The sequence below is a fragment of the Bacillus sp. FJAT-49711 genome (assembly GCF_018343715.1).
In the GTDB taxonomy this organism is placed as follows: Bacteria; Bacillota; Bacilli; order Bacillales; family Bacillaceae_C; genus Lederbergia.
This window is the reverse complement of the sequence record NZ_JAGYPL010000001.1, coordinates 1,496,721-1,554,391: the sequence shown is the minus strand read 5'-3', so window position 1 is coordinate 1,554,391 and position 57,671 is coordinate 1,496,721. Positions and strand designations below refer to the sequence as shown.

General features: G+C 35.9%; 62 protein-coding genes and 1 tRNA gene (1 of these 63 only partly in view). 34 read left to right on the top strand and 29 right to left on the bottom strand.

Annotation, left to right across the window (positions count from 1 at the left end; all coding sequences use genetic code 11):
- Together KHA96_RS07540 and KHA96_RS07535 are read left to right on the top strand one after the other, a co-directional pair.
- Nucleotides 1-411 carry the 3' portion of a hypothetical protein gene (locus KHA96_RS07540; RefSeq protein WP_213128623.1) on the top strand. 132 nt of this gene lie to the left of the window's left edge, so the window shows 411 of its 543 coding nt (coding positions 133-543); its start codon lies off the left edge, out of view; its stop codon occupies nt 409-411.
- A 343-nt stretch (nt 412-754) separates the two neighbouring features.
- A tRNA-Gly gene (locus KHA96_RS07535) sits at nt 755-828 on the top strand.
- Nucleotides 829-854: 26 nt separating this feature from the next.
- Here the strand turns inward: KHA96_RS07535 and KHA96_RS07530 are convergent.
- Complete coding sequence (locus KHA96_RS07530) at nt 855-1,538, bottom strand: B3/B4 domain-containing protein (RefSeq protein WP_213128622.1); 684 nt, start codon at nt 1,536-1,538, stop codon at nt 855-857.
- 83 nt (nt 1,539-1,621) lie between these two features.
- Here KHA96_RS07530 and queG point away from each other — a divergent pair, with 83 nt between their 5' ends.
- The 3 genes from queG to trmL all read left to right on the top strand — a co-directional run bounded on the left by queG (nt 1,622) and on the right by trmL (nt 4,207).
- Complete coding sequence (gene queG / locus KHA96_RS07525; protein ID WP_213128621.1) at nt 1,622-2,767, top strand: tRNA epoxyqueuosine(34) reductase QueG; 1,146 nt, start codon at nt 1,622-1,624, stop codon at nt 2,765-2,767.
- A gap of 63 nt (nt 2,768-2,830) precedes the next feature.
- Nucleotides 2,831-3,697, top strand: a complete 867-nt coding sequence (locus KHA96_RS07520) for an amidase domain-containing protein (protein ID WP_213128620.1) — start codon at nt 2,831-2,833, stop codon at nt 3,695-3,697.
- A gap of 36 nt (nt 3,698-3,733) precedes the next feature.
- A complete protein-coding gene (gene trmL, locus KHA96_RS07515; protein ID WP_213128619.1) occupies nt 3,734-4,207 on the top strand; it encodes a tRNA (uridine(34)/cytosine(34)/5-carboxymethylaminomethyluridine(34)-2'-O)-methyltransferase TrmL in 474 nt (157 codons plus the stop codon).
- Nucleotides 4,208-4,253: 46 nt separating this feature from the next.
- On the opposite strand, the gene KHA96_RS07510 is transcribed toward trmL, so the two are convergent.
- Nucleotides 4,254-5,144 carry a TetR/AcrR family transcriptional regulator gene (locus KHA96_RS07510; protein ID WP_213128618.1) on the bottom strand — a complete coding sequence of 297 codons (891 nt, stop codon included), beginning with the start codon at nt 5,142-5,144 and terminating at the stop codon, nt 4,254-4,256.
- Between the two features lie 161 nt (nt 5,145-5,305).
- Between KHA96_RS07510 and KHA96_RS07505 the strand changes: the two genes are divergently transcribed.
- The 6 genes from KHA96_RS07505 (at nt 5,306) to KHA96_RS07480 (ending at nt 13,979) form a co-directional block, all read left to right on the top strand.
- Nucleotides 5,306-6,853 (top strand): DHA2 family efflux MFS transporter permease subunit, encoded by a 1,548-nt coding sequence (locus KHA96_RS07505; RefSeq protein WP_213128617.1) that lies wholly within the window; start codon nt 5,306-5,308, stop codon nt 6,851-6,853.
- Nucleotides 6,854-7,341: 488 nt separating this feature from the next.
- On the top strand, nt 7,342-9,237 hold the full coding sequence (locus KHA96_RS07500) for a PrkA family serine protein kinase (RefSeq protein ID WP_213128616.1): 1,896 nt from the start codon (nt 7,342-7,344) through the stop codon (nt 9,235-9,237).
- Nucleotides 9,238-9,569: 332 nt separating this feature from the next.
- Nucleotides 9,570-10,736, top strand: coding sequence for a sporulation protein YhbH (yhbH, locus tag KHA96_RS07495; RefSeq protein WP_213128615.1), 1,167 nt, complete (start codon nt 9,570-9,572; stop codon nt 10,734-10,736).
- 356 nt (nt 10,737-11,092) lie between these two features.
- The gene (locus KHA96_RS07490; RefSeq protein ID WP_213128614.1) at nt 11,093-12,136 is read left to right on the top strand and encodes an ABC transporter substrate-binding protein; all 1,044 of its coding nucleotides are present in this window, start codon (nt 11,093-11,095) and stop codon (nt 12,134-12,136) included.
- 18 nt (nt 12,137-12,154) lie between these two features.
- Nucleotides 12,155-13,204 carry an ABC transporter permease gene (locus tag KHA96_RS07485; RefSeq protein ID WP_213128613.1) on the top strand — a complete coding sequence of 350 codons (1,050 nt, stop codon included), beginning with the start codon at nt 12,155-12,157 and terminating at the stop codon, nt 13,202-13,204.
- Nucleotides 13,182-13,979 carry an ABC transporter ATP-binding protein gene (locus tag KHA96_RS07480; protein ID WP_213128612.1) on the top strand — a complete coding sequence of 266 codons (798 nt, stop codon included), beginning with the start codon at nt 13,182-13,184 and terminating at the stop codon, nt 13,977-13,979. Before KHA96_RS07485 ends, KHA96_RS07480 begins: the two co-directional genes overlap by 23 nt.
- 187 nt (nt 13,980-14,166) lie before the next feature.
- Here the strand turns inward: KHA96_RS07480 and KHA96_RS07475 are convergent, their stop codons facing one another.
- From KHA96_RS07475 to KHA96_RS07455, 5 genes are all read right to left on the bottom strand, one after another.
- Nucleotides 14,167-15,465, bottom strand: a complete 1,299-nt coding sequence (locus tag KHA96_RS07475; protein WP_213128611.1) for an NCS2 family permease — start codon at nt 15,463-15,465, stop codon at nt 14,167-14,169.
- A 138-nt stretch (nt 15,466-15,603) separates the two neighbouring features.
- Nucleotides 15,604-15,996: a thiol-disulfide oxidoreductase DCC family protein gene (locus KHA96_RS07470; RefSeq protein WP_213128610.1), complete on the bottom strand. Its 393-nt coding sequence runs from the start codon at nt 15,994-15,996 to the stop codon at nt 15,604-15,606.
- A gap of 89 nt (nt 15,997-16,085) precedes the next feature.
- Nucleotides 16,086-17,084, bottom strand: coding sequence for an inorganic phosphate transporter (locus KHA96_RS07465; RefSeq protein WP_213128734.1), 999 nt, complete (start codon nt 17,082-17,084; stop codon nt 16,086-16,088).
- Between the two features lie 20 nt (nt 17,085-17,104).
- Entirely contained in the window at nt 17,105-17,725 is a 621-nt protein-coding gene (locus tag KHA96_RS07460) for a DUF47 domain-containing protein (protein ID WP_213128609.1), read from the bottom strand.
- 97 nt (nt 17,726-17,822) lie between these two features.
- Nucleotides 17,823-18,710, bottom strand: a complete 888-nt coding sequence (locus KHA96_RS07455; protein WP_213128608.1) for an RluA family pseudouridine synthase — start codon at nt 18,708-18,710, stop codon at nt 17,823-17,825.
- 106 nt (nt 18,711-18,816) lie between these two features.
- On the opposite strand from KHA96_RS07455, the gene KHA96_RS07450 reads away from it, so the two are divergent.
- Entirely contained in the window at nt 18,817-19,215 is a 399-nt protein-coding gene (locus tag KHA96_RS07450; protein WP_213128607.1) for a DUF5365 family protein, read from the top strand.
- Nucleotides 19,216-19,311: 96 nt separating this feature from the next.
- On the opposite strand, the gene KHA96_RS07445 is transcribed toward KHA96_RS07450, so the two are convergent.
- On the bottom strand, nt 19,312-19,779 hold the full coding sequence (locus KHA96_RS07445) for a thioredoxin family protein (protein ID WP_213128606.1): 468 nt from the start codon (nt 19,777-19,779) through the stop codon (nt 19,312-19,314).
- Entirely contained in the window at nt 19,776-20,213 is a 438-nt protein-coding gene (locus KHA96_RS07440) for a disulfide oxidoreductase (protein ID WP_213128605.1), read from the bottom strand. The genes KHA96_RS07445 and KHA96_RS07440 overlap by 4 nt, the downstream gene beginning before the upstream one ends.
- Before the next feature lie 196 nt (nt 20,214-20,409).
- Here KHA96_RS07440 and KHA96_RS07435 point away from each other — a divergent pair, with 196 nt between their 5' ends.
- The 3 genes from KHA96_RS07435 to KHA96_RS07425 are packed head-to-tail and all read left to right on the top strand — an operon-like array spanning nt 20,410 to nt 22,753.
- Nucleotides 20,410-21,534: a GAF domain-containing sensor histidine kinase gene (locus KHA96_RS07435; protein ID WP_213128604.1), complete on the top strand. Its 1,125-nt coding sequence runs from the start codon at nt 20,410-20,412 to the stop codon at nt 21,532-21,534.
- A 12-nt stretch (nt 21,535-21,546) separates the two neighbouring features.
- On the top strand, nt 21,547-22,188 hold the full coding sequence (locus tag KHA96_RS07430) for a response regulator (RefSeq protein ID WP_213128603.1): 642 nt from the start codon (nt 21,547-21,549) through the stop codon (nt 22,186-22,188).
- A 28-nt stretch (nt 22,189-22,216) separates the two neighbouring features.
- A complete protein-coding gene (locus KHA96_RS07425) occupies nt 22,217-22,753 on the top strand; it encodes an NADPH-dependent FMN reductase (protein ID WP_213128602.1) in 537 nt (178 codons plus the stop codon).
- A gap of 168 nt (nt 22,754-22,921) precedes the next feature.
- Here KHA96_RS07425 and KHA96_RS07420 read toward each other — a convergent pair whose 3' ends face one another.
- Nucleotides 22,922-23,179, bottom strand: coding sequence for a YhdB family protein (locus KHA96_RS07420; protein WP_213128601.1), 258 nt, complete (start codon nt 23,177-23,179; stop codon nt 22,922-22,924).
- Nucleotides 23,180-23,301: 122 nt separating this feature from the next.
- On the opposite strand from KHA96_RS07420, the gene KHA96_RS07415 reads away from it, so the two are divergent.
- Nucleotides 23,302-24,714, top strand: a complete 1,413-nt coding sequence (locus tag KHA96_RS07415; protein ID WP_213128600.1) for a SpoVR family protein — start codon at nt 23,302-23,304, stop codon at nt 24,712-24,714.
- A gap of 37 nt (nt 24,715-24,751) precedes the next feature.
- On the opposite strand, the gene KHA96_RS07410 is transcribed toward KHA96_RS07415, so the two are convergent.
- The 3 genes from KHA96_RS07410 to KHA96_RS07400 form a co-directional block, all read right to left on the bottom strand.
- Entirely contained in the window at nt 24,752-25,036 is a 285-nt protein-coding gene (locus KHA96_RS07410; protein ID WP_213128599.1) for a hypothetical protein, read from the bottom strand.
- Between the two features lie 102 nt (nt 25,037-25,138).
- Nucleotides 25,139-25,231: a YjcZ family sporulation protein gene (locus KHA96_RS07405; RefSeq protein WP_213128598.1), complete on the bottom strand. Its 93-nt coding sequence runs from the start codon at nt 25,229-25,231 to the stop codon at nt 25,139-25,141.
- A 112-nt stretch (nt 25,232-25,343) separates the two neighbouring features.
- Entirely contained in the window at nt 25,344-25,622 is a 279-nt protein-coding gene (locus tag KHA96_RS07400; protein WP_213128597.1) for a hypothetical protein, read from the bottom strand.
- A 120-nt stretch (nt 25,623-25,742) separates the two neighbouring features.
- Between KHA96_RS07400 and KHA96_RS07395 the strand changes: the two genes are divergently transcribed.
- Nucleotides 25,743-26,669: a dipeptidase gene (locus KHA96_RS07395; protein ID WP_213128596.1), complete on the top strand. Its 927-nt coding sequence runs from the start codon at nt 25,743-25,745 to the stop codon at nt 26,667-26,669.
- Nucleotides 26,670-26,939: 270 nt separating this feature from the next.
- On the opposite strand, the gene KHA96_RS07390 is transcribed toward KHA96_RS07395, so the two are convergent.
- Nucleotides 26,940-29,033 carry a DNA topoisomerase III gene (locus KHA96_RS07390; protein WP_213128595.1) on the bottom strand — a complete coding sequence of 698 codons (2,094 nt, stop codon included), beginning with the start codon at nt 29,031-29,033 and terminating at the stop codon, nt 26,940-26,942.
- 171 nt (nt 29,034-29,204) lie between these two features.
- Here KHA96_RS07390 and KHA96_RS07385 point away from each other — a divergent pair, with 171 nt between their 5' ends.
- A complete protein-coding gene (locus tag KHA96_RS07385; protein WP_213128594.1) occupies nt 29,205-29,330 on the top strand; it encodes a YjcZ family sporulation protein in 126 nt (41 codons plus the stop codon).
- 91 nt (nt 29,331-29,421) lie between these two features.
- Here KHA96_RS07385 and KHA96_RS07380 read toward each other — a convergent pair whose 3' ends face one another.
- A complete protein-coding gene (locus KHA96_RS07380; protein WP_213128593.1) occupies nt 29,422-30,537 on the bottom strand; it encodes an ATP-binding protein in 1,116 nt (371 codons plus the stop codon).
- A gap of 445 nt (nt 30,538-30,982) precedes the next feature.
- On the opposite strand from KHA96_RS07380, the gene KHA96_RS07375 reads away from it, so the two are divergent.
- The 3 genes from KHA96_RS07375 to fumC all read left to right on the top strand — a co-directional run bounded on the left by KHA96_RS07375 (nt 30,983) and on the right by fumC (nt 34,881).
- Nucleotides 30,983-31,144, top strand: a complete 162-nt coding sequence (locus tag KHA96_RS07375) for a hypothetical protein (RefSeq protein ID WP_213128592.1) — start codon at nt 30,983-30,985, stop codon at nt 31,142-31,144.
- Nucleotides 31,145-31,288: 144 nt separating this feature from the next.
- Nucleotides 31,289-33,364 carry a transglycosylase domain-containing protein gene (locus tag KHA96_RS07370; protein ID WP_213128591.1) on the top strand — a complete coding sequence of 692 codons (2,076 nt, stop codon included), beginning with the start codon at nt 31,289-31,291 and terminating at the stop codon, nt 33,362-33,364.
- 134 nt (nt 33,365-33,498) lie between these two features.
- A complete protein-coding gene (fumC, locus tag KHA96_RS07365; protein ID WP_213128590.1) occupies nt 33,499-34,881 on the top strand; it encodes a class II fumarate hydratase in 1,383 nt (460 codons plus the stop codon).
- Between the two features lie 222 nt (nt 34,882-35,103).
- On the opposite strand, the gene KHA96_RS07360 is transcribed toward fumC, so the two are convergent.
- From KHA96_RS07360 to KHA96_RS07340, 5 genes are all read right to left on the bottom strand, one after another.
- A complete protein-coding gene (locus KHA96_RS07360; RefSeq protein WP_213128589.1) occupies nt 35,104-35,304 on the bottom strand; it encodes an alpha/beta-type small acid-soluble spore protein in 201 nt (66 codons plus the stop codon).
- Nucleotides 35,305-35,653: 349 nt separating this feature from the next.
- Nucleotides 35,654-36,754 (bottom strand): ABC transporter ATP-binding protein, encoded by a 1,101-nt coding sequence (locus KHA96_RS07355; RefSeq protein ID WP_213128588.1) that lies wholly within the window; start codon nt 36,752-36,754, stop codon nt 35,654-35,656.
- 112 nt (nt 36,755-36,866) lie between these two features.
- Nucleotides 36,867-37,760 (bottom strand): PucR family transcriptional regulator, encoded by an 894-nt coding sequence (locus KHA96_RS07350; protein ID WP_213128587.1) that lies wholly within the window; start codon nt 37,758-37,760, stop codon nt 36,867-36,869.
- 68 nt (nt 37,761-37,828) lie between these two features.
- Nucleotides 37,829-38,020, bottom strand: coding sequence for a hypothetical protein (locus tag KHA96_RS07345; protein WP_213128586.1), 192 nt, complete (start codon nt 38,018-38,020; stop codon nt 37,829-37,831).
- A gap of 104 nt (nt 38,021-38,124) precedes the next feature.
- On the bottom strand, nt 38,125-38,337 hold the full coding sequence (locus tag KHA96_RS07340) for a DUF5342 family protein (RefSeq protein ID WP_213128585.1): 213 nt from the start codon (nt 38,335-38,337) through the stop codon (nt 38,125-38,127).
- A 141-nt stretch (nt 38,338-38,478) separates the two neighbouring features.
- On the opposite strand from KHA96_RS07340, the gene KHA96_RS07335 reads away from it, so the two are divergent.
- The 7 genes from KHA96_RS07335 to KHA96_RS07305 all read left to right on the top strand — a co-directional run bounded on the left by KHA96_RS07335 (nt 38,479) and on the right by KHA96_RS07305 (nt 47,002).
- Nucleotides 38,479-39,618, top strand: coding sequence for a DUF445 domain-containing protein (locus tag KHA96_RS07335; RefSeq protein ID WP_213128584.1), 1,140 nt, complete (start codon nt 38,479-38,481; stop codon nt 39,616-39,618).
- A 36-nt stretch (nt 39,619-39,654) separates the two neighbouring features.
- On the top strand, nt 39,655-40,008 hold the full coding sequence (locus KHA96_RS07330; protein ID WP_213128583.1) for a YlbF/YmcA family competence regulator: 354 nt from the start codon (nt 39,655-39,657) through the stop codon (nt 40,006-40,008).
- Between the two features lie 491 nt (nt 40,009-40,499).
- On the top strand, nt 40,500-41,366 hold the full coding sequence (locus tag KHA96_RS07325; RefSeq protein ID WP_213128582.1) for a Cof-type HAD-IIB family hydrolase: 867 nt from the start codon (nt 40,500-40,502) through the stop codon (nt 41,364-41,366).
- Nucleotides 41,367-41,507: 141 nt separating this feature from the next.
- On the top strand, nt 41,508-42,749 hold the full coding sequence (locus KHA96_RS07320; protein WP_213128581.1) for a metallophosphoesterase family protein: 1,242 nt from the start codon (nt 41,508-41,510) through the stop codon (nt 42,747-42,749).
- Nucleotides 42,746-45,715 (top strand): ATP-binding protein, encoded by a 2,970-nt coding sequence (locus KHA96_RS07315; RefSeq protein WP_213128580.1) that lies wholly within the window; start codon nt 42,746-42,748, stop codon nt 45,713-45,715. Before KHA96_RS07320 ends, KHA96_RS07315 begins: the two co-directional genes overlap by 4 nt.
- 70 nt (nt 45,716-45,785) lie before the next feature.
- The gene (gene yhaM / locus KHA96_RS07310) at nt 45,786-46,730 is read left to right on the top strand and encodes a 3'-5' exoribonuclease YhaM (RefSeq protein WP_213128579.1); all 945 of its coding nucleotides are present in this window, start codon (nt 45,786-45,788) and stop codon (nt 46,728-46,730) included.
- An 86-nt stretch (nt 46,731-46,816) separates the two neighbouring features.
- Nucleotides 46,817-47,002, top strand: a complete 186-nt coding sequence (locus tag KHA96_RS07305; RefSeq protein WP_213128733.1) for a sporulation YhaL family protein — start codon at nt 46,817-46,819, stop codon at nt 47,000-47,002.
- 265 nt (nt 47,003-47,267) lie between these two features.
- Here KHA96_RS07305 and KHA96_RS07300 read toward each other — a convergent pair whose 3' ends face one another.
- The gene (locus KHA96_RS07300; RefSeq protein WP_213128578.1) at nt 47,268-48,191 is read right to left on the bottom strand and encodes a peptidylprolyl isomerase; all 924 of its coding nucleotides are present in this window, start codon (nt 48,189-48,191) and stop codon (nt 47,268-47,270) included.
- Between the two features lie 180 nt (nt 48,192-48,371).
- Between KHA96_RS07300 and KHA96_RS07295 the strand changes: the two genes are divergently transcribed.
- Nucleotides 48,372-48,461, top strand: a complete 90-nt coding sequence (locus KHA96_RS07295; protein ID WP_213128577.1) for a YjcZ family sporulation protein — start codon at nt 48,372-48,374, stop codon at nt 48,459-48,461.
- Between the two features lie 59 nt (nt 48,462-48,520).
- Entirely contained in the window at nt 48,521-48,652 is a 132-nt protein-coding gene (locus KHA96_RS07290) for a YjcZ family sporulation protein (protein ID WP_481748223.1), read from the top strand.
- A gap of 67 nt (nt 48,653-48,719) precedes the next feature.
- Here the strand turns inward: KHA96_RS07290 and KHA96_RS22995 are convergent, their stop codons facing one another.
- Together KHA96_RS22995 and KHA96_RS07285 are read right to left on the bottom strand one after the other, a co-directional pair.
- On the bottom strand, nt 48,720-48,899 hold the full coding sequence (locus KHA96_RS22995; protein WP_249315310.1) for a hypothetical protein: 180 nt from the start codon (nt 48,897-48,899) through the stop codon (nt 48,720-48,722).
- Nucleotides 48,900-48,978: 79 nt separating this feature from the next.
- Nucleotides 48,979-49,515: a DUF3267 domain-containing protein gene (locus KHA96_RS07285; protein ID WP_213128575.1), complete on the bottom strand. Its 537-nt coding sequence runs from the start codon at nt 49,513-49,515 to the stop codon at nt 48,979-48,981.
- A 184-nt stretch (nt 49,516-49,699) separates the two neighbouring features.
- Between KHA96_RS07285 and KHA96_RS07280 the strand changes: the two genes are divergently transcribed.
- A complete protein-coding gene (locus KHA96_RS07280) occupies nt 49,700-50,029 on the top strand; it encodes a DUF1878 family protein (protein WP_213128574.1) in 330 nt (109 codons plus the stop codon).
- A 58-nt stretch (nt 50,030-50,087) separates the two neighbouring features.
- Here KHA96_RS07280 and KHA96_RS07275 read toward each other — a convergent pair whose 3' ends face one another.
- Nucleotides 50,088-50,654, bottom strand: a complete 567-nt coding sequence (locus tag KHA96_RS07275) for an HTH-type transcriptional regulator Hpr (protein ID WP_213128573.1) — start codon at nt 50,652-50,654, stop codon at nt 50,088-50,090.
- 186 nt (nt 50,655-50,840) lie between these two features.
- Nucleotides 50,841-51,218: a YtxH domain-containing protein gene (locus tag KHA96_RS07270; RefSeq protein ID WP_213128572.1), complete on the bottom strand. Its 378-nt coding sequence runs from the start codon at nt 51,216-51,218 to the stop codon at nt 50,841-50,843.
- 136 nt (nt 51,219-51,354) lie between these two features.
- Here KHA96_RS07270 and yhzF point away from each other — a divergent pair, with 136 nt between their 5' ends.
- On the top strand, nt 51,355-51,549 hold the full coding sequence (yhzF, locus tag KHA96_RS07265; protein ID WP_213128571.1) for a membrane protein YhzF: 195 nt from the start codon (nt 51,355-51,357) through the stop codon (nt 51,547-51,549).
- A 40-nt stretch (nt 51,550-51,589) separates the two neighbouring features.
- Here yhzF and KHA96_RS07260 read toward each other — a convergent pair whose 3' ends face one another.
- The 3 genes from KHA96_RS07260 to ltrA form a co-directional block, all read right to left on the bottom strand.
- Nucleotides 51,590-52,105, bottom strand: coding sequence for a tryptophan transporter (locus KHA96_RS07260; protein ID WP_213128570.1), 516 nt, complete (start codon nt 52,103-52,105; stop codon nt 51,590-51,592).
- Between the two features lie 384 nt (nt 52,106-52,489).
- Nucleotides 52,490-52,915 (bottom strand): HIT family protein, encoded by a 426-nt coding sequence (locus KHA96_RS07255; protein ID WP_213128569.1) that lies wholly within the window; start codon nt 52,913-52,915, stop codon nt 52,490-52,492.
- A gap of 126 nt (nt 52,916-53,041) precedes the next feature.
- Entirely contained in the window at nt 53,042-54,304 is a 1,263-nt protein-coding gene (gene ltrA / locus KHA96_RS07250; RefSeq protein WP_213127439.1) for a group II intron reverse transcriptase/maturase, read from the bottom strand.
- A gap of 940 nt (nt 54,305-55,244) precedes the next feature.
- On the opposite strand from ltrA, the gene KHA96_RS07245 reads away from it, so the two are divergent.
- On the top strand, nt 55,245-55,982 hold the full coding sequence (locus KHA96_RS07245) for an ABC transporter ATP-binding protein (protein ID WP_213128568.1): 738 nt from the start codon (nt 55,245-55,247) through the stop codon (nt 55,980-55,982).
- A complete protein-coding gene (locus tag KHA96_RS07240) occupies nt 55,979-57,205 on the top strand; it encodes an ABC transporter permease (RefSeq protein ID WP_213128567.1) in 1,227 nt (408 codons plus the stop codon). Before KHA96_RS07245 ends, KHA96_RS07240 begins: the two co-directional genes overlap by 4 nt.
- Before the next feature lie 369 nt (nt 57,206-57,574).
- Here KHA96_RS07240 and KHA96_RS23480 read toward each other — a convergent pair.
- Nucleotides 57,575-57,671 (bottom strand): IS3 family transposase (locus KHA96_RS23480; protein ID WP_213128732.1); only part of this gene is annotated, 97 nt, incomplete at its 5' end.

The following is a 57,671-nucleotide window of genomic DNA, read 5'->3' as shown; positions in this document are numbered from 1 at the left end:
AAGTCAACAGTAGCTCAAGTGGACGTAGAAGTGGATGAAACAGAAAATATTGTATTAACGGATGAAGCAATAAAGGAAGCACATGATACATTAAACAGTCTTGTTGGCTGGGGAAAATCTGAAGAATTTAGCTTTTCGTCCAATAAAAAGGAACTGGAATCCTTATTTGCCGATATTGAATTAATAATGATATATGAAAAAAAAGATACAGTAAAATCCGATTTGCAAAATGCTTTAGATGCAATGGAAAAAGCAATGAAAGCGGAAGATGTAAATGGCTTGATTGTAGCTCATCGTATTGTTCACGATTTAGATGGGTATTTAAATGAGGATCCTTTAGATGGGAAAGTATGGGGCTATACGGAAACAGTGAGCAAAAATGCAAAAAAGGCGTTAAAATATATTCAATGAGCTCGCTTTTTTAAATGTACAGAAAGGGTTTCGGGTGCGAAACTTACTTTTTGTATTTCAGTCTAGATCGAACTTAAATTTGGTGGGCAGCATTTTCTTCGGGTATCCGTCTTGATCTGATATGAATCGGGACGGACCGAATGCTTATTTCGAAATTCTTCCGCGAATAAATGTGAAACGAGACTACAAACTACTATTTATTTAAAAGGCTGTTGTGTGTGTGAAGTGGGAGTATTGCAACTCCCTGTATTCCACTGTGATACTTCAATAAAAGTTTGAACAATTTGTTACAAACATTGCATTTATGTCACAGTTTGTATATAATGAAAAAGTTCCTAATTGAGCGGGTGTAGTTTAGTGGTAAAACTACAGCCTTCCAAGCTGTTGTCGTGGGTTCGATTCCCATCACCCGCTCCATACATACCAAGCGCAGTGTCTTGTTCTTAAAGTGAACGGGGTGCTGCGTTTTTTATTATTATTTTTGCTTCGCCTCCATTGATTTGAGTAAACATCATGGATAAGGATGTGAGCAGTTCTTTCGCTGAACTAATACTCAAAGCAGATGGTAAATAAACAATCTGGAGAGCACTTCTCGTATTATTTGTGACTGCCGTACGAATGGAATCTACGAAAGGACTCCCAAATGGGCCAACTTCATCCGCTGATAATAATAAATTTTCAAGCTGGTTTTCCCTTCCGTTCAGACCTGCGTACATTTCTGTCTTTTGCCCAATACGAATCACGATATCTCCTTTTATTTTTTCTTTATCATAGATTCCAATCGGTATTTTATATTTTAAAGAAAAAAAGTTATTTAAATCTGCAGCGGAGTTCATACTAGGAAGAAATTGTTGCTTTTTAACCCGTCTATAAAGTGCTTCTGCGGAATGTCTATATCGATTTGGATCCTTGCCAAGCCGTTTGAATATCATTCGCCATTCTTTAATTTCTTCATAGTCAGTGATATTCGTATCCTCTAAATCAAAAAATAAGGATTCTTGAAATAATTGTAGTCTTCCTTTTAACATTTGCGGTGATTCTTCCACTATTATGTTTTCATAATCGATAATTCCAATTTTTAAATCAGGTAAAGCGCTGCATAATTGGGGAGCTAAACTAATTTCCAACCATTCCACCTCCAAAAATAATCAAAAATAGTTTACCATAGAAACATAAGGAAAGTCTTTGACGGCAAGTGGGAGGAATTCCAATGGATTATAAACAACTCAAAAAAGAGATAATTGAATATAGTAAAAGTATCGGAATCGATAAAATTGGATTTGCTAGTTCTGATCCTTTTATAGAAATGAAAAACTTACTGATACGTCAGCAGGAACTTGGATATCAATCAGGTTTTGAAGAAAAAGATATCGATAAGCGAACGGATCCTAGTCTGATTTTTGATGGTCCTCGCTCCATAATAGCTATTGCTCTCGCCTATCCTTCCAGAATGAAAGATGCACCAAAAGGGATGAAAGGGGAGCGCAGGGGAATCTTTTGCCGGGCTTCGTGGGGAATTGATTACCATGTTTTAGTAAAAGAGAAACTGGAGCAGCTTGCTTCATATATAGATAGTAGAGTTCCAAATTCACGGTTTAAATTAATGGTCGATACGGGAGAATTGGTGGACAGGGCGGTTGCTGAGCGGGCAGGGATCGGATGGAGCGGAAAAAATTGTTCTATCATTACACCGGAATTTGGATCATATGTTTACCTGGGAGAGATGATTACGAATCTTCCTTTTGAGCCAGATGAACCTATCCAAGATCAATGTGGTGATTGTAGATTGTGTCTTGATGTTTGTCCAACTGGTGCTCTTGTGCAAGCTGGCCAGCTAAATGCGCAGCAATGTATTGCTTTTCTAACTCAGACGAAAGGCTTTCTTCCGGAGGAATATAAACAAAAAATAGGAAACCGGGTTTATGGCTGTGATTCGTGTCAAACGATTTGCCCGAAAAATAAAGGAATGGATTTCCACCTTCATCCTGAAATGGAGCCAGATCCTGAGATTGTAAAGCCACTGCTCCAACCATTGCTTTCAATTTCAAATCGAGATTTCAGAGAAAAGTTTGGAACAATCTCGGGATCATGGAGGGGCAAAAAGCCCATTCAGCGAAATGCTATTATTGCTTTGGCACATTTTAAAGAAAAGTCAGCAGTAAGTGAGCTTATTGAGGTTATGAGAAAAGATGTTCGGCCTGTCATGAGAGGCACTGCAGCATGGGCATTGGGCAAAATCGGTGGGGACGAAGCTAGGGAAGCTTTGTTAAATGCGCAAAAAGAAGAGCAGGATAAAGAAGTATTATTAGAAATAGAGAAAGGATTAGGATTTTTTAAGGTGAGCGACGAAGTATAAAAACTTCGTCTTTTTTTATACTTCGTATTCCTCTTGCATATATATCGTTGAGGAGGGATATCTTTGAAAAAACAATTGAAGGCAAAGCTTGAGGAGCGTTCGGAACAATTTGTACAAAAAAGAAAAATAGACGATGAAAAAATAATAAAAAAGCAGAAGTCTCTTAGGAAAAGAAAAGCAGAAATCGTAAAAGTGATGGCAACAGGGAGAATTATATCTAGAGAGCAAATGGATGATCAGGATCTCATTTATTATAATGTACATTTAAAATACTTCATTCATCAAGGAGGTCATTTCTATCTTGAAGAAGAGGTAGAAATGCGAAAAGCATCATATTTTAAAGGTGCAATCTTTGAGGATGTGGAAGTGCCAGTCATATATCCAGAAGCAACTGAAGACAGGATAATAAAAAAAGAACATAGCAAAGACCATCGTGCATCTTTCTATTATGACCGCTTGAACGCGGTAAGATATGCCGAGAGATGGTGGAATAGCTATAATCCAGCATATAAAAAGTTCGATGTAGATTGTACGAATTATATATCTCAATGCCTTCATGCTGGAGGTGCTCCGATGAGAGGCTATCCGAATCGTTCAAAAGGTTGGTGGCATCAAAATAGAAATTGGAGCTATAGCTGGGCGGTCGCTAATTCTTTGAAATCCCATCTTCAAACATCCACGGCTGGATTAAAAGCAAGGGAAGTGAAAGATCCTATGCAGCTTAAACTCGGAGATGTGATATGTTATGATTTCCAAGGGGACGGGCGTTTTGATCATAATACGATTGTTACTGGAAAGGATGCAGCTGGAATGCCGCTTGTAAATGCCCATACGTATAACAGCAGGATGAGATATTGGGCTTACGAAGATTCATCCGCCTATACACCAAATATTAAATATAAAATGTTTACGATCATAGATGATGCATAGGATTTTGTTGTATAATGGCACGAGAGGTGAATTTGTGTGTCAAACCACATTGTATTATTTCAACCAGAAATCCCAGCCAATACTGGAAATATAGCGAGAACATGCGCTGCTACAGGTACAAAGCTCCATTTAATTAGACCACTTGGATTTTCTACAGATGATAAAATGCTCAAAAGAGCAGGTCTAGATTATTGGGAGCATGTAGATATTACTTATTATGATTCCTTAGAGGAGTTTTTTAAGGAAAATCACGAGGGCCAGCATTATTTTTTAACAAAATACGGTACAAAACCTCATACAAGTTTTGATTATAGTGATCCAAATATGGATTATTATTTTATTTTTGGACGTGAAACGAAAGGGTTGCCAAAAGAGTTAATTGAAAAGCATCAAGATACATGTTTGCGGATTCCAATGAATGATCATGTACGCTCCCTCAATTTATCCAATACTGCAGCGATCCTTGTGTATGAAGCCCTTAGGCAGCAAGCGTATCCTAATCTTCACTAAAATGAAAAGACTCCATTTTTGAATGGGGTCTTTTCATTTTTTTAAATTACTTATCATCATATGCTATATAATCCTGAACCAAATTGCATATTGCATTTAATTCTTCTTTATAAACAGATTCTTTAATAACATTTTCTGTTGAATGAAGAACGCTCTCAATCAAAAAATCCCTTGGAGACTCTGATTGAAATTCGGATAAGAGAAATTCCAAATAATTTCGTTTTGTTTTCGCTACATTTTCATTTTTTAAATGGGAAACCATAAAATCTAACTTAGTTTTTATTTTTTCTCTAATCTCATCTTTTGTATATAAAGAGGTATTACTCTTTATTAATAGCTGATTAGTGGGAATAAACGGCACTAGGTCGTTTTGATGAGTACTAAGTATTTGCAAGCGGTCTAATGCAAAACGAGCTGTATCTTCTAAACCGTATTCCTTTTCTGAACAAAACATCTTTACGTGCATCGTTTGTTGAATAATTCCAAAGAATATTACAGCATAATCCATAGAATGGCGCTCTGCACCCGAACCGAATAATTCAACTAATCTTTCTGCAGTCCACTTGAGTTCTTCGAAATGTTGATGGCGCATATATGTTTTTAGTTCTTCATCTTTAGAAGAAAAAACAGATTCGTAAAGAGCAAGTAAACTTTGTTCTCTGTTCATTTTCATTCGCACTAACACTTGTTGAATAAAAATTTCTGGATCATCTTTAGGTTTACCTAGAGATAGTTGTTCACGCATATAGTGTGCCTTTATTTTTACTTGATCAAGAATTGCCATTAAACAGGCATTCTTTGAAGCAAAATGATTATAAAAAGTACCTTTCGCTATTTGAGCACCATCTAATATGTCTTGAATGGAAGTTATTTGGAACCCTTTTTCTATAAATAAACGATGTGCCACATCAAGTATTTGCTTTTTTCTAGCATTCATATTCTCACCTTTTATACTGTTGGTCTACTTTTATAATAGCGTTATATCAAGCTTAAATCAACTTATAAAAAAAGCCAAAAAAAATTATTGATTTTTATAGACTGCAGGTATAGAATGTGAAAGGTGAGTATAAGAACTAAAAAGAAATACTAACTGTACGAATGGAGGAATCAACTTTGGATATACAATCCATACAAAAAAAGCCACCATATGGCGCGATTGCCATCTTATTTTTTGGGGCTTTCGTTTCGTTCTTAACAAATACATTAATTAATATTGCACTCCCATCTATTAAAGATGAATTTGATATAAGCATGCCAACTGTTCAATGGTTATCAACAGGATATATGCTCATAAACGGTATACTCATTCCTGCTAGTGCATTTTTTATCCAGCGTATATCTAATCGGAAATTATTAATTACGGCATTAACATTATTTTCATTAGGAACGTTGTTGGCGAGTCTATCACCAACTTTTGCAATGTTATTGGCTGGAAGAATGATACAGGCTTCAGGATCTGCCATTATGATGCCATTGCTTATGAATGTTATGTTGACTGCTTTTCCAGTTGAAAAAAGAGGAACGGCAATGGGATTTTTTGGCCTTGTTATGATTACAGCACCTGCAATAGGTCCGACATTATCCGGATATATTATAGAGCATTATAGTTGGAGAACATTGTTTGATGTCGTACTTCCCTTCGCGATTATTTGCTTAATCTTATCGATTTTTAAGATGAAGAACATCACTCCGCTTAAAAATATTCGTCTTGATGTACTGTCACTAGTTCTATCTAGTATCGCTTTTGGAAGCTTGCTTTATGGATTTAGTTCAGCTGGTGATAAAGGGTGGGGAGCTCCAATCGTATATGGAACAATTGCCCTTGGGGTAGTTGCATTGCTCATCTTTATTTTGCGACAGTTATTATTAGATGAACCAATGCTTGAATTTCGAATTTACAAACACCCAATGTTTGCTTTATCTTCGGCAATATCCATCGTTATATCTGTGTCGATGTTTTCCGGAATGATCTTGACGCCAATTTATGTGCAAACCGTGAGAGGAATTTCTCCTTTGGATTCTGGACTCCTAATGTTGCCTGGGGCACTTGCAATGGGAATCATGTCTCCTATTACTGGACGCCTCTTCGATAAATATGGTGCGCGTATTCTTGCGATTGTAGGACTTACGATAATGATCGTAACAACATATTTATTTACAGATTTGACAATGGAAACTTCATATATGCATCTTATTCTGTTATATACTTTCCGTATGTTTGGAATGTCTATGGTAATGATGCCAGTTATGACAAATGGGATGAACCAGCTTCCGATGCAAATGAACCCTCATGGGACTGCGATGAATAATACACTTCAGCAAGTCTCAGGTGCAATCGGAACAGCTTTTATGATCACAATTATGAATAAACGAACAGAAAGCTCTGCTGCAGATTTAGCTGCGAAAGCAATGTCCCAAGTAGATCCTAACGCCGCTCCACCATCAGCAGAGGCTGCAGCTGAATTGAAACAGCAAATTATACATCAGGCTATGCTTGATGGAATTACCTACTCATTTCTAATTTCGACTTTCATTGCAGTTTTAGCATTAGTGCTAGCTTTCTTTATTAAAAGAGTGAAGCCTCCTGTTCAAGTAATGCAGGACGAAAAATCGATAGGCAAGTCAAAGCAAGTAGCAACAGAATAAATGAAACAAAAAAACTGCCTTATCAAAGGCAGTTTTTTTGTGTAGTCCAGCACCAGGGCCTATCGGCTAGCGAATTTCGCGTTCTTCAGCCTATTAGAAGGATACAAGTCTTGTTCCTCGTCTTGCAAACTTTTTCTCAGTCCAGGGTTCTGATTAAAAGCACCACTTCGTGTAGGAGAAGCAGGTTAATGGACAAGTTTTTTTCTTATTTTTTATTTACTCCAGGCTTATCTTCGTATCCGGATGTAAAAATAGCAGCCAAAAATGCAATGATTACGCCAAGGACCATGATTGTTTTCATTTATGTAAGCCTCCTTTTAATCTAACAAGATTATGCAAATATTATAGCCCATTTTTAATATAATGTGAATGAATCGTACTTTTTATTATAAATAAATATGACAGGTTAGTGAATGATAACTTATTCATGTTTAGTTGTCCATAAGCATACAATGAAATAATCATCTCTCATCAAAAGGGAGGCCTATATGGATATTTTAAAAAAGATTGAACATTACCGTTCACAAGAGGAAAGATTGAAATGGGAAGGAACCTTTGCCGATTATTTGCATTTGCTGAAAGAAAAGCCGTGGGTAGCCCAGTCATCCCACTCCCGTATATATAATATGATTAAGGACGCAGGGGTCGAAACAAACAACGATCGAAAAGAATATCAATTCTTTAGCCACCAATTATTTGGTCTGGAGGAAGCGTTAGAAAAACTCGTTGAAGAGTATTTCCATCCTTCAGCCAAACGACTAGACGTCCGGAAAAGAATCTTATTATTGATGGGACCTGTAAGTGGAGGGAAATCTACACTTGTTACGATGCTGAAAAGGGGTCTGGAGGCGTATACGCGATCAGATCAAGGAGCTGTTTTTGCAATTAAAGGCTGTCCAATGCATGAAGATCCTTTACATTTAATTCCGCTGCATTTAAGAGATGATTTTTACGAGGAATATGGTATTAGGATTGAAGGAAACCTTTCTCCACTGAATACAATGAGGCTTGAAGAGGAATATGGGGGGCGCTTGGAGGATGTGCAGATTGAGAGGATTTTCTTTTCGGAGGATAAGCGTGTAGGAATCGGAACGTTTAGCCCGTCGGATCCTAAATCTCAAGATATAGCCGATTTGACTGGCAGTATTGACTTCTCAACGATTGCTGAATTCGGATCAGAGTCAGATCCAAGAGCCTATCGATTTGACGGTGAATTAAATAAAGCAAACCGTGGATTAATGGAATTTCAGGAAATGTTAAAATGTGATGAGAAATTCTTGTGGCATTTGCTTTCATTGACACAAGAAGGAAATTTTAAAGCAGGTCGCTTTGCATTAATTTCCGCAGATGAATTGATTGTTGCACATACAAACGAAACGGAATACCGCTCTTTTATTTCCAATAAAAAGAATGAAGCCTTGCATTCTCGGATTATTGTTATGCCTGTTCCATATAACTTGAAAGTATCACAGGAAGAGCGAATATATGAAAAAATGATTAAAGAAAGTGATGTTGCGGATGTCCATATAGCTCCTCATACACTTAGAGTCGCGGCGATGTTTACGATTTTAACAAGATTAAAAGACTCTAAAAGAGGCGATATTGATTTATTGAAGAAAATGCGTCTTTATGATGGAGAGAGTGTAGAAGGATATAATGTAGCGGATGTAAATGAAATGAAAAAGGAATTCCAGGAAGAAGGAATGAGCGGGATTGATCCCCGCTATGTCATCAACCGGATATCATCTACTATTATTCGAAAAGGCATAACAAGCATCAATGCATTAGATGTACTTAGATCGTTAAAAGAAGGTCTAGATCAACATCCATCCATAACACAAGAACTGAGAGAAAAGTATTTAAACTTTATATCTTTGGCAAGAAAAGAATACGATGAGATGGCCAAAAAGGAAGTTCAAAAAGCTTTTGTTTATTCGTATGAAGAATCTGCTAAGACGCTTATGGATAATTATCTTGATAATGTCGAGTCATTCTGTAATAAAACGAAGCTTCGAGATCCGCTAACAGGTGAAGAAATAAATCCAGATGAAAAGTTAATGAGATCAATCGAAGAACAAATTGGCATATCAGAAAATGCCAAAAAAGCATTCCGGGAAGAAATATTGATTCGCATTTCAGCATTGGCAAGAAAGGGAAAGCGATTTGATTACAGATCACATGACAGATTACGGGAAGCAATTCAGAAAAAACTATTCGCAGATTTGAAGGATGTCGTAAAAATCACTACATCCGCCAAGACGCCGGATGAGCAGCAATTAAAGAAAATAAATGAAGTAGTCGCTCGTCTTATCGATGAACATGGATACAATTCAACATCGGCCAATGATCTGCTGCGTTATGTAGGAAGCTTATTAAATCGATAATAAGCTCAAAAGCGAAAGCGCCTGTAGCTAGACATAAAGGCGAGCCGATGTTGACTTGTCGTAGGAAAAAACCGAAAGTTTGCTAGTCGCTTGACGGAATATTAAGGAAGTTATTTACAAAGTTTCCTAAACATTAAATGGCCTTCTTAGCAAACAATGTTAAGAAGGCCTGTCCTTTTCTAAAACACTTTGTAAATTTTTTTGCTTTTATGCATATGATAGAGTAATTACAACAAGTACCTTTCACCGAAGAAGATGACAGTCGAGATAATATATGATCAAAAAAAGTTTTGGTGATAGAAAAGTTAAAAATTTTAAAGGAGGGTGTATAGATGTCAGAAGAAGTGCATCACCAGTTCGTGGTTTCCGAAGAAGATTGGTCCCTCCACCGGAAAGGCCATGATGACCAACAGCGTCATCAAGAGAAAGTCCAAGAGGCAATTCGGAATAACTTGCCGGATTTAATCACAGAAGAAAGCATAATTATGTCTGATGGACGGGACGTTGTGAAAATTCCAATTAGATCATTGGATGAGTATAAAATTCGCTATAATTACGATAAAAATAAGCATGTTGGCCAAGGAGATGGAGACAGTCAGATTGGGGATGTCGTGGCAAGAGACGGTCCGAGCCAAAAAGGTCCAGGAAAAGGTCAGGGTGCGGGGGATCAAGCCGGAGAAGATTATTATGAAGCGGAAGTTTCGATGCTGGAACTTGAGGAAGCCCTTTTTAAAGAGTTAGAATTGCCAAATTTGAAGCGTAAAGAACTTGATACAAATCAAATCGATCATATCGAATACAATGATATTCGCAAAACTGGATTGATGGGAAATATAGATAAAAAACGTACAATGATGTCAGCATTTAAGCGAAATGCGATGAAAGGGGAGCCCAGCTTTTATCCTATTTTTCCAGAAGATTTAAAATTTAAAACATGGAGTGATATACAAAAGCCTGAATCCAGCGCGGTCGTACTAGCGATGATGGATACAAGTGGATCGATGGGAGTCTGGGAAAAATATATGGCACGCAGTTTCTTTTTCTGGATGACACGTTTTTTGAGGACGAAATATGAATCAGTGACGATTGAATTCATTGCCCATCATACAGAAGCAAAAGTTGTGACAGAGGAAGAATTTTTCTCAAAAGGGGAGAGTGGCGGGACGATATGTTCCTCTGTTTATAGAAAGGCACTAGAAGTTATAGGTGAAAAATATGATCCAAGCCGCTACAATATATATCCATTTCATTTTTCGGATGGCGATAATTTAACATCGGATAATCCAAGATGTATTAAACTCGTCAATGAATTGATGGATATCACTAATATGTTTGGGTACGGTGAAGTGAACCAATACCAGCGAAACTCTACTTTAATGTCGGCTTATAAAAATATTAAAGATGAAAAGTTTTATTATTATATTTTAAAGCAGAAATCAGATGTGTTTCATGCGATGAAAAGTTTCTTTAAAAAAGAAGTCGATCGCCAAACAGTATAAAATCAGTGGAAGCCGGATAACATCCGGTTTTTTCTTTTTTTAATTGTCTTGCAATAGCGTTTATTTACTGGCAGATTGTCCGTTCTCAATCATAAATCTCCTTATTAACACTTGCTTTATCATTTAGCGTAATTCTAAGACACAGTAATTGGTACGTCGATAAGGTAAAGCTTTTCCTGTTTAACGCTTTAAAGTACGTATTTTAATTTTCTGTATATTTGAAATCTTATTGACTATATGTCGAAAGCAGTGTAACATTACGATAAAATATTGCCAATATATTATGAAAAAAGGCGATTAAAAAATGTGAGTTATTTCGCTAAAAGCAAATAACTGTATTGAGGGGGATATACATAGTGAAAGTTAATTTAAACAAGCTTGCTATTTTACTTTTTGGTGCAATGCTAATGCTTGCTGCTTGCGGTACAAGCTCAAATACACCAAAAGAAGAAGGGCAAAATCAAGGCGGCAGCCAACAAGAAGAAAATCAAAATGAAAATGAAAACAAAAACGAAGAGCCTGCACAAAAGTTTAAAATTGGGGTAACCCAAATTGTTGAGCATGACTCATTAAATGCAGCGTTTGACGGATTTAAAAAGGCTATAGAAGATGCAGGGTTAGATGTAGAATGGGATGTGCAAAACGCTCTTGGTGAACCTAACAATAACCCTACAATCGCAACAAATCTTGTAAATGCTGGTGTTGACTTAATTTTCGCCAATTCGACACCAAGTGCACAATCTGTTGCAAGCGAAACTCAGGATATTCCGATTGTTTTCACTTCTGTCACAGATGCAGTTGGCGCGGAACTAGTTGAATCGATGGAAAAGCCTGGTGGGAATGTTACAGGGACAATCGACAATCATCCAGACGCGATTCCAAATACGATGAAATTTTTAAAAGAAGAGCTAGATGCTAAAAAAGTTGGTATGGTATTTAACTCTGGTGAACAAAATTCTCGAGCACAAGTAGATACTGCTAAAAAGGCTGCAGAAGAACTTGGCATTACAGTTGTAGAAGCATCAGTTTCAACTTCAGCGGAAGTTAAACAAGCGACTGAATCATTACTAGGTCAGGTTGATTCACTTTACATCATTACCGATAATACTGTAGTATCAGCACTTGATTCTGTAGTGGATGTTGCAAATAGTAATAAACTGCCTTTAATGGTTGGAGAATTTGATTCTGTTAGAAATGGCGGTCTTGGGGCATACGGATTTGAATATTATGATATCGGCTATGAAGCAGGGCAAATGGCTGTGAAAATTTTAAAAGATGGTGTAAAACCAGCTGATATTCCTGCACAAGTGCCACAAAATCTAAAACTCGTTATGAATAAAGAGACAGCAGAAACAATTGGATTAGAAATCAAGGATGAATGGAAAGCAGAATTAGAATAGATTGGAGATGATTCTTATATGTTTGCAGCAATGTTCGGCTCCGTAGAGCAAGGAATCATCTATGCTATTATGGCACTTGGAGTGTATCTTACATTCCGAGTGCTTGATTTTCCAGACTTAACTGTCGATGGGAGCTTTGTTACTGGTGCAAGTACAGCTGCTACCATGATTTTTTTCGGATATCACCCGATTATTGCAACTTTATCGGCCCTTATAGTGGGCTTTTTGGCAGGTTGTATAACAGGTCTTTTGCATACAAAAGGAAAAATAAATGCCTTGTTATCGGGTATTTTAATGATGATTGCCTTATATTCTATCAACTTAAGAATTATGGGATTGACTACAGAGAATTCAGTAGGGCGGCCTAATATTTCTTTAATGAAAGAGGATACTATATTTTCAAAGTTCGATCAGTTTTGGGGATCTCTTGGAATCGATTCAGCTTTAAATCAATTTTTCTCCAATTTAGGCGTTCAGTTTTTACCTAAAACATGGGGAATCTTTTTCCTAATGATTTTAGTAACATTATTAATTAAATTTATTGCTGACTGGTTTTTACAAACTGAAGTAGGCCTTGCTATTCGCGCTACCGGTGATAATAGACGAATGATTAGAAGTTTTTCGGCCAATACCGATAATTTGATCATTCTCGGCTTAGGAATCTCAAATGGATTAGTCGCTTTCTCAGGTGCATTGATTGCCCAGTATTCTAAGTTTTCGGATATTGGAATGGGAATTGGGATGATTATTATAGGACTTGCTTCAGTCATTATCGGAGAAGCGATATTTGGGACTAAAACAATCGTGAGAACGACCCTTGCAGTCGTCGCTGGTGCGATTATTTATCGAATTGTGCTTGGCCTTGCTCTTAGAGTTAAATTGCTCGATACGGGAGATATGAAACTGATTACAGCTATTATTGTTATTTTAGCTTTAATCGTTCCGCAAATGTTCGAAAAAAGTAGAGAAAAGAAAAGAAAAGCGAAGCGCAATGCAGAGAGACTAGCTGCTCTTTCCAAGTTTGAAAAAGGGGAGGGGAAGCCTGTTGCTGAAGCTAGAACAGATTAATAAAATTTTTAATGAAGCAACACTTGATGAGAAAATAGCACTTGATCAAATTAATCTGGAACTAAAGTCAGGTGATTTCGTAACAGTTATCGGCAGTAATGGTGCTGGAAAATCGACTTTAATGAATATGATTTCTGGAGCGTTGACACCTGATTTCGGTAATGTACTTATAGATGGGAAAAATGTTACGAAGCTTCCTGAATTTAAGAGATCACAGTTTATCGGGAGAGTGTTTCAAGACCCAATGGCGGGCACGGCTCCGAATATGACAATTGAAGAAAACCTTGCCATGGCCTATTCACGTAATAAAAAAAGAGGTCTTAGGATAGGTGTGGATAAAAAAAGGCGGGAGTTTTTCCGGGATTCTCTAGAATCACTTCATTTAAATCTTGAAAATCGCCTAAACGCGAAAGTAGGGTTGCTTTCTGGCGGAGAAAGGCAAGCACTGTCTTTATTGATGGCTACATTTACTAAACCGTCCATTTTATTATTAGATGAGCATACAGCGGCTCTAGATCCTTCTAGAGCGGAATTAATAACAAACTTAACGAAGCAACTAGTCGAAAAGGATCAATTAACGACGCTGATGGTCACTCACAATATGCAACAAGCACTTGATCTAGGAAATCGATTAATCATGATGGACAAAGGACAAGTGATTTTGGAAGTCGATTCCGATAAAAAGCATGAACTGACCATAGATAAACTAATGGCGGAATTCCAACGTATACGCGGAGAAATGATGACTGATGATAAAGCATTGTTATCGATATAATAAAGAAGAGGCTATTCATTATGAATAACCTCTTTTTTGTTGAAATAAAAGGAAACACACCTCTGATTAAAAAGTTAATCCCTCAAAGCAGAATTTGCCGTCCGAATCCTACACAATCGAGAGAGGAAACTAAAAAAAGACAGAGCCCATAACAGAGCTGCTGTCTGATTCACAATACGTTATTGAATTAATGCGGCAGGAACACGAGTTGGTAAAGGAATAATACCGCAAAAATGTATACTAGAGGATGAACGGCCTTCCATTTCCCTGTCACAACTTTTAAAATTGGAAAAGAGATAAATCCTAATGCAATTCCAGTTGCAATACTGGAAGTCAGCGGCATACTCAAAATAATTAAAAATGCTGGGAACGCCTCATCCAATTCGTCCCATTTAATTTTGGCAATCGCTCCCATCATCAAGCTTCCTACAATAATTAATGCAGGAGATGTAATAGCTGCAATTCCAGATACTGCACTGACTAGCGGACCGAAAAAGGCTGCAATGATAAACAAGACCGAAACGGTAACGGTAGTAAGTCCTGTTCTTCCACCTGCTGCAACCCCGGCAGTTGATTCCACGTAGGCGCTAGTCGGGCTAGTACCGAACAAGGCCCCAACTGAAGTGGCAACAGAATCTGCTAATAAAGCCTGACGTACACGCGGCATTGAACCGCCTTTCATTAATCCGGCTTGTTCAGCAACACCGATCATCGTACCCGTTGTATCGAATATGGTCACTAGTAAAAATGAAAAGACGACTGCATATAAGCTATGCTGAATTACATCTACTAATGCTGAAACAGGATTCGCCACCATTAATCCTTCAGGAAGCGAAGGCTTTTGAACCAACCCATCTACGAAAGAAAGCTGACCAGTGAAATAAGCTATTATTCCTGTTACAATCATTCCCAAAAACAATGCGCCATGTACCCTTAAAGCCATAAGGATTAACGTGACCGCAAGCCCAATAAGGGTTAATATCACTCCAGATGAATGAAGGTCGCCTAACGCAACAAGGTTGGATGGGTGGGCAACAATCATCCCGCTCATACGCATCCCAATAAAGGCAATAAACAAACCAATTCCAGCTGTGATCCCGTGCTTAAGATTTTCAGGAATCGCTTCGATCAGTATTTTACGAAAAGGTGTTAATGATAAAATAATAAAAATAATACCAGCAATAAAAACAGCAGCGAAAGCAGTTTGATAACTAATGTTGTGCGTACCTACTACGGAATAAGCAAAATATGCATTTAGGCCCATCCCTGGTGCAATGGCGATTGGATAATTCGCTGCAACCGCCATCCACAAGGTACCAATGACTGTTGCGATGATGGTCGCTGAAAACACTTGTTCAAAAGGTACCCCTGCATCTTTAAGTATGATTGGGTTGACGACAATGATATAAGCCATTGTTAAAAAAGTTGTCAGACCAGCAATCAATTCTGTTTTAACATTCGAATTATTTTCTTTAAGTTTAAACATATATATACCTCCAAAGGCGAACAATTATTAATACATTATGTATAATATTCGTTTTTACGCAGATATGCAAGTAATATTATTATTACCCCCAGAAAAAATTAAAAAGCATTCCCAAAAAATAATTGGAATGCTTTCCTACTATGATAAAAATCGCTTTCGAATTTCAGGTGAAGGCAACATACAGCTTTCGGTTTTTCCAAACCATTTATATCGATATTTAGCGAATATATTATAAAACAAATCGCGTATTGGTGGTGGGATAAAAATAAATAGATAAAGCCATTTCATAGGGGAATTCATTTTTTTACAAATACGCAAAGCCGCAGTCGTTTTAATATATGCTGCTTTATTTTCAATCAAAACTAAGCTATCCGTATCAGCGGGGATTTTATATTTTTTCAACAATGACTGTCCATATTCACTTTGTAGTGATGCATATTGAAAATGTCCACCATTATCCCGTTTTATGATGAATTGCACACTTGAATTGCAAAAATTACATTGGCCATCAAATAAAATGAGAGCAGACATTGTTATTCCCCTTTCTTTATCTTTATTATTAACTTTTCACACTAAAAAAACAATATAAAAAACCTCCACAATAGGGAGGGCTTCTTTAATTACATAAATAAATTTAATACATAGTATATGGCTGCAGCTAATAATCCAGTTATTGGTAATGTAATAAACCATGTGATAATCATTCTTTGCGCCGTATCCCATTTAACACCACGAATTCTATGAGAAGAACCAACACCTAAAATAGATGAAGTAATAACATGTGTCGTACTAACAGGCAAATGAATATAAGTTGCACCAAAAATAATTAAAGCGGAGCTTAAATCAGCAGCAACTCCATTAACTGGGCGAATTTTCATGATTTTTCCGCCGACCGTTTTAATAATCTTCCAACCACCTACAGATGTCCCAAGCCCCATGGCTAACGCACAGGAAAATTGAACCCAGAAAGGGATGTCTGTAGTTGTATGTAAATTACTAGCGATAAGTGCCATCGTTATAATACCCATTGATTTTTGGGCATCATTCGTACCATGAGTATAAGACTGTAATGCTGCTGTAGCAATTTGTATATAACGAAATCCTTTATTCGTTTTTGCTAAACTTAAATTCTTAAATTCCATTTTAAATATTGTATAGATGATAAAACCTACGGCAAAAGCAATGAGCGGTGAAAAAATAAGAGCTTGGATGATTTTTAAAAATCCTGCATATTTTATTGTACTAAATCCAGCTGCTGCAATGGCCGCACCCGCAATAGACCCAATTAACGCATGAGAAGAACTACTAGGAATACCGTAATACCAAGTAATTAAATTCCAAGCAATAGCTGATATTAATGCCGCTAAAATTACAGTAGTACCGTTATTTAATGTAAAAGGATTAACAATATCCTTCGTGATAGTTTGTGCGACCCCAGTAAAGGTCAACGCACCAATAAAATTCATGGAAGCTGCTAAAACAATTGCATGGCGCGGTTTCAAAGCTTTTGTCGAAACAGCTGTTGCTATAGCATTTGCAGTATCATGAAAACCATTAATGAAATCAAATGCAAGGGCTGCAATAACTATAACAATTGTAATAATAAGTACTGAATCTATTCCCATTTTATAGGACTCCCTTATGCATTTTTCATGACGATACTTTCAAGGGTATTTGCAACGCCTTGGCAGCTGTCAGTTGTTTTCTCAAGGTTTTCATAGATCTCTTTGTATTTAATTAAACGAATCGGATCTGTTTCTACTGAGAAAAGATGTTTAATACATTCTCTTAACACATCATCGCATTTGGATTCATAATCTTTAATTTTAATCGCATGTGGACGTACTTCTGGCAGCTTTTTACTGAAAATTAAACCGATGCAAATTTCAATTTCATCCACACATTTTTTTATTGCATCTACGAATTTATACATATACTCATCGGCATGCACAATGGAATACATTTCGAATAAAGCCGCACAATTTTCCATTCCATCAAGTACATCATCCATAATCATTGAAAGTGTAAGTAAATCTTCTCTTTCAATAGGGGTTATAAAAGAATTATTTAATTCCTTTATAATCTCATGGACATATGTATCACCGATTGTTTCATATTCTTTCATTTTTGCTGCGAAAGTTTTAGTATCTTCTTTACTATTCAGCTTAAAATCAGCAAAGTAGATTGAGCTTTCTTTTAAGTTGGCAGCTATCTTTTCAAGTAGTATAGCAAATTTATCTTTTTTTCTTTTAAAGACCATTTTTAGCCCTCCCGGATGGCATTGTGATGAACCTATATTATTTTATCGCAAAACGTCAAAAGTTAAAAGTTTTTGTCGACTTTAAAGCAAAACTCATTTATAGAAACTGTTCAAATATTGGAGGATTATCCAAAAAAGGTGCAATGACCTGTATGTTATCTAAGGTAAATGGGTGAGTGAATTCCAGTTTACGAGCATGAAGCGCCTGTCTTTGAAAATGAGCGCTTCCGCCATACAACTTATCTCCACTAAGTGGATGGCCTATATAAGATAGATGTACCCGAATTTGATGTGTTCTACCCGTATCCAATGAACATTCGATTAGTGATAAGTTTTCCTTTAAAAAGGTTTCTAATACGTTATAATGTGTTATCGCTTGCTGCCCTGTCTTGGAAACCCTTCTTCTCGTTGGATGATGGCGATCTCTTCCTATCGGTGCTGTTATATCACCTTTTCTTCTTTTGATAATACCGTCAGCTAGAGCCCAATAAGTACGTTTGATTTTCCTATCATTCAGCATTTTATCAAGAACCACTTTGCTTAAAGCATTTTTTGCAAACAGAACGACACCAGTCGTATTTTTGTCAAGGCGATGGATATGTCGGGCCTTATGTATTTGCTCTGTACTCTGTAAATAATAAGCAACAGCATTAACGAGAGAATTTTTTTCATTTTCGTTCGGATGAGTCGCCATTCCAGCTGGTTTATTTACTGCCAATAAATAGTCGTCTTCGTAAAGTATTTCCAACGGATGAGGAGATGGAGTGTCCACGTCGTGAGATTCCCTTAAGTTAATGATAATTTCATCCTTATGTTTTAACGGAGTGTTCCAATTTATTACTTGTCCATTTACAGAGACCGCTTTGTCCATTCTTAACTCATGCATTACTTTTTTAGGAAATTCCCATATATTACGAAATAACTCTTCTATATTCATACTTGTCCATTCATCTTGAATAATTATTTTCATTCTTGTACTATTCATTTTTATGCTCCTTGAAAAATAGTTTCTTGATTTTCCCAATCTTATCAACCTAGATTCTATGTTATTCTAATAGAAAATAAAGAATTGTAAAAGGTAGGGTCAAGAAATGAAAGTAGTGGTTGCAGCAACGGAAGAACAGGAAGAAAAATTGGATGAACTTATAAATTATTTCTATACTTCCATTTTCCCACAATACTTTAATGATTGTGAGATTGCAGATTTTTTAAACCTAAACATATTACGTTTACCTGTACAAAAGGAACATTCTCTTTTTACCTTGGATGGGGCTTTTCGAGCAATCTGCAGTATTCAAGTTCTTATCTTAAATTTAGAAGGGCAATTCGATTCTGAGCACACATTATTATTTGAAAAAAATGTTGAAATTTTAAATGAATCAGGATTGTTTTTTCCTTTTTCATTTGAGAATTTTATTTCTCGAAATAATGGAAACACTGATATACTCTTCAGTATGTACTCAAACCCAACAAATCAATTATTAATGTAAAAACAAAAGGCTGTCTAAAAATAGACAGCCTTTTGCTTTGCTTAGGAAATTATAAATTGGAAACTATGTACACACTTTCTAGGCTTTTTTCTGAACTCAATGAATATTATTTTGGAAAAAATCCTCGAACTCTTCTGCTGTGTTCAACCCGACGATTCTAGCTTCTTCCTTGCCGCCTTTAAAGTAAACGAGTGTCGGCGTATATTCAATATGGTATTGATTGTAACCTTCCTTAAATTCCAAAAGATTATATTGCAATAAAGAGATATTCATTTTTTCAGCAACAGGATTAAGAATTGGAGTAGTCTGCTTACAGTAGGAGCATTCAGGACTATAAAAATATACTACCGCATCTTCTCCTTTTTCAAGCTTTTGTTTAAGTTCGTCTGGTAAAATGACATTTTGATAAAGTGGATTGTCAAGTTGATCGATCGTTAAGGGATGGAGGTCTGCCTTATTATAACGATTGCCTTCAGCTTTTTCATTTTGCTGCATTTTTGTAACGACTGAAATAGCGGCAAATAATCCGATGATGAGTACTAGAAAAATAATGATTTTTTTCATGAAATATTCCTCCTTGTTCGCTTCATCACAAATATACTTGAAATAAAAATCAAGATAAAAGCCATCAACGCTAGAAAAGGAATGGTGATAAATCCAAGCCAATTAATATATTGCGTTGTACATGGTATGACACCGCAGGCAGGTACAGAATCAGCAAATGATGGTACTTTTTGAATTAAGTAAAGATATAGTGAAACAGGTATTCCGATTCCAGAAAAGGCAGCGGAATAAAGAGCTGCTTTATAGTCCTTCCTTACAGTTGCAATTCCAAGAATGAGTGCGATTGGATACATTATGATTCGTATATACCAACAAAGCTCACAAGGCATATATTTGCGAACTTCAGAAAAATACAGACTTCCCAATAAAGCGATAACCGAAATTGCAAATGCAAAAAACATTAATCCATCTCTAGAGTCATTTTTACTATTCATTTTTCTCATCCTCACTGAAACTTGTACTATAATAATTATAGTCCGAGGAAATGAGAAATGTAAAATTCCCACATGGATGTCACAAATATTTAATTAATATTCAGGCTAAAGTTGTAGAAGAAATTACTCCATAATGAGAATAAAGTCTAATGCAGTTTTTTTGTATACTATAGATAGGTAGCTGGAGGGATTTTAGATGCAACGTGAAAAATATGAAAAAAACTCCAATTTACGAGTGCTTAAGGAAATTGCTGAATTATTGAATGAAGGAACTGAAATCACTCCTTTATTGTCAGATGTTTTAAAGAAACTTTTACAGGTTACGGGAGTTACAACTGGATGGATATTTTTAATTGGACCTAATGGTCGCCATACTGTTGCAGCAGCAGAACATTTACCTCTCGCACTTTCAAAAAATGATTGCCGCCCTTTAAATCGAGGCAATTGTTGGTGCATTGAAGGTTTTCATAATGGAAGCTTGACAAGGGCATCTAACATTATAGAATGCCGTCGACTCGAGAAAGCTGCGAAAATAAATAAGGATGAAACTGAAGGAATCTCCTTCCATGCGACCATCCCACTAACTTCAGGAAGTGAAGTATTTGGATTGCTAAATGTAGCAGCTCCCGGAAAAAAGGAATTTAGTCGTGATGAGCTTGCATTACTGGAATCAATTGCTTTGCAAATTGGTTCTGCTATAAAGAGGGTAAGATTAACAAAGAAAGCGCAAGAGGTCGCCCTTATTGGGGAAAGAAATCGACTTGCCCGGGATTTACATGACTCCGTTAATCAGCTATTATTTTCCCTTACGCTAACAGCAAGGGGCGGAGTTGAGATGACAGAAGATACAGAAACAAAACTTACATTTCAACATATACAGGAGCTTGCTCAAGAAGCTTTGACAGAAATGAGGGCCTTAATCTGGCAACTTCGGCCAAGTGGTTTGGAAAAAGGCCTTATTCAAGCAATTAAAGGATATGGAGAAATGTTAGGACTTCATGTTCATACGAAGCTATCTGGATTACTTGCATTACCTTCCCTGGTGGAGGAGGCTCTTTGGAGGATAAGCCAGGAAGCCCTTAATAATTCTAAACGACATTCTGGTCAAGATAATGTTTATGTATCAATAAAAGTAACGAAATGCGAAGTGAGACTTTCAATTAGCGATTCTGGTTGCGGATTTATGTATGAAATAGATAAAGTACTTCCTTCTTTCGGGATAGAAAGTATGAGGGAGCGTGTAGAAGCCCTTAATGGTCGGTTTGAACTAAGGAGTGAACTCGGAATCGGGACAACAATTGATGTAGCATTGCCGTATTAGGGGGAGAAAAAAATGACGGTTCATGTGTTGATTGCGGATGATCATCATGTCGTTAGGCGGGGACTTGTTTTTTTCCTGCAAACTCAAAAAGATATTCGAATAGTTGGTGAAGCGAAAAATGGAAAAGAAGCAGTTGAACTAGCCATACAATTGCATCCAGACATTGTATTGATGGACCTCGTTATGCCTATAATGGACGGAATTGAAGCAACTGGAAAAATAAAAGAAATTTGCCCAGATATAGAAATTATGATTTTAACAAGCTTTGCAGATCAAGATCACGTCATTCCTGCCATTGAAGCAGGGGCTTCTGGATACCAACTTAAGGATATTGAGCCTGATGAACTTGCATCTGCCATTAGGAAGCTCGCTAATGGAGAAAATACACTGCATCCTAAAGCAACGAATATGCTGATGACACGTATGAACCGAAAAAATCCTGCCAACGATCGGATTGCTGCATTAACTCAAAGGGAGAAAGAAGTGCTGACCGAGATCGCAAAGGGAAAGAGCAATAAAGAAATCGGAGCACAATTAAAAATTACAGAAAAAACAGTAAAGACGCATGTATCAAATATATTTATGAAATTACAAGTAGCTGATCGGACTCAAGCTGCACTATTTGCAGTAAAAAACGGTTTTGTTGAACAATGAAGCAGCTAGACGTGAAGGAGCGAACAAAATGGATCGTATTTTAGTGATTAATGGAGGAATGCCAAAAGGCGGAAGAACTGAGCTGTTAACTCGTTATATTGCCAGGCAATATAATTTTGATTATATAGATATTAATAAAGCAGATCTCCCGTTATTAACAGGAGAAGAAAATCAGTGGCAGCTGCCTGCAGTGGTGAATTTTAAAGAAAAAATCCGTTTATCTGCGGGAATTATTTTGATATCTCCTGAATATCACGGAGGAATGACAGGTGCACTGAAAAATACGTTAGACTTTCTTACGAGTGAAGAACTTGAATATAAACCAGTGGCATTAGTCGCGACAGCAGGTGGAGGGAAAGGGGGAATCAATTGTTTAAACAATATGCGCACAGTAATGAGAGGCTTTTATGCAAATGTCATACCTAAGCAAATTGTGCTTGATCCGGAATGCTTTAATTACGATGACGGTACCTTATGGGAAGAATCAGCAAAATTAGTTGATGACATGGTTCAAGAATTACTCATGTTTGTAAAAATCTCATCAAATATAATAGCGAAAATGTAACTCGGCATCTTTAAAAGAATGCCGAGTTTTTTTATATATAGCGTCATCGCTTATCGAGCTTCTTGTCCTTCTCCCTACAATAAGTCAATATCGATTTGCACTGAAGGCCCTTTATCTCAGTAGAAGTTATTGTAGTTCTTACGTCGATTAGTAAGACGCTTTTGCTTTTCAAATTGAAAGTACTGGATCCTCGTGCTGAGCATGAATGGGGGCAGTTGCATTATTTGCATGATCAAGGTAACGCAGCAACGAGTATAAGTTGCGTTCAATTACTGTATAATCCCTTGAAAATTGGTATGCATGTAAAAAACGCTCAATCCTTTTAGAAAGCATATGATCTTTTGTTCTAACCATAAGCACAATTAAATTATCCCATTCTGATCGATGCGTATAATACAATGCGCGATCATAGTCCAAAGTGTCCATTAATTAACCCTCCTTTTGGAGTTACTTTTATTATTTGCTTGAAGGGAAGATGTTTACGGTGTAAATGTTGACATTTAGATTGGTTTTTTTACATACATTGTGGATAAAAGGGGGTAGTGAAAATGAATTCCGATTCGAAAGCATTAGAATATGCCATTAGTGAAATTACCGAAATTGCAAGCGGAATGGGTTTGGACTTTTATCCAATGCGTTATGAAATATGTCCTGCAGACATCATTTACACTTTTGGAGCATATGGAATGCCAACCCGTTTTTCACACTGGAGTTTTGGAAAGCAATTTTTCAAAATGAAGCTCCATTATGATTTCGGACTTAGTAAAATCTACGAGCTCGTTATAAATTCCAACCCTTGTTATGCATTTCTTCTTGATTCCAATTCCTTAATTCAAAATAAACTAATTGTTGCACATGTACTGGCACATTGTGATTTTTTTAAGAATAATGTGCGCTTCCGAAATACGAAGCGGGATATGGTGGAAAGTATGGCAGCAACAGCTGAACGTGTAAGGCAATATGAAATTGAACATGGAAAACATGAAGTGGAAAGTTTTTTAGATGCCGTCTTGGCAATAGAGGAGCATATCGACCCTTCATTGCTAAGACCATCTTTGGATTGGTCATTAGATGATGAAGATGAATGGGAAGAAGAAATAACTTCGAAAAGTGAATTCGATGATTTGTGGTCGTTGGATGATCGAAAAGAAAAGAAAATATCTCGTAAAAAAAAGAAAAAACAGTTTCCACCAAATCCCGAAAAAGATATTATGCTTTTTATAGAACAGTACAGCCGGGAACTAACGGATTGGCAAAGGGATATTATGACAATGATTCGTGAGGAAATGCTGTATTTTTGGCCTCAATTAGAAACGAAAATTATGAATGAAGGATGGGCATCATACTGGCATCAACGAATATTGCGGGAAATGGAGTTATCCAGCGATGAATCAATTGAATTTGCCAAATTAAATGCAGGTGTTGTTCAACCATCCAGAACAAATATCAATCCTTATTATCTCGGCCTTAAAATATTTGAAGATATAGAAGAAAGATGGAATAACCCGAATGATGAAATGAAAAAAGAAGGGGTGGAGCCAAATTCAGGACGAGAAAAAATATTTGAAGTAAGAGAAATCGAATCAGACATATCTTTTTTACGCAATTACCTTTCAAAAGAACTCGTGTTAAGAGAAGACATGTATCTATTTCAAAAGCAAGGAAGGGATTATAAAATCATTGACAAAGAATGGACAGAAATTCGTGATCAGCTTGTAGGTATGAGAGTTAATGGAGGCTTTCCTTATATCACAGTGAATGATGGGGATTATATGAAAAACGGTGAGCTTTATTTAAAGCATTCTTATGAAGGAATTGAGCTTGACCTCAAATATTTGGAAAAAGTACTACCATATATTCATCAGTTATGGGGAAGGACTGTTCACCTAGAAAGTGTAGTGGAAAGCAGGCCAATGTTATTTAGCTTTGATGGAAGAAATATGCAAAGAAAGTTTATTTAAGAAAAAGAATAATGCCTGCTCTTTACGAAGAGGAGCATTATTCTTTTTTTGGCTTTCTATAAGCCAAAATGGAGGTTTTTAATGATGCGTACACTCCGACGGCAGCATTTCCATAGAAAAAACCCATAAAAACAGCTGCCCAAAAATTGAATTTATGAGCAATGAAAATAGAGAAAATGAGGCCGAGAACCGTAGCGATTGTCGGTACTAAAAATCGGGGCACCCGAAGGAGAATTTTAATAATTTGTGTAACAATAACTACTAGCGGAACGGCAATAACTGCATCCCAAAAGTTAGTATGAATAATTGGAAAATGCTCCATCTATACCACACCTTTTTCTTTTTTTATAGCATTTCCAAATTATGATATTTGATTAGAAAAATAATTAAAAGGAGCATCATAAGACGCTCCCCGGTTCGAACCTTAATAAACGAATGCCGTTCCAACGATGATTAACAGAATGAATAGAACTACAATTAACGCAAAGTTGTTGTTCATTCCTCTATGTTCACTCATAAATGGCACCTCCTTAAAGGTTCATAGTGCATTTTATGTGTGAAGTGAACAATGCGTATAGGACAATGTGTAGTTTCAAAAAAAATGGCAAATAAATAAGCCAAAAGATTTTTCATGAAGTTTTCATGATTACGATGGACACAAAGACAACGATCCCAAAAGAAACGTAACCAGCAATTCTAACAGGGTGTTTTTTGTCCTTATCAAATGATTCGAAAACCCTCGTAGTAATATCCAAAAAAAGGATTGTGGCAATTCCAATAAAAATCCCCATCCAAACGGATTTGCCAAAGGCATTAAATAAATCTAAAAGTTTTGAAACAAAAATAATCCAAACGAAACCAAGCAAACCATTTAATATTACCGAATATATCATTAATAAAGTTTTCATCCTTAAAACCTCCATCTTATATCTTACCACTATTTAATCAAGGGCAGATAATAAGAGGGAATCAATCATTATATGTAGAATAAAGAAAGAAATACACTTTATGAAAAGCTAGGTGAGGCTATGAACGTTATAGATTTACATTGTGATGCACTGTATAAAATATGGGAGAGTAAGGGAGCGCTAAGATTTAAAGATTCTCCCGAACTGGATGCGAATAAAAGTCGTTTAATTAAAGGACAAGTAAAGGTTCAATGCTTTGCCATTTTTATTCCGCCAGAACTTAAGAGCGAGAGCAAATTTCAAGCAGCTCTTGATCAAATAGATTATTTTTATACTCAAGTATTGGAACATAATTCAGACATCATTCATATTCGAAATTGGAACGATCTTACTTATTTAAAAAGCCATGAAATTGGGGCAATCCTTACTTTAGAAGGAGTGGATTGTATCGGAAATGATTTACATAAGTTAAGCATATTATTCCACTTGGGGGTTCGTTCCGTCGGGTTAACCTGGAATCTTGCTAATCTTGCCGCAGATGGTGTTTGGGAACAACGAGGAGCTGGGCTAACATCATTTGGAAAAGAGATTGTTGAGTTTAATAATGAGCATAAAGTGTATACTGATGTTTCTCATTTAAGCGAAAAAGCTTTTTGGGACGTAATGGATCTTGCTGATTTTCCAATTGCAAGTCATTCAAATTCAAAAGTAATCTGTAGTCACCCTAGAAACTTATCAGACGAGCAAGCAAAAGCCTTATTCCAAAAAAGTGGGCTGATCCACGTTGTATATCATCCTCCTTTTGTAACCGAAAAAGAGACTGCTCATATTTCTGATATGATTCACCATATTGACCATTTTTGTTCATTAGGAGGAGCCGCGCAGATTGGCCTTGGATCTGATTTTGATGGAATCGAAACGCATATAGTCAATTTGGAAAATGCAGCCAAACATCAAAATTTAATAAATGAATTGCTGAAATATTATTCCGCAGATCAAGTAAGGGGATTTGCGGGCGAGAATTTTCTTAAACATCTTCCGAAATGAAAAAACGGATGATAAAAAAGCCACTAAAATAAATCAAGTGATTAAATCATGTTTTTCCCGGCTGAAAAATAGTTTTGCGTACGATGTTGATTGTTGGGGTACGGGTACAGGACTGGCTGGGGGAGAACCTGTATATGGCTACAGGCACTGTGCATCAATGTACAGCCCTCGAAAGCGGTACCTATATATTTTAGGAACAACAGTACAGTTAATAAGCTAGAGAGGGCTGTTTAAAAGTCTTTTAATGTGACTTTTAAACAGCCCTTGGTTTTAATTTTTATCTTTCATCGCATTTTTTAAAGCATCCGCTAAACTATTTCCGAATGTTTCCTCACCGGAATATTTTTTTAGTAATTGCCGTTCCTCTCTTTTACTAACACTCTTTTTCTTATGATCGGCTTTTTCAACAAGATTGCATCGGCGACATTGAAAATAAGCTCCTGCTTTTCCTGAATGTATTTCCATTTTCTTGTGGCATTGAGGACATCTTTTATTTGAAATTTTTGGATCTTTCCGTTTTCGAAAATTACATTCTCGATTTGAACAAACAAGAATTCGCCCTTCACGACCTTTTGTTTCCTTCATGAGGGTCCCGCATTCAGGGCATTTCGATCCTGTAAGATTATGTGCTTTATATTTTTTGTCACTTTTTTTAATTTCTGCAACGAGGTGATTTGTCTGTTTTCTAATATTTTGTAAAAAAACTTCTGATTTGCCTCTTCCTCTAGCGATCGCTTCTAAATCGGCTTCCCATTTTGCAGTGAGTTCAGGTGACTTTAATTCATCATTTACAAGATCTATCAATTGTTTTCCTTTAGGAGTTGGATGTAATCGGTTATTTTGACGATCAATTGTCTCTGAGCTGAGAAGTTTTTCGATAATATCTGCTCTAGTCGCAGGGGTTCCAAGCCCGTATTTTTCCATCTTTGCGAGTAAATCAGCTTCTGTATATCTTAGTGGCGGTTCGGTTAATTTTTTATCCGTTTTTACATTGTTTACCGTAAACGTTTGTCCTTTTTGCAAGTCGCTAAGACGTTGTACTTCATGCTTATCCTCGTCACCTTTTCCTGTAACAGCTTTAAAGCCTAAATCATTAATGCTGGATTCAGTCGCTGAAAAGGTCTCATCTCCAATTTGGAAAGTCACATGTATCGTTTCGTATCGATATATAGGATAAAATAATGCCAAAAATCTTCTGACAATAATGTCATATAATTTTCGTTCATCTGATGATAAATTTGCTATGATCGGTCTTTCATCCGTTGGAATAATGGCGTGATGATCCGTCACTTTTTCATTATTGAACACCTTTCTTGCCAACACTTTACCCTTATTTTGTATAGCAGGTTTGCATTCTTCTTTGTATGAATTTTGCAGTGCAAGTATGCGACCTTCCATTGTTGCTTCAATATCCGTCGTTAAATAACGGGAATCTGTTCTAGGATAAGTAACAAGTTTATGTTGTTCATATAAGGATTGAAGAACATTCGATGTCTTTTTGGCTGAAAAACCGAATCGCCTATTAGCATCTCGTTGCAGTTCCGTTAAATCATATGGAAATGGTTGTTGTTCACTTTTTTCTTTTTTATCAATAGAAGTAATAATTGCTTGTTGATCCATTACTTTTTGTGAAATATCGTTTGCTTGCTTTTCATCGAAAAGTCTTTTTTCATTTTGACGATGCCAAGACGCTGTCATTAACCCAATTTTTGTTTGGATCGTCCAATATTCTTTTGGAATAAATGCTAGTATTTCTTTTTCTCTGTCCAAAATCATTGCAAGCGTTGGAGTTTGAACACGTCCAGCAGATAATGGGTCATCATATTTTGTAGTAAGTGCTCTTGTCACATTTAATCCAATAAGCCAATCAGCTTCGGCTCTGCAAACAGCTGATTCGTAAAGAGCATCGTACTGTTTGGCTGACTTCAAATGAGTAAAACCATCTTTAATCGCTTTATCTGTTTGCGATGATATCCATAGTCTTTTAACTGGTTTTCTCCAACGAATCTTTTCTATAATCCATCTCGCAACAAGTTCTCCTTCACGCCCCGCATCTGTTGCAATAATAAGCTCATTCAAATCATTGCGCTTTGCCAGATGTTCAATTCCTTTAAATTGGGATGCTGTTTGCCGAATGATTTTTAATTCCATTTTTTTAGGGAGGATTGGCAAGTCATCCATATTCCAATTTTTAAACTTTGTATCATAATCCTCAGGCATCTTTAATTCGATGAGATGTCCAAGAGCCCACGTCACAATATATTTAGGACCTTCAATATAATGTTTTTGTTTATTTGTACAACCAAGAACACGGGCTAGATCACGTGCTACACTTGGCTTTTCGGCTAAAACTAATGATTTCATGTAAGGCCGTACCCCTTTCAAGCAAATAACTATGATAGATATCATTATAACGAAAAGTTCCGAATGAGTAAAAAATCCATTTTTTTATAAAACGTCCATACACATTTTGGATTCTCGAATAGACTATTGTGCAAGAGTGATTTCACTCACTTTAATCAGGAGGTGAGGCAAATGTACGGATTTGGCGGCTGTGGTTATGGCGGCTATGGCGGAGGTTTTGGCTATGCTGGTGGTTTCGCGTTAATCGTAGTATTGTTTATCTTATTAATAATTGTAGGAGCAGCATGGTTCTATTAAACAAACCAAAATAAAACACCATATGGAGAATGAGAATATAGGGCGGAGGGAAATCATTTTCCCTCCGCCCTAGTATTACCTTCACGTATATTTATACTTCTTGCATTTGGGCTGGTGGCAGTTGTATCGTAAATGTTGTCCAGTCATCATCGGACGTACAAGATAGCCTTCCATTATGTTTTTCGATAATTTCCTTACAAACGAATAAACCAAGCCCTGTACCTGTTTTTTTTGTTGTTACAAAGGGATTAAATATGGTATTTAATAATGGCTCAGGAATTTTTGGACCTGTATTTGAAGTTTGTAAAACGATAGATTCATCTTCATTCTTGTACCCTTTAATTTTTATAACGGATGCCTTCATCTGTTCTGATAAAACATCAATAGCGTTAAAGATAATATTAATTAAAACTTGTCTTATTTCTTCTATGTATCCATTCACGTATAAATTATCCTCAAGCTCTCTTTCCAATTCCACATTAGCCTCTAAAAGCCTTGGGTAGATAAAGGAAGCAACCTGATCGAGTAAATCATTTAATGAAAATAATGTAATTTCATGGTTTAAGACTTCTTTCCTTGATAACATTAAAAATTGGGTAATCCTAAACTTTAATTGCTCCAACTCATTTAAAATAATATCCATGTAAGGAAGCTCGGGATTTTCTGAACGCAGCAACTGTACAAAACCATGAATTGTCGTTAATGGATTTCTGAACTCATGAACAAAGCTTGATGTCATTTGCCCTAGCAAGGTTAATCTTTCTTCATGGTTTTCTTCAGTTAATGGCTTAGTTTCCTCATTTACATCGTTATAACAATTAGTTACATTAAATAAAAATTGATCTATGATGTCTGAAAACTTAATATAAATAGGTTTGATGTCTTCCCATTCCGCACGATATTGAGCAATTTCAATTAGAATTTCATTTTTTATGATGTTCGCATTATAAATTATATAGCTAATACTAGAGGTTTTATATATTATTTTTGCTTCAGTATCTTCAGCAGTCAATTTTAAATAAGATTCAAGATTTTTTTTAGGTAAAGAAAAAGCGTGGAGCATAACTTTAAATAATAAATGACCGCCTTTAATCATTGTTTCACGGTCTTGTTCAATAGGAACGATGATTTTTTCTTTCCAACGCTTAAAAATAAATTCTTGTCTTGATTCCATATAGGAAATTACATCAAATTTAAGCTGATCCATCACTTCACCTCCATTCTATTATACCAATATATTCCCAAAAATCTATCAAATGGCAAAAATGTCTATATTTAGTTTATTGTTTAAATATATATTTTGTAAATGAAAGAATTATTTGTTATCTCCTTTTATTATCGCCAATTTAGAATATTAGTAAAGAATCTTTTTGATTTATTAGTTAATTTTTTTAAATCTTTTTAAAAATAGGTCTTTTTCATTATAATGTAGATAATCAAAGCCACGAATATATGCCTATACATTTATTCAAATTTGTAGTTTATAATAATATCTATAAATAGAGATTATTCTCTTTATGTCTCCCATATTACCAATTTTCAGACAAACTTTTTTCATAATCTGACTTTGTCTACATACATCGAGAATTGTTAGCCCCTGTATATATAGATTATTGCTTCAAAACATTAAATATGATAATGGGGTGAAGTAAATGAATGGCGAAACTGTTAAAAAGCAAAGGACCCACCCAATTGTACGAAAATGCATGCAGCATTTAAATGTGATCGAAGCGAATGACAAAACAAAACAAATAGTGTATATGTATTTAAAAGCTATGGATGATGAACTCAATAAGATAAAAAAAGAAAATTAACGTTATTTATTATGAAACAGTCTTAGAAAATGCCTTAATCGCGGCGAATTTCTAAGATTGTTTTTTTTTTTAGAAAAATATAGGATTAGTTTTTAAAAAACGTATATTATATAATAGTTGCAAGGTATCGAAAGTGGTGAGATTATGAGGAAATATCTTATATTAGTAAAAGAAGCGATTTGGAAATTTTGGAAAAGGGCTCATCTTAACCAAATCATCATCTTGCTTTTATCATTATCCGTTCTGTTTGTTTTGGCTTATTTTGCTTATTTAGCAAGTGCGGCTAATGTTGAATCATTAAAAGAAGGTCTTTCTCAATCGACTATTATTTATGATAAAGATGGGGACGAAGCAAGTAAAATATCAGCTAATAGAATTGAAGGCGTATCGATCGATAAAGTCCCACAGCATTTGCAAAATGCGATTATCGCAATTGAAGATCATCGCTTTAAGGAACATAAAGGATTTGATGTAAAAGGGATTTTTCGAGCGGTCTTTCTAAACTTAAAATCGGGAAGGATAAGTGCAGGCGGAAGTACGATTACTCAACAATTAACAAAGGTGGCACTTTTATCGCCTGAGCGCACTTACAAAAGAAAATTAGAAGAAGTATTTCTTGCAGTTGAAATGGAGAAGACATTTTCAAAAGATGAGATTTTAGAAATGTATATGAACCAAGTGTATTTTGGGAGCGGTGCATGGGGAGTACAAAATGCATCTAGAAAGTATTTTGGGAAAGATGTAGAACAAATTACATTAAGTGAAGCTGCTATGCTTGCAGGGATTATAAATCGGCCTTCGGCATTAGATCCTTATAAAAATTATGAAGGTGCTACGGCAAGAAGAGATGTTGTGCTCGGTCAAATGAAAAAGTTTAGCTTTATTTCGGATCAGCAGTATAACGAAGCAATAGCTGAAAAAATTGTACTTGATAATAAAGGTGGCGACCCTTTAAAAGGAAAATATCCTTATTATGTAGATGCGGTTATTAATGAAGCAATTAATTTATATGGATACACTCAAGATGAACTTTTAACGAGAGGGTATAAAATATATACCGAAATGGATCAAAATCTTCAATCATCCTTAGAAAAAGTTTTTCAAAATAATTCCCTTTTTCCTATTAGCAGTGATGGGACATTGGCACAAAGTGGATCTGTTCTCCTTGATCCAGCCTCAGGTGGTTTAAGAGCACTTGTAGGGGGAAGAGGGGAGCATACATTTCGGGCTTATAATCGAGCGACGCAATTAACAGCACAGCCCGGCTCCGTCATGAAACCTTTAGCTGTTTATACTCCTGCTATAGAGAATGGGTATTCAGCACAAGCAAAACTTAAAGATGAAGAGGATGTATCGTTTGATGGATATCAGCCAAAAAATTATAACCATCAATATCTTGGCGATGTTCCAATGTACAAAGCGGTTGAGGAGTCATTAAACGTTCCGGCAGTATGGCTATTGAATGAGATTGGTCTTGATAAAGGTATTGACTCTGTTAAAAGATTTGGACTTCCGCTTCAAGAGGATGATCAATATTTAAGTCTAGCTCTTGGAGGAACAAAAACAGGGTATTCTCCAAAACAAATGGCCGAGGCATATGCCGTATTTGCAAATGGTGGACAAAGGGTGCAAAGTCATATTATTACTAAAATAGTTGGGCCTACAGGCAAAGTAGAAGTTGAAGTAAAGCCTAAAAAAACGAAGGTTACAGATCGGAAAACGGCAGAGCAAATGACATCGATGTTATTAAATGTCGTAGAATCTGGAACAGGAAAAAATGCTCAAATAAACGGCTACACGATTGCAGGTAAAACGGGATCAACCCAGCTTCCGTTTAAAGATATAACGGAAGGAACAAAAGACCAATGGTTCGTTGGGTACACACCTAACTTAGTTGGAGCGGTGTGGTTAGGATATGATATTACGGATCGAACTCATTATTTAAAAGGCAGAAGTGGGGACACTGTAGTTCCTATCTTCCGCGCTATGATGAACGGTGCCCTTCCGTATGTTGAAAAACAAAGTTTTGAAACAAAATCAATAAATGAGCATCTAAAGCAGCAACAAGAAGACAAATCAATTAAAGAAAAACTAAATGATTTTGATGAAAAGATGATAAAAGAAGCCGAGAAATGGAAAGAAAAACTCGAAAAAGGAAAAGGCAATCTTAAGAAATTTGAAGAAAAGCTAAAAGGTATATTTAAAAAGTTTGGAAATTAGGAGCTGGCAATCAGCTTCTAATTTTTTATATATTCTTGGATGAAAGTTTTTAATAATTATGAGAAAATAGAAATAGTTATTTTCGGTTTTGCGAAAAAACCTTAGTGTAAATGAGAAATAGGAGGACTATACATATGGAATACCGCATTGAAAAAGATACAATAGGTGAAATAAAAGTACCTCAAGATAAGTATTGGGGAGCACAAACACAAAGAAGTAAAGAAAACTTTAAAATTGGCAATGAGAAAATGCCGATAGAAATCATTAGCGCATTTGCTCAATTGAAGAAAGCAGCCGCTGCTGCAAATAATAAACTTGGGAAATTATCAGATGCAAAGACATCAGCTATTTCTCAAGCTTGCGATGAAGTATTAGAAGGTAAATTTAACGATCATTTTCCACTTGTAGTATGGCAAACAGGAAGTGGAACGCAATCTAATATGAACGTGAATGAAGTAGTTGCAAGACGTGGAAATGAACTTTTAAAGGAATTAGGTTCTGATGAAAAAATCCACCCAAACGATGATATTAATATGTCGCAAAGTTCAAATGATACATTTCCAACAGCTATGCATGTAGCTGCCTATGATGATATCAGCAATCGATTATTGCCAGCGATTAATCAATTGAAGCAAACGCTTCTAAAAAAAGAAGAAGCGTATATGAATATTATTAAAATCGGTCGTACTCATTTGCAAGATGCTACACCGATTACACTAGGACAAGAAATAAGCGGTTGGCGAGCCATGTTGGAGAAAAGTGAAAAAATGATTAAAGAAAGTGCAGAGCATTTGCTCAACTTAGCCATTGGTGGAACTGCTGTCGGAACTGGTATTAATGCTGATCCTAAATTTGGAGATATGGTTGCACACCAGCTTACAGAGCAAACAGGATACTCATTTGTTTCATCTGATAATAAATATCATGCCTTAACAAGCCATGATGAGATTGTGTATGTTCACGGTGCTTTAAAAGGACTTGCAGCTGATTTAACGAAAATAGCCAATGATGTCCGCTGGTTGGCAAGTGGGCCAAGAAGTGGAATTGGCGAGATTTCGATACCTGCAAATGAACCAGGAAGCTCGATCATGCCAGGTAAAGTAAATCCAACTCAAAGTGAAGCGCTGACGATGGTTGCAATCCAAGTATTTGGAAATGATGCAGCTATCGGGTTTGGTGCAAGCCAAGGAAATTTTGAACTTAATGTATATAAACCTGTGATTATTTATAGTTTCTTGCAATCTGTTCATTTACTCGCGGATGGAATGATTTCGTTTGATGTTAACTGTGTGCAAGGTCTTGAACCAAATGTAGAGGTTATAGAAGAAAACGTTAACCGCTCTTTAATGCTTGTGACGGCTTTAAATCCTTACATTGGGTATGAAAAAGCGGCAGAAATTGCAAAGCTTGCATTTAAAGATGGATCAACTTTAAAAGAAGCAGCTATTAAAACGGGGTACGTAACTGAAGAACAATATGATGAATGGATTGTTCCAAGTAAAATGGTAAATTTGTAAGAAAACGAAAGCACCTTGCTCATCGTCGTACAGGCCCGTAGAATGCGGGTGCTTCTACCTCTCCACGGACGTGGTGATTTAGCTAACCTTCCTTTGTCCCTAGACTTATCTTAAGGAAGAGACAAAAAGTTTGCTAGTCGATAGGTGTTGGAGCTAGAAAGAAAAAGTTAAACAGCCCCCGGTATGAACCGAGGGCTTTTTCCACTTTTATGAAATTATGTGTTAGTGAGAAAAACCGCCAAGCTGTTGTTCTGCCATTTGCACTAAACGCTTCGTAATTTCTCCACCAACGGATCCGTTAGCGCGTGAAGTTGTGTCCGCACCAAGGTTTACTCCAAATTCAGATGCGATTTCATATTTCATTTGATCAATTGCTTGTTGTGCACCTGGAGCTACAAGTTGGTTTGAATTGCTGTTAGCCATTTGTGTCATCTCCTTGTTGTGAAATATAGTATTGGTTGGGTTAGCCGGAATTGCACCGGCGCACGATAACTGTGCCTTTTAAGTTAACCCATCGGTTAATAATGATCTGTTTGTATTTTGTATTATGATTTTTTTTACATTAAAATATGCGTTGTGGCATCAGGGAATTTTCACCAAATATTTTTATTTAAATTAAAGAAAGAATAAAATAATATACAATTCTTATTAAAAAGAAGTCTTTCATCAACTAGCTTCATGCGCCTAGCGCTTTTCTAATAAAAATAGTATGCTTCTTTTCCACGCAAAAATCCCTGCCTAATATTAGGCAGGGATTTGGTTTTAAAGAATATTAGCGAATTCTTTGTTCAGTTGTAATATCAAAGAAGTGAGATTTGTTCATGTCAAATGCAAGATCTATAGTTTGACCAGGCTCTACAATTGTTCTTGCGTCAATTCTTGAAATGAAATCTGTGTTACCGATCGCAGCATATAGCATTGTTTCTGCACCTGTAAGTTCGGCAACATCGATCTTAACATTAATCTTTGTTCCTTGAGAAGCTTCAATAAATGCAGGTTCATCATGAATATCTTCAGGACGGACACCAAGAACAAGTTCCTTACCAACATATCCTTGATCACGAAGCATTTTCATTTTGCCTTCTGGAACAGCAACTTTAACTTTATTTTCCACTAAGAAACCATCAGCTTCCAATTTTCCGTTAAAGAAGTTCATTGCAGGTGAACCCATAAAGCCGCCAACGAAAATATTAACTGGGTTTTCGTATACTTCTTTAGGAGTACCAACTTGTTGGATAATTCCGTCTTTCATAACAACGATACGGCTCGCCATTGTCATTGCTTCTGTTTGGTCATGCGTTACGTAAATAGTAGTTGTTTGAAGTCTTTGGTGAAGCTTTGCAATTTCAGCACGCATTTGTACACGAAGTTTAGCATCAAGGTTAGAAAGCGGCTCGTCCATCAAGAATACTTTTGCGTCACGAACGATCGCACGGCCTAGAGCAACACGCTGGCGCTGACCACCAGAAAGAGCTTTTGGTTTACGATCTAAGAAGTTTTCAAGACCAAGAATTTTAGCAGCTTCATTTACACGTTGCTCAATTTCTTTTTTAGGCATTTTACGAAGTTTCAATCCGAATGCCATGTTATCATAAACACTCATATGTGGGTAAAGGGCATAGTTTTGGAATACCATCGCGATATCGCGGTCTTTAGGAGCAACATCATTTACTCTTTTATCGTCAATATAGAAGTCGCCTTGAGTAATTTCTTCTAGTCCAGCGATCATACGTAGTGTAGTAGATTTACCACAACCAGATGGACCAACGAATACGATAAATTCTTTGTCTTTTACATGAAGATTGAAATCTTCAACAGCTGTAACTTTGTTGTCATATACTTTATAAATACTATCTAAGCGCAACTCTGCCATTTGTAATTCCCCCTGAAAAAGTAATGTATTTAAATCATAGTTTACAGAATACGCTTTCAAGTGGCTATGGACAGGGTGCACAAAAAAGTAGATAGATTTTTGGCAGGATGCATTAAATGTCGTCAATATGCAAACAAGCTAAGTAAGCAAAAAACGCTCCATGGAATGATTTAATGTCGATTCCTGTTTTTTCAATAAATTTATCAATTCTATATTGTAAACTATTTCTATGCATAAAAAGCTGTTTTGCGGTTAAGGTAGCATTCGATTGATTTTCAATATAAGCCTTTATAGTTTCAGCTAATTCAAGATCATCCTTTAAAAGGCTATGTACATCTGCAAACAAAATTCTTTCCTCTGTATCGGGAATTAAGCGGTATAAGTATAGAGGCATTAATTTTTCACGGGTGAAAATTCTTTCTTCCGGATGCTCCGATAATGATAATTTTAACATTGTTTGCTCGAGTGAAAATAACGATTTTAAAGTAGAATCTATTTCTTGAAAACGACCAATATAAAAGTGGATTTTAAAGAAAAAATCACTCTCAAAAGCTTGGATGGCCGAGAATAGCTCGTCTTCCGTTATACATACATTGCTTTGCTCTTCGATTATGACTCCTTGACTCCTACTAAAAGGGACGATGGTCACTTCGTTGGAAAATAAGCTTTTTACCGCCTCTTCCCATCCATCAAATAGAAATTCATCGCGATTATCCGAAATTGAGAAGTGGATAAAGCGAATAACTTTTGCCTGTGTAGAAGGGAGTTGGCCATCACCTTGCAAATACTCTCTCCATTCTTTAGCAATAGAAGATAGAGGAAACTGCTCATCTCTATATTCAATGGGAAATAAAGTATGTAATAATGATATTTCAATTTCCGAAATATCCTTTTTAGGAATACCAATATAGTTTTTATCATTCTTTATCCAGAAATAATCTGAATCAGCAATTGGTTTACTGGCCGATATTGCGTTTGGATATAATTGTAATAATCGATTAAACATTGTGTCGCCTCTTTATATATATTTTAGAATAGGGATGGGCTGACAATGAGCCAGCCCATCTAGTTCTTCTAAATTTCTTTCGGTTTATCTTCGGGAAAAAAGTCAATAGATTCCTCTATGTTTGTGGAATCAGCTCGCATATGAACAGATCCCCCTGACATCCCTTCGTTAATCATTCTGTCGACATCAACATAAAATTGATCGCGACCTTCATTTTGTGTATCAGGTAAAAATTGGTTCTCTTTATTATCTTTATCCATTCGCCATCAGCCTCCTTACGAATAGTTTGGAAGCAAGATGTGTGGTACATTCATTTTAACGATTGGTAATTATTGTGTAAAATAGATTTTACCTTAATTGTTAACTATTTATCATAAATGTGATAAATCATTAAATCGTGTATTTGCTTTTCTACGTTCATTAGACTTGCTTTATCGGGAGGCTCGGATTGCCATTCAATTTTCCCATTTGAATGGTAAGTACCATTATATTTACATTGTTGATAATAAAAAGAAAATATCCAGCCCGGAAGCTCCTTTTCATCGAAAAGTGAGCGAATTTGGAAATGTTGAAGCATTAGATCACCTCTTAGTTATTGTAACAAAAAAACAACCATTTGTTTCACAAAATAAGAATCCTTTTTGTATCCTAAATCGTAATAGTATGTTATATTTTAACAGTTTTCACTGCACCGGAGATTTATGAAAGGATGATATAAATGCAAGACGGAATATGGTTAGTATTATTTATGGTTTTTATCGGAGCTGTAATTGGTGGTTTTACCAATTTTTTAGCAATCCGAATGTTATTTCGTCCATACAAAACATTTTTTATCGGAAAATGGCAGCTGCCTTTTACACCTGGGTTAATTCCAAAACGGCAAAATGAGATAGCTGCACAAATTGGGAAAATGATTGTAGAACATTTAGTGACACCGGAAAGCATACAGAAAAAGCTGTCAGAAGAAAAATTCAAACATGATATGGAAACTTGGTTTACGGGAAAATTCAGGAGTTTTTTGGAAAAGGGAATAACGTTGGAGCAGCTATTAGAACAATTTCATATCGAGAGCCCGATTGGAAAAGTAAATTCATTTATCGATAATAAAATTGAAAAAAAATATCTTTCAATGAAACAAGAATTCTGGCAGAAGGAAATTCATGACATATTGCCAGAAGAATGGATAGGGATTGTACATGAAAAAATACCTGGAGCTGCGGATCAAATTATTCAAAAAATAATCGGATACTTCTCCAGCCCCGAAGGCAAGGATAAAATAAAAACAATGATTGAAGAGTTTTTAAAGGATCGAGGAAGACTATGGAACATGATACAAATGTTTATTGGAAACGATTCTTTGGCTGAAAAAGTACAGCCTGAAATCATAAAGTTTTTAAATAGTCCTGGCACAAAAATAATGCTTGTAAACGTTATTGAGTCTGAATGGAATAATTTACAAAATAAACCGTTGCGTGAAATGTTGAACCAATCGAAAGATGAGAAGATATTGCTTTATATTAAGAGGTTTGTAAAGGACACCGTTCAAATAGAAAAATTCCTCAAGAAGGATATTTCTGAACTTATGTTACCATATAGGGATTCCTTTGAAGAAACATTGGCTCCACGCATATTGGAGTCAGCAGGGATTTATTTAGCCCAGCGTTCTGGTGAAATTATAGAAAGGTTTCAAGTTGAAGATATTATAAAAGAGCAAATTGAATCTTTTTCCCTGCCGCGTCTCGAAGAACTCGTTATCTCTATCGCAAAAAAAGAATTGGTTATGATCACTTATTTAGGAGCGATCCTTGGTGGTGCAATTGGCCTAATTCAAGGAATTATTGTTTTGTTAACGTCGTAATATGATAATATTGCAGAGAAAGGAGGTTTTACCTTAATGGCTACAAATTTGTATGATTATGCCTATGAGCTTGAAAAAGCTTTGCGAAACAGCAGCGAGTTTCAGAATTTAAAAATGATGTATGATGCAGTTGAAAATGATCCGATCGCAAAATCCATGTTTGATGCTTTTCGAAATGTGCAAATGCAGCTTCAACAAAAGCAAATGGAGGGGCGAGATATTACGGAAGATGAAATAATGGAGGCACAGGAAATTGCCAACCAAGTCCAAGGTAATGAAAAAGTAACAAGATTGATGGAAGCTGAACAGCAAATGAGCATGTCAATCACCGAATTAAATAAAATCATTATGAAACCACTTGATGAATTGTATGGATCGATGAATAGATAAATAGGAAAAAAGCGCATGCACCTAACTTATCGACATATTGGCCTACAGGGCGCCTAAATTTCAAAATACTGATGATTTCTTATATAAGAAAAAAAATGCCGCTTTCTAAGGAAAGCGGTGTTTTTTTATAGCGACAGGGCCTAGTATACTTTTATTTCAGTAATTTTCTTTTATGACGAGTTAAAGACGCCATCAGTTTGAGATCAAACCACTTAAAACATTTGCTTATCATGTTGTCAAGATGCTGGGACGGAAGACGTTGGAGATACAAAGGATCATTATGAAGGCAAAGCGACAGGATGTTGCTATCTGAGCCCTTCTATTAGTGGGCATGGCCATCATGTTTTCTTAAAATCTCGTAACAATCCTAAAGTTATTGTACGTCGATTAACTGATCTTTTGCTTTTGTTTTTTACCGTGTTCTATCTTTAATGCATTTTACATAAATATAAGATAGAAATGTTATATTTTGCACGATGAGGGGGGACATCATGGTTTATAAAATGCTTGTTTTAAACATTGACGGTACATTATTACAGGATAATGGCCGCATAAATAAAATGACACGTGAAGCAATTGAGTTTGCACAATCAAAAGATATTAAAGTCATATTGTCTACATCCAAAAATTTTCCGGCGGCGAAAAGAGTAGCCAAAACATTAAAAGTTGACAATCACATTGTTTCGCACCAAGGTGGATATATCGCGAAAGAACTTAATAAGCCAGTATATGTAAATAAAATAGATGAAAAAATAACTAGTGAAATAACTACATTTCTTGAATCATTTTCATGTCAAATTAAGCTCGTACATGAACAATTTTCATTAGGAAATAAAGTTAAGTTACCAGAAAATATATTAGCAAAGGTAGTGTTTCAGAGAACGAATCGCTTTTCATATTCTGAGCAATATGTCGATAATCTTAGTGAAAAATTACAAGAGGGGCCAGTATCACCACCTAAAATAGAAGCGGCTTTTGATAATAATGCAAATTTATCTGATGCAAAGAAAGCGATTGAAGAAATGTATGATGAAGTAACATGCATAGAAGTCGGTGATAACAAGCTCGACATTGTTGCTGCCGGCGTCTCTAAATTAAATGGAGTCAAATACTTATGTGAACAGCATGGTATTAAAAGAGGAGAGGTCGTTGCAATTGGTGCAGGAATCGATGATCTTCCCCTTGTACAATGGGCTGGTTTAGGAGTGGCAATGGGAAATGCGCCTGCAATAGTTCGTTCGGCCGCAAATTGGAACACAAGAACAAACAATGATAATGGTGTGGCTTATATGGTGAAAGAACACTTTCGCAAGCAATATAAACTTGAATTTTTAAAGAAAATTAATGTATTAAAATAAAACTTTTAAAGAGAGCTCTCCTATTAGGGGTAATTTGTCAACAGCCCCATACTATGAGAGCTTTTTTTCTTGTCCTTTCATCCTTCCTCTTAATGATGTATAATTATAAGAACGTACATTCGATACGCAGGAGGGGTGCAAGTGGATGGAATTCGTTTTATACATACAGCAGATTTACATTTAGACAGCCCTTTTTTAGGCTTAAAACATTTACCTAAAGAGCTTTTTCATCTTATACAAGAAAGTACCTTTACAGCATTTGAAAGGGTAATTGACGTTGCTATTGAAGGGGAAGTTGATTTTATTGTTGTAGTAGGAGACTTATTTGATGGTGAGGATAGAAGCATTAAAGCACAAGCAAGATTACGTAAACAAATGGAAAGACTGTATGAAGCGGAAATTAGTGCATTTATCTTATATGGAAATCACGACCATTTACAAGGCAACTGGATTACATTACATATGCCTGACAATGTTTATATTTTCGGTGAAGAACCTGAAATGATCCCTTTTACTTCAAAGAGAGGGGACAAAGTTCATTTATATGGGTTTAGCTATGGAAAACGGCACGTTATCGAACGGAAAATTTTAGATTATAAAAAAATGGGTCATGCTGATTTTCATATTGGACTTCTTCACGGACATTGTGAAGGTGGAAAGAGTATTCATCAGTCGTATGCTCCATTTACAATCGAAGAATTGTTGCAAAAAGATATGGATTATTGGGCTTTAGGGCATATACATATGAGACAAGTTTTGCATGAACGACCTTTCGTAGTTTACCCAGGAAATATTCAAGGGAGACATAGGAATGAACAAGGTGATAAAGGATGTTATCAAGTGGAGCTCCCGAAAAATGGCCTAGAAAAAATGACGTTTATTCCAACTGCTGCTATTCAATGGGAATCTGTTGATATTTATTGTCACGAAAACAATACTCTTTCCGAACTTTATAGCAAATGTAAGGAAGAAATGGAAACAATGAAGGAAGCCAATCAACAATCACTAATGGTGGCTTTAACCCTTCATTCTTCAGATCAATTAAGCAATGAAATCCAGCAAGTAATAAGTAACGGCGAATTTTTAGAAATACTGCAGGATGGAATTAGCTTTCAGGAAATTTTTGTTTGGCCATATGCTATACATAAGAAATTAAACAATATTAGTATTGGATTGATGGATTCCTTCATGAAGAATCTAAATGTGACTGTAGAAGAAATGAATCAGGAGGGTGGGTTTGAACAAACCGTTTCAAGTTTGTTTTCTCATATATATGGAAGCCGCTATTTAAATAAACTCGATGAAGAGGAGAAAAGGGAATTATTTGATACTGCTAAAGAATTAATTATTTTGAGTATAGGAGAAGGGAGGCAGCAAGGTTGAAGCTAAAAAGTCTGCATATATTTGGATATGGTAAATTAATCGATTTTTATATTCATGATATTTCAGATATGCAAATAATCTATGGAGAAAATGAAGCAGGAAAATCAACCATCATGTCTTTCATCCATAGCATATTATTTGGTTTTCCTTCTAGGCAGCAGTCTTCCTTACGCTATGAACCGAAAAACCACTCTGCGTACGGTGGAAGAATTACTGTAGAAACAAAGGAGCATGGAGAAGTAATCATCGAACGGGTAAAAGGGAAGTCAGCAGGAAATGTTACAGTATTTTTGGAAAATGGGTTATCTGGAAGTGAAGAACTTTTATCACAGTTATTAGGTGGTGTAGATCGATCATTATTTGAAAGTATATTTTCTTTTAATCTCCAGGGCATTCAGGAAGTGCAAAAATTAAAAGGTGATGAAATTAGCCGTTATTTAGTAGCATCCGGCACAATGGGTACAGATATTTTGCTAAATGTTGAACAGTCATTTCAAAAAGAACTGGATCAGCTTTTTAAACCGAACGGGAGAAAACCGATATTAAATGAAAAAATTGCTATGTTGCGTGAAAGTGAAAGAGATTTACAAAAGGCAAAGCAAAAAAATGCCGAGTATGGATCAATAATAATAAAAATAGAAGCTACTGATAAACAAGCGGCACATATCAAAAATGCCTTAAGTGAACTGAATGAAAAACTTCAAGTAGTGAATGAATTAATAGAAAAATGGGATCAAATTAAAGAATTTGATCGTATTCATCAGAACATAAAGGAATTAGGTGCAATCCAATTTCCAACTGATGGTTTAACAAGATTTGAACGATTATCTGAGAAAGTCATAATGATTACAAGCAGATTATTGGCTGTTAATAAAAAAATGACAGAAATTGATAAACGGATCGAGGATCATACTCCATTAAAATCATTTCAATCGATGCTAGACAAAACGGAAAAGGTATTAATGGAATGGCCGATATATGAACAAATACAGTCTGAGATCACAAATTTAAAAAGGGAATTATCCAACTACAAAGATCAAATAAGTAGAATTTGCCGAGAACTAAATTATTCTGATGAGCAATATTTAACAATTCCAAGCTTGAATCTTGGACTAGATGTGAAAGGAAAAATAAAGGATTCATTAAATCATAAAGTAATGTTAAGTACAAGGCTTGACGGAATTCAGACCCAATTGAATGCAACAAAGACTGAAATAGAAAGTTTAGAAGCAGCTTGTGAAAAAATAGAATTAAATTTGCTGTCCGAACATGATTTTAAGCAATTGGAATTAGAAAGGGAAGAGTGGAAAGATACAAATCAATTACTGCAAGAAAAAGATGAAATTGAGCGATCTTTACAAAAAGATGAAAATAATGCACAAAAAACGAAAAAATCCTTGCTGTTTAACAGCATATTTCTCTTTTGTTCATTGGGATTTGTTGTTTGGGGAGTTTTTTCCTCCGAGTGGATGATTTCCGCTTTTGCAGGATTTATATTTATTTATGCCATTTCAAACTTTATCACCGTTATAAACCGACTATATTCAATCAATCATGAAAAAGAACAAGTACAAGCCCGAATTCAATTGATCACTGAAAAAATCAGGGCAAGAAAAAATGATAAAAACCCAATTCAACTTTATGATGAGCAATTGCATTATCGAAATGAATTAAAAAATCATGATCACCAATTAGATCAAAAGCTAAAAAACATCGAACATTTACAGATGCAAAAACAAAAAATAGTTGACCAAATTGAAATAAATCAATCTAAAATTGATCATTTCAAAAAGGAACTAAGAATATCTCTTCATTTTACTGATAGCCGACTTGAAGATGCTTTTGATTTATTATTGGAATTAATGAATCGAATGAAAGGTTCCGAAAAGGTAGAACTGGAGCTAAGTGAAAAGGTTTTTAAACAAAAGCAATGGCTAGAGAATCTCAATGAACTTGCTCAATCTGCCGGTTTTGAATTTACAGAAACGAGCGAAACAATCTTTCGTTTAAAACAATTATTTAAAATTGAACAAGAAAAAAAGCATATTCAAAAAGATCTTTTGGAAAAACGTGCAGAGATTCTTGAAGAACGCGATCAATTGCAACTTGAGCTTCAGGAGTTTCAAACTCTTATAGACCAATTGTTTAAAATGACAAATACGCACAACGAAGAAGAATTTCGAACTAAAGCAAGACTTTATGAAGAATCGATTTTACTAAAGGAACGGCTTGATATACTGGATGCTAATATAGGAAATAGACTAAAGGAAAAAGCAGCAGCGTTTAAATCTAGTACTGAATTGAAGCAGAGAAAGAATGAATTGTTAAAATTAATAGATGAAAAATCATCATGTCTCCATAATCTTCAAAATGAGTTCGCAGCTCTTCGTCATGAAATACAAGTAATAGAGGAGGGGGGCACATATTCAGAGAAACTTCATCAATTTTATCATCTCAAGTCATCCTTTAACGAAGAAGCAAGAATTTGGGCGAAATATTCTGTGGCACGGGACATTTTACAAAAAACAATGGACAAGTATATTAAGGAAAGGTTTCCTATGGTCATTAATAAGGCTCAAGATTATTTGTCGTTCTTGACAGATAAAATGTATAACCGCATCCATTTCAAAGATGATGAAGGCATTGCCATTGATCATGTCTCCGGGCAGCGATTCAATCCTGTTGAACTTAGCCAAGGGACTAGTGAACAGTTATATACGGCATTGAGATTAGCATTAGTCCAAGTACTTTATGAAGATTATCCATTTCCGATTATTATTGATGACGGATTTGTCAATTTCGATAAACTTCGAACAAAGAAAGTACTGCAACTGATCGAATCTATTAGCAATAAATCACAAGTTCTATTATTTACTTGCCATGATCATATTAAAAGTCACTTTTCAGATAGGGACGTAAAATATTTGCCTCTTTCACAAAATACTTTGCAAACGATCAAACTATAAAGTGGTAAAGCAGATAATAGACTGATATGTTATAATTTTGTTAGCATTTAAGGGAACGGAGGATATACGAATGGCAAAAGAACTTTTACAACATGATGTAGGCGAACAGGTCGACCTGTTTTTACTTATTAAAAGTGCGACAAAAGGAATAGCGAGTAATGGTAAACCTTTTCTTACGGTCATACTACAAGATCGTTCCGGTGATATTGAGGCTAAACTTTGGGATACATCTGATGAAGAAGTAAAACTGTATCAGCCCGAAACGATCGTGCGAGTTGCAGGTGAAGTTCATAATTATCGTGGGAGGATGCAGCTGAAAATTAAACAAATAAGACCAACTACTCATCATGATGGTGTTCGGCTATCTGATTTATTGGAGAAAGCTCCGATAAGCAAAGACGAAATATCGAGTAAAGTAACTCAATATATTTTTGAAATGAAAAATCCTAATATTCAAAGGATCACAAGACATTTAGTAAAAAAATACTTAGATCAATTTTTAGAATACCCTGCTGCAACAAAAAATCATCATGAGTTCGTTTCTGGCTTAGGATTTCACGTTGTGTCTATGCTGGATTTGGCCAAGTCAATTTCGGAGCTATATCCATCCTTAGACCGCGATTTATTATATTCAGGTATCATTCTTCATGATCTTGGGAAGGTAATTGAATTGTCAGGGCCAGTTTCGGCATCTTACACAGTAGAAGGAAATTTACTCGGTCATATTACAATCATCGTAAATGAAATTGGCAAGGCTGCTGAAGAGCTTGGGATACAAGGCGAAGAAGTGGTCGTTTTACAACATATCGTTTTAAGTCATCACGGAAAGCTTGAATGGGGAAGCCCGAAGCAACCAATGATTAAAGAGGCAGAAATACTACATTTAATAGATAATCTTGATGCAAAAATGAATATGCTCGATCGGGCTTTATTGCGTGTAAAACCAGGAGAATTTTCTGAAAGAATTTTCCCGCTTGATAATCGCTCATTTTACAAACCAACGTTTCACCCATGATGTCTTCTTATTAATAAGAAGGCATTTTTTTGTTTTTATTATCATATAGTCTAACAAGTGGACAAGCCATGAAAGGAGCGATTATTTTGTCTTTGCCTATTTGGGTATACGTTGTCATTTTAGGAATCTTTACGAGCGCATTTATGGCCATTAAAACAGCAAGAGCAGATAAAGAGTTGGAAACTGAGTGGATTGAGAAAGAAGGCCAAGTGTATATAGAGAGAATGGAAAAGGAAAAAGAACAGAGAAGGCAAGTAGGAGAGTCCGAATAATAAGAGCAGCCAGCGCAGCTTTTAGATTGTCGCCAAATGGCATCGAGAGTACTCCCTCTCGGTGTTTTTATGTTTGTTGAAAGGAAAATGGCTGTTTGAAGTTTTGATTACTGCTCGCAGTACTAATTATTTCTCTACTCCTTACATAAATCAAAAAAGACTGTAGACAAACTCGATGAGATCGAATTTATCTACAGTCTGAAAGCTTCAGTAGCAGCTTTTTTGTTAGGAAATATTAAAACCATACCTTGTGGATAAATGGTTCTTACTTATTATCCGTATTAGTATCTTCAGTAGTGCCTTCTGTTGAATCTTCAGCTTTTGGTTCTTCGTAGTTAAGAATCGGTTCAAACGTCTCTTTTAAATCTTTATCTTCAACTTTAAGGTCCGCTTTTTTCAATTCTGCTTTCATCGCTTTTTGAATAACATTGCTGTCAACCTTGGCAACTTTTAAATCATACTCATATTTATCTTTTACTTTATCGAAAGGCTCTTTTTCTTTTATATCAGTGACTTGGATAATGTGCCAGCCAAATTGTGTTTGCAGGGGTGCACTGATTTCATCTTTCTTTAATTTGAAAGCTTCATCTTTGAATTCTTGGTCCAATTGTGGGTCCTCGTACGAAATAAAGCCAAGATCTCCACCTTTTTCAGCTGTACCGTCTTCAGAGTATTCCTTTGCAAGAGCTGCAAAATCTTCGCCTTTGTCCAATTTACCTTTAATTTCTTTTATTGTTTTTTCCTCTTGAACAATAATATGACGGACATTTCTTTCTGGTTTTTCATTATCGTAAAATTCTTTTACTTCTTTATCTGTTACTTTAATATCTTTCGTAGCAGATTTTTCTTGAAGAAGGTTTAGCTTTACCACTTGACGGAATTCATCTTCGTCTTTAAAACCATTTTGTTGAAGAAGCATTGTAAACTGAGGCCCAACCTCCGCTTTTATTTCATCTAATTTCTTAGTTACATCTTCGTCGGTTACTTTATATTCTTTTGAAAGGACCTTGTCCATCACGAGCTGTTGTAAAACCTGCTCGCCGATTCTATCCTTCATTACTTCGTAAAGCTCGTCTTTCGTAATATTTCCTGCTTTAGTCTTTACAACTGCTTCTCCGCCGTTACCACCGCATGCAGCAAGGCCCACGACTCCCGCAGCTAAAGTAAGGGTTAAAACCCATTTTTTCATTTAAGACACTCCCTATATTTATGTCAGTTATTGTAGAAAGCCACAAAACATACTATATCATAAAACAATAAATAAAAAAAACTCTTTTATTGCAAAATCTTATTAAATTAGGCTTTTGATTCAACCAAGACATATGTGGAGGGCATATGCTAAAGCGAAAGAGTAAAGGAGGTAGTCGATATGGATGGTGGTTTTGCTAATTACTCTGGTTTTGCGTTCGTGGTAGTACTCTTCATATTGTTAATTATAGTGGGTGCAGCATACGTTTAAATTTAAAATCTGTAATATATGGGCTAATATCCTAACACCTTACGAAAAATTTGAATAGGATAAAAAGAAAAGACCTTGAGGAGGTGTTAATTGTGAGTGGAGGCGTAGGATACGGAGGCGGAGCTGGCTTTGCTTTAATCGTGGTGTTGTTCATCTTGTTAATAATCGTAGGTGCATCATGGTTATATTAAAATGGATGCAATCGGCATAACTGGCCATAAAACATAAAAAGGCGGATTCCTAGAGGGATCTGCCTTTTTATGTGTATAAAATTTCAATATATGAAGAGAATAATAAAATGGTTATTAAAATATTGATCGTTCTAAACACTTTAGGTTGACGTTCTTCAGGTATTTCACGTTGCACACAAAGAGAGTTGGTTAAATTGTTAAATATATATAATATGAAAATAGCAAATACAATAAAGATGGAGATCAATCGTCATCCTTCCTTTCATCTCCCATATAGTAAAAGGATAGCAAATTCAGTAAAAAAAAGATAGATTAAAATTGACAGGTTATTCTTTTATCAAAATTTCATAACCGTCTTCATTTTCTTCTATCATTGCGCCTTTTGGAGAAGATAGCAACGATTTTGCATATAAAATATCAATGGAACATAATCCAACATGGTATGCTAGCAAGATAGTTAAATAATGAACATATTCCTGAAATAAGAACATAGCTAGTAATAAAATTGAATTAATGATCAAAAAAGGGAAGAATAATGCGGTTGTAAACCGTCCCTTTGAAATTAAATTTCTCACTGTTACGTGAATAATTGGCAAAATATAAAAATAAAACTCTATTTCTATTTTTAAATGTTTATAATATTTGAGTAAGGGAATGACATGAAATATTTTATGCAAGGGATATAATAAAATGAATATGCCTGCAAACACAATAAAATTATTATCGTTTAACGGATTAACTGCAATTGATTGCATTAACACATAAGCAAAAACAAAAAAAAGCAAAGTTATAAAACTTGAGATAATGAAAAGACGGTTAAATTCATATTTTTTATTGACATTATAAGATTTCCAGCAATGCATGACTGGTAACCCTCCAAAATAATAAATTGATTTTCAAGCAGTTTCAACTACATACTTTACGATGAATTATGCAGAATAGCAATAGGAAAAATAACTTTATTATTTTTTCTTCTTTTGGAGGATTATAGAAATAAACCGCGAATACACTGATACATAGATCATATATAAAATTGAGGTTATATAAATGGATAATTTACTGGCAAGAATTGAACGACTTGAATATCATCAAAAATTGATGCTCCGAATGATTCGATCTGAGGGATATGAATTTGACCGGCTAATCATTGAAAAAAATCTTGATGAGCAGGAAGTGAGAGAGTTTCACACGCTATGTGAATATGTGAGCAAGGAGTTTGAAGTCCAAAAAGCGGACAAATTTGTTTTTTATGCACCGCTTTTTAATATATTTGTAAAAAAACTAAATCCAAAATTACGTCCAGCTGAGGTAGTTAATGCTTGCCTTAAGCAAAATATTCATTCTGACTTAATGAAAATATTACAGAAAAATTTATAAAAAATCTGAAGTGAATATTCTGGATATTTTTTTCAGAAATAACGATGAAAATACATAGTTACACAACTGTTTTCATATCCGTTTTTTTCATTTTTCCATCAATTTCAATAAATTGAGTTTCAATATTATGGAACGATTTTTCGAAGATCTCCATGAAATCTTCTCCATAAATATTTTTAACAATTGCCATAAGCTCAATAATATCTGGAAACTTTCCATATAGCTCTCTAAGAGGAAGTGCACCCTGATAGACAGAATTATTACTAGGCTCGTATACTTCCATTAATTGCAGCAGTAAACTCTCTCCTTGAGGGGTGAGCTGAATATATGTATTGCGTTTGTCAGATTCTCTTTTGGAAAATTCCAGTAATCCACGGTCTTCTAGTTTTTTGGAGAAATTGAATGCAGTAGACACATGCATTACACCAAATTTAGCGACATCCGAAATAGAGGCTCCATTTAAATGATAGGCAATCCATAATATATGGTGTTCATTAATATTTAAATTAAATGGTTTGATCCAATTTTGCCAATCCTTTTCAATCGATTTCCACAGTGCCTTACTTAATTGAGCCATTCTTTGGCTAAATAGCATAGATTCAATTAACGAATTTTTTCCTTCCATTTGATTTCCCCGCCCTGTTTTTTTAATGTGTGTGTTTATTTTGTTGAATAATCAAAAAATTCTGTTTGCAGTTTGTCCGATACTGCCTTGTTATTATTATGCCAATAAAGTAAAAATTAATAAAGATGTAAATTAACAAAAAATTAAAAGAGGGTGCCAATATATGGATTGATCACCCTCACAAACTTATACTGTAGACTTTTCTTCTTGTAATTTTTGCTCTAACTGCGCAATAGTATTTTGGATATCTTTCATTTCTTCTTGCATGGCTTCAATATTCGGTTCAATATCCCTTTGCCATTCTTCGACTGCCATTTTTACGTCTCCTGCAAGCTCTTTAATAATTTCTTTGCCTTCTTTTGAAACTTTTGCAACAGAATTTTTAATATCCATTGCGTCTTCTTTTAAATCTTGGGCAATTCTAATCCATTCACTTTTGGATTCTTTAAGCTGATTGCGGAGTTCCTTTCCAGAACTAGGGGCTGTTAATAATGCTGTTGCAGCGCCGACAACTCCGCCAACCAAGATTCCATATGCGAGTGCTTTTGAATTCAAAACAATCACCTCACCATTATTTGTTATTATTTTAACCTTTTCTCCAAAAAGTTAAAAATCCCTGCATTCAACTTTACCCATGCTCATACATGTAAACACATTTTAGCGCATAGTATGAAGTAAGACAGGCGACAGAGGTGAGTACATGAAAGGAGTTTCGATTTTTTTTATTATCATCGGAATTATGCTTTTAATAGGGATGTTTTATTATTTCTCTGCATATCAACGACCAGGAATTTACCCGCCTAAAAAGATTTTAAGAAACCGAGTTGCGTCATTAGGAGGAGCGGGTTTACTGTTTCTTCTAATTGGAATATTAATTACTATTTTAATAAAATGAAAAAAAGAACCTGGATGAGAGATCCAGGTTTAAATTTAATTTATGCTGTTGTAACGATATTTGATCTTTTTAGGATTGAACTTGCAATTGGATAAAGTACGAATAATACGATTGCATTGATAATCATTGCAGGAACAACTCCACCTGCAAATAGAGCTAAGAATGGCCCAGGTAATTCAAAAAGAATTGCTGCGGAACCAAGGAAAACAACTCCTGATAAGACTGTACATACTGCAGCTAATATTGCCACTCCAATAACATTAGGAATCCGTTTAACGATTAAAAGATATAAACCATAGAAGACAAATGCAGTAATTGGTTTATCAATAATGTTCGGGATTTGCCCCATAGGAAATCCTGTTGTTAAAGCAGTTAGGATACCGGTGCCAATAGCTAATAGTAATACGTTTTTCTTTTCTGGAAATAAAACAATCCCTAAAAACATTAGCGGGAGTGCCATGTCAGGCTTTATTCCTCCAATTGGCGGAATAACAAAATGCAGCACAGTGCCAATTCCCATTAGTAATGCTAATATTACTAGTACTCTTGTATTCATTATAAATCTCTCCTCTTCTCAACTATTCTCTTCTTTTTGCTTCCCTGGACATGCACTGATTGCTGCCAGCGAAAGATTAAGAATATTGTAGCATAATAGTCCTAGATAAAGAAGAAGAATTTTGTGTATCTTATATAGGTACGTTGATTTCCGCTCAAGATCCTCGCTTTGCGCGGGCAGTTGGTTAGCCTCATCGCTCGCTTTGCTCACTGCGAGGTCTCACCTAGACAGTTTTTCCCGGGCGGACAGGATCTAGTGTCGACGTTGGGCCATTGGACGTAGCCGATTCTGTCGACCAGGAGTCTCGCATCTTCAGCTCCAATCAACTTAGCGAAACTTAACATGTTTTATCAGAGATAAAAAAATAACTCCATTTAATGGGAGTTATTTAGAGATATGCTGGTGAATAGATTGTGCGATGGACTGGAGATCATCTCCAGTATAATCAGCTTGGTGACTAATGTATTTTGTGCCAAATCCGTCGTTCTCATCGTAGCGAGGAATGAGGTGCAAATGATAATGGAAAACAGCTTGGCCAGCAAATGCACCGTTGTTATTTAATAAGTTCAATCCAATAGGATCGAATTCTTTTTTGATGGCACGGGAAATTTCCGGTACTACCTCGAATAATTTACTTGCCGCATCTTCAGGTAAATCGTATACATTTTCATTATGTACTTTCGGAATGACTAATGTATGTCCTTTTGTAATTTGGCTAATATCAAGAAAAGCCAATACGTCATCATTTTCAAATACTTTTGCTGATGGCAATTCGCCATTTATAATTTTACAAAAAATACAATCGCTCATATGTTCCACCTTCCTTGGAGTGATGGGAATATTTTAACATACTCCTTTGGAAATCGAGTAGGAGGGAGTGATTAACCCCCGACCTCTCACACCACCGTACATACCGTTCGGTATACGGCGGTTCAACTAAGATTGGTGACGCAAAGTTTCGTAACGAGATAATAGACTTTTGAGCCCTTGGGAATTCCAGTAGGAGTTTCCAAGGGTTCTGTGTAGTATCGGACTTTTGGAGATTCTCCAATAACTTCTACGTGAGTTTCCCCATTCATAAGCCTTTCCTTTCGGAACGCCAAGTCTAATGAGGTTCCTCACCTTCGTGCTTGGTTTCTTCCAATTCTTCCACATACACATCCGAAGTCTTCTTCTAATCCATGAATCAAACTCCCTGAATACACTTGGCGTATCTGCCAGGGCGAAGTATCCGCACCATCCCATTAGATATTGGTTTAGTTTCTCTATTCGATATTCCATGGGATAAGGTTTCTTTCTTGAGGTAATTTCTCGGATTTTATTCTTCATCCGTTTCACGCTTTCTTTGGCAATCCGAACTTTGGGTTCTTTATGAAAGGTAAAACTGAATCCAAGAAATTTCCTCTTCCAAGGACGGTCTACAGCTGACTTTTTCAAATTAACTTTCAGCTTAAGCTTTCCTTCTATAAACAAGGTGATGGAATCCATCACCCGGTTTCCTGCTTTCATTGTTTTCACATAGATATTAGCATCATCGGCGTATCGTACAAATTTGTGACCTCTTTCCTCTAACTTCTTGTCAAATTCGTCAAGGACAATGTTAGAGAGTAAAGGACTGAGAGGTCCTCCTTGTGGAGTTCCTTCCTCACTGGTTGTCACAATGCCATTTATCATGATTCCCGATTCTAGATATTTACGGATTAACTTAAGCAGGCGTTTATCTTCGATTCGTTTCGCTAGTGTCCCCATTAATTTGTCATGGTTTACTCTGTCGAAGAACTTCTCCAAGTCGATATCAACCACCCAACGATAACCTTCCTGTATATAACCTTTTGCTTTCCTAACCGCATCATGGGCGCTTCGACCTGGTCGAAATCCATAACTATGGTCTGAGAACATCGGGTCATATATAGTCGTTAAAACTTGGGCAATTGCTTGTTGAATGAGACGGTCTGTTACGGTAGGGATACCTAATAATCGCACCCCACCGTCAGGTTTCGGGATTTCGACCCTGCGGACGGGTTGCGGTGTATAGGTACCCTCAAGAAGTTCCATTTTCATGGATTCCCAGTGTTTCTTGATATGCTCTCGTAGGTTTTGTACGGACATCCCATCCACACCATGACTTCCTTTATTTCGTTCCACCCTTTTCAGGGCGGAAAGGAGGTTTTCCCGTGACAGTATTCGTTCCATTAACATTGGTTACGCCTCTTTCCGTGAACAACGATTCCACTTATGCCAGTTCTGCTCCACCATCTTGAAGTCCCCCATGGGATTCACCATATCCTCCTTCAAGCATGCCTTATCGGTTATCTGTGTTCATCGCAGGTTACTGAATGCCAAGATGTTGCTCTCTCTTAATTGTTCAGCCCTTCCCATTCTTCTCGAGTTCGAATGGTACTATGGCCTCTGCTGACTTCTGATTGTTCAGCTATCCATCACTGGATAGGTTACCAAGTGAACTTGGCGTTCCAATCAGACCTCCCCAGGTAAGAACGTAGTCTTTCCCTCCACCTATCTGCTTCATTTACTACATACAACCTTCGGCAGAAAGGGCTTTGTTCTGTACTGCAAACTCACCCAATCGTAAATAGCCTAATATGAAGTTCGTGTTCCTCAGACCGGAGGTTTGCCGCTCGCTTCCTTCAGATTCCACGTCACCGTGGACACCCTTGCGTTAAGCTAACTGCTACTTCTGCCTTCGCAGTTCGGGACTTGCACCCTATAGACTACGCCCATGCTGGGCGCACAGTGAAAACGAGCAGGATTTAATAAAAATCCTGCTCGTTGAAGGGGTTAGCGGGTTACTTGGAAAGGTTTCTTTACATCATTTCGTTTTTAATGAAATGATTTTATTAAAGAAATATCCGAATCTTCATAGCCCAACGCAATCATCTCCCTTGTCAATGTCAAGTTTGATAATCATGGTCAATGTTCATCGTGGCTTTCCGCTTCTACTGCAGATTTGTGTCTTCGACAACCACCCCAGCTTCGCTTAGTCCTCCCGCTCCTTCGATATTATATTGTCCACATTTGGAATCAGTAATACAGGTAAAAATAACCAAAAATTATAATGTCTCATAAGATTTCTTTTGGTACAATAATGATACTGTAGAGAATAGAAGAGAGGGCGTTATTCATGTCTTTACTTGAAGTGAAGAATTTAACTGGAGGATATACGAAAAATCCAGTTTTAAAAGATGTATCATTTTCAGTTGAAACTGGACAAATGATTGGATTAATTGGTTTAAATGGAGCAGGAAAAAGTACGACAATCAAACATATTATTGGATTGATGGAGGAGCGATCAGGTTCAATTACTATCAATGATTTAACATTAAAAGAGCAACCTGAAGAATTTCGAAAGCAATTTTCATTTGTTCCAGAAACTCCAATTTTATATGAAGAATTAACTTTGGAAGAACATTTAAAATTATCCGCTATGGCATATGGATTATCTGAAAAAGAGTATGAAAATCGCATAGGTCTGCTATTGAAAGAATTTCGTTTAGATAAGAAGCTCAAATGGTTTCCTGCTCATTTTTCCAAAGGGATGAAACAAAAGGTGATGATCATGTGTGCGTTCTTAATTGAGCCTTCTTTATACATCATCGATGAGCCATTTGTAGGACTAGATCCTATAGGAATTCAATCTCTCCTTGAATTAATGAATGATATGAGAGAGAAGGGGGCAGGGATCTTAATGTCCACTCATATATTAGCAACGGCGGAACGCTATTGTGATGGGTTTATTATTTTACATAATGGGGAAGTTCGAGCAAAAGGCACTTTAAGTGAACTTCAAAAAGAATTTTCAATGCCTGGTGCAACATTGGATGATATTTATATCCAACTGACAAAGGAAGAGATGTCATGAAACATATAGAAGAGTTGTGGCGGGAGAGATTTCAAGCATATATGAAAGAACTTCGTCGGTATCTGAAGTATATGTTCAATGACCATTTGCTCTTTGTACTCATTTTTGGTGGGGGAGCGGCTATTTATTACTACTCCGGTTGGGTTAAGACGTTAACTTCAGAATTTCCGGTCGGAATCGTTATCGGGTTTATTTTAGGGCTTGTACTGACTGTTAGTCCAATATCTACTTTTTTGAGGCAAGCAGATCTCGTATTTTTGCTTCCTCTTGAAACAAAGCTTGCGTCGTACTTCAAAAAAGGATTGGGAGTCAGCTTTATTGGGCAAGCGTACATTATTTTACTGATTCTAGCGGCTTGTATGCCAATGTATGTTCAAGTGACAGGCAGTAGTTTTAGTATGTTTTTTTATATGCTTTTGCTTGCTTTCGGTCTGAAAATATGGAATCTGATCATTCATTGGCAAATGTTAAAAATAAGGGATTCTTACGTGCACGTATATGACTGGATTATCCGCTTTATTTTTAATGCTCTTTTGTTTTATTTCTTCATTGAAAAAGCTTCGTTTTGGTTTTTTGGAGTCGTTTTATTGATTATGGCTGTGTTTACAATTTATGTGAAGGAAGCGTCTAAAAATAAAACAATTAAGTGGGAAGTATTAATTGAAAAAGAAGAGGGAAGAATGCAGGCGTTTTACCATGCTGCTAATATGTTTACGGATGTTCCACATTTAAGAGGGAAAGTGAAAAGAAGAAAATGGCTGGATCCTTTATTTTCTTTAATACCTTATGGAAGCGAACAAACATATCTTTTTTTGTTTGCCCGGACAATATTGAGAACAAGTGAATTTTCCGGATTGATTGTGCGGTTAACACTTATTTCGATACTGATCATTGTATTTAGTGGAAATCTTTATTTATCTATTGCCATTTCCTTGTTATTTCTTTATTTAACAGGCTTTCAATTATTTCCTATTTTGCGTAAACATGAATTGAAAATATGGACGAGCCTTTATCCAATTAAGCCTTCTCAAAAAAGAATCGCATTTTTAAGGCTTTTATTACAAGTCCTTCTCGTTCAGGCAGTTATGTTTGGACTTTTTGCTTTTATAAGTACAGGGCTGCGAAATGGGATGATCGTTTTGCTTGTCTCTATTGCATTTTCACTGTTATTTGCCAAGATATATGCTCCAGGGAGAATAATTAAGCTGGAGAAAGTTTCTTGAAAAAGGGAACAGGCAGTTTATAAGACACAAAGTCTTGTCTAATACAACTGTTGTGAGGGACAGAAACTGTCGAGAGTCCAATTTTGTCCATTGTAATTATGATGATGGACAGAATACTTGTGAAGAACCAGCTTTTGTCCAATGTAGCTGTTATGATGGACAAAATCCACTTGATGAACAAAAGTATGTCCACGATTCCCGTTTAATGAATAGAAGGGTTTCATTCTACTTTTGTTCTCATTTTTTATAATGTAATCAAGCCTAAAACAGGATTCGGATTTATTCAATCTATTAAAAAGCTAATGAATATAAAAAATCCCCGAAATAAATAAAATGTACCCTTTGTAAAGGACACTTTTAAAAAAGCCCTTAGGCAACTTGAATAAGATGATGTCTGTATTGTGCAGGCGTCATCTTTTTTAAGTTCCATTGACCTCGATAATGATTGTAATAGGTCATATAACTC

What these genes read in the sequence shown, in the direction of transcription:
- queG (WP_213128621.1), top strand. Translation starts at nt 1,622, where the DNA reads ATGGATTATAAACAACTCAAAAAAGAGATAATTGAATATAGTAAAAGT.
- KHA96_RS07510 (WP_213128618.1), bottom strand. Translation starts at nt 5,144, where the DNA reads ATGAATGCTAGAAAAAAGCAAATACTTGATGTGGCACATCGTTTATTT.
- KHA96_RS07505 (WP_213128617.1), top strand. Translation starts at nt 5,306, where the DNA reads ATGGAGGAATCAACTTTGGATATACAATCCATACAAAAAAAGCCACCA.
- KHA96_RS07500 (WP_213128616.1), top strand. Translation starts at nt 7,342, where the DNA reads ATGGATATTTTAAAAAAGATTGAACATTACCGTTCACAAGAGGAAAGA.
- yhbH (WP_213128615.1), top strand. Translation starts at nt 9,570, where the DNA reads ATGTCAGAAGAAGTGCATCACCAGTTCGTGGTTTCCGAAGAAGATTGG.
- KHA96_RS07485 (WP_213128613.1), top strand. Translation starts at nt 12,155, where the DNA reads ATGTTTGCAGCAATGTTCGGCTCCGTAGAGCAAGGAATCATCTATGCT.
- KHA96_RS07475 (WP_213128611.1), bottom strand. Translation starts at nt 15,465, where the DNA reads ATGTTTAAACTTAAAGAAAATAATTCGAATGTTAAAACAGAATTGATT.
- KHA96_RS07470 (WP_213128610.1), bottom strand. Translation starts at nt 15,996, where the DNA reads ATGTCTGCTCTCATTTTATTTGATGGCCAATGTAATTTTTGCAATTCA.
- KHA96_RS07460 (WP_213128609.1), bottom strand. Translation starts at nt 17,725, where the DNA reads ATGGTCTTTAAAAGAAAAAAAGATAAATTTGCTATACTACTTGAAAAG.
- KHA96_RS07455 (WP_213128608.1), bottom strand. Translation starts at nt 18,710, where the DNA reads ATGAATAGTACAAGAATGAAAATAATTATTCAAGATGAATGGACAAGT.
- KHA96_RS07450 (WP_213128607.1), top strand. Translation starts at nt 18,817, where the DNA reads ATGAAAGTAGTGGTTGCAGCAACGGAAGAACAGGAAGAAAAATTGGAT.
- KHA96_RS07445 (WP_213128606.1), bottom strand. Translation starts at nt 19,779, where the DNA reads ATGAAAAAAATCATTATTTTTCTAGTACTCATCATCGGATTATTTGCC.
- KHA96_RS07440 (WP_213128605.1), bottom strand. Translation starts at nt 20,213, where the DNA reads ATGAATAGTAAAAATGACTCTAGAGATGGATTAATGTTTTTTGCATTT.
- KHA96_RS07435 (WP_213128604.1), top strand. Translation starts at nt 20,410, where the DNA reads ATGCAACGTGAAAAATATGAAAAAAACTCCAATTTACGAGTGCTTAAG.
- KHA96_RS07430 (WP_213128603.1), top strand. Translation starts at nt 21,547, where the DNA reads ATGACGGTTCATGTGTTGATTGCGGATGATCATCATGTCGTTAGGCGG.
- KHA96_RS07425 (WP_213128602.1), top strand. Translation starts at nt 22,217, where the DNA reads ATGGATCGTATTTTAGTGATTAATGGAGGAATGCCAAAAGGCGGAAGA.
- KHA96_RS07420 (WP_213128601.1), bottom strand. Translation starts at nt 23,179, where the DNA reads ATGGACACTTTGGACTATGATCGCGCATTGTATTATACGCATCGATCA.
- KHA96_RS07415 (WP_213128600.1), top strand. Translation starts at nt 23,302, where the DNA reads ATGAATTCCGATTCGAAAGCATTAGAATATGCCATTAGTGAAATTACC.
- KHA96_RS07410 (WP_213128599.1), bottom strand. Translation starts at nt 25,036, where the DNA reads ATGGAGCATTTTCCAATTATTCATACTAACTTTTGGGATGCAGTTATT.
- KHA96_RS07405 (WP_213128598.1), bottom strand. Translation starts at nt 25,231, where the DNA reads ATGAGTGAACATAGAGGAATGAACAACAACTTTGCGTTAATTGTAGTT.
- KHA96_RS07400 (WP_213128597.1), bottom strand. Translation starts at nt 25,622, where the DNA reads ATGAAAACTTTATTAATGATATATTCGGTAATATTAAATGGTTTGCTT.
- KHA96_RS07395 (WP_213128596.1), top strand. Translation starts at nt 25,743, where the DNA reads ATGAACGTTATAGATTTACATTGTGATGCACTGTATAAAATATGGGAG.
- KHA96_RS07390 (WP_213128595.1), bottom strand. Translation starts at nt 29,033, where the DNA reads ATGAAATCATTAGTTTTAGCCGAAAAGCCAAGTGTAGCACGTGATCTA.
- KHA96_RS07385 (WP_213128594.1), top strand. Translation starts at nt 29,205, where the DNA reads ATGTACGGATTTGGCGGCTGTGGTTATGGCGGCTATGGCGGAGGTTTT.
- KHA96_RS07380 (WP_213128593.1), bottom strand. Translation starts at nt 30,537, where the DNA reads ATGGATCAGCTTAAATTTGATGTAATTTCCTATATGGAATCAAGACAA.
- KHA96_RS07375 (WP_213128592.1), top strand. Translation starts at nt 30,983, where the DNA reads ATGAATGGCGAAACTGTTAAAAAGCAAAGGACCCACCCAATTGTACGA.
- KHA96_RS07370 (WP_213128591.1), top strand. Translation starts at nt 31,289, where the DNA reads ATGAGGAAATATCTTATATTAGTAAAAGAAGCGATTTGGAAATTTTGG.
- fumC (WP_213128590.1), top strand. Translation starts at nt 33,499, where the DNA reads ATGGAATACCGCATTGAAAAAGATACAATAGGTGAAATAAAAGTACCT.
- KHA96_RS07360 (WP_213128589.1), bottom strand. Translation starts at nt 35,304, where the DNA reads ATGGCTAACAGCAATTCAAACCAACTTGTAGCTCCAGGTGCACAACAA.
- KHA96_RS07355 (WP_213128588.1), bottom strand. Translation starts at nt 36,754, where the DNA reads ATGGCAGAGTTGCGCTTAGATAGTATTTATAAAGTATATGACAACAAA.
- KHA96_RS07350 (WP_213128587.1), bottom strand. Translation starts at nt 37,760, where the DNA reads ATGTTTAATCGATTATTACAATTATATCCAAACGCAATATCGGCCAGT.
- KHA96_RS07345 (WP_213128586.1), bottom strand. Translation starts at nt 38,020, where the DNA reads ATGGATAAAGATAATAAAGAGAACCAATTTTTACCTGATACACAAAAT.
- KHA96_RS07340 (WP_213128585.1), bottom strand. Translation starts at nt 38,337, where the DNA reads ATGCTTCAACATTTCCAAATTCGCTCACTTTTCGATGAAAAGGAGCTT.
- KHA96_RS07335 (WP_213128584.1), top strand. Translation starts at nt 38,479, where the DNA reads ATGCAAGACGGAATATGGTTAGTATTATTTATGGTTTTTATCGGAGCT.
- KHA96_RS07330 (WP_213128583.1), top strand. Translation starts at nt 39,655, where the DNA reads ATGGCTACAAATTTGTATGATTATGCCTATGAGCTTGAAAAAGCTTTG.
- KHA96_RS07325 (WP_213128582.1), top strand. Translation starts at nt 40,500, where the DNA reads ATGGTTTATAAAATGCTTGTTTTAAACATTGACGGTACATTATTACAG.
- yhaM (WP_213128579.1), top strand. Translation starts at nt 45,786, where the DNA reads ATGGCAAAAGAACTTTTACAACATGATGTAGGCGAACAGGTCGACCTG.
- KHA96_RS07300 (WP_213128578.1), bottom strand. Translation starts at nt 48,191, where the DNA reads ATGAAAAAATGGGTTTTAACCCTTACTTTAGCTGCGGGAGTCGTGGGC.
- KHA96_RS07295 (WP_213128577.1), top strand. Translation starts at nt 48,372, where the DNA reads ATGGATGGTGGTTTTGCTAATTACTCTGGTTTTGCGTTCGTGGTAGTA.
- KHA96_RS07285 (WP_213128575.1), bottom strand. Translation starts at nt 49,515, where the DNA reads ATGCATTGCTGGAAATCTTATAATGTCAATAAAAAATATGAATTTAAC.
- KHA96_RS07280 (WP_213128574.1), top strand. Translation starts at nt 49,700, where the DNA reads ATGGATAATTTACTGGCAAGAATTGAACGACTTGAATATCATCAAAAA.
- KHA96_RS07275 (WP_213128573.1), bottom strand. Translation starts at nt 50,654, where the DNA reads ATGGAAGGAAAAAATTCGTTAATTGAATCTATGCTATTTAGCCAAAGA.
- yhzF (WP_213128571.1), top strand. Translation starts at nt 51,355, where the DNA reads ATGAAAGGAGTTTCGATTTTTTTTATTATCATCGGAATTATGCTTTTA.
- KHA96_RS07260 (WP_213128570.1), bottom strand. Translation starts at nt 52,105, where the DNA reads ATGAATACAAGAGTACTAGTAATATTAGCATTACTAATGGGAATTGGC.
- KHA96_RS07255 (WP_213128569.1), bottom strand. Translation starts at nt 52,915, where the DNA reads ATGAGCGATTGTATTTTTTGTAAAATTATAAATGGCGAATTGCCATCA.
- ltrA (WP_213127439.1), bottom strand. Translation starts at nt 54,304, where the DNA reads ATGTTAATGGAACGAATACTGTCACGGGAAAACCTCCTTTCCGCCCTG.
- KHA96_RS07245 (WP_213128568.1), top strand. Translation starts at nt 55,245, where the DNA reads ATGTCTTTACTTGAAGTGAAGAATTTAACTGGAGGATATACGAAAAAT.
- KHA96_RS07240 (WP_213128567.1), top strand. Translation starts at nt 55,979, where the DNA reads ATGAAACATATAGAAGAGTTGTGGCGGGAGAGATTTCAAGCATATATG.